The sequence below is a fragment of the Rhizobium sp. 05L429 genome, assembly GCF_056397645.1.
On the sequence record NZ_JBFTNV010000036.1, the window covers coordinates 1 to 57671 of the forward strand.

Genomic DNA, 57671 nt, shown 5'->3' on the forward strand with positions numbered 1-57671 from the left:
GCCAACGGCACTTGCGGCCTAACGTCGCTTGGATCTCGGCTCGCGATCTATAATAGACAGTAGGCGGACATTCGACACCACAGCCATGCTCGTGCAAAGGCGATCGCAACTGACTTTAATTGAACCTTTCGTTGAAAACTCGAACTTCTCTTTTCGCCAAACGCGAATCAGTGCTTCCTCTCTGGTTGAGATGTCGAATTCGTTTTTCCCGAAAAAGTTTCGTTCGGGGGTTCCGACTTTCGATCCGAGAAACGATTGAAAGCTTGTAGCATGGTGKAAAGTCAACCGTTCGGGACGACTGAGGCCGATCTCGCTCCTCTGACGAAGCGGAAAAGAGATGGAACCTTGTATCAGCGATCTCCGGAAGCGGTCGCTGAAATTGTTCGCGCGATGGACCGACCGATCGATGAGTTTGAAAGGAATGTTCAGCACGTCTCGGTTTCCTGCCTCATTTACTTCTGTCGCCATCTCCGCCCGAACAGGGAGAGCGCGTGGTACAACAATGCAGTCCTGGAGCTGCTCGCGCGTCTCGACGCAGCAGTTGCGCGAAAGTGCCGAGGCATGGCCGACAACCGCCGCGACCATATACGACACGAAGTCCAGGGATGGATGATCGAGCTTTTATACACCAACGACGAAAAGCTCGACGTGCTCGAGACAATGTTCAATCTCGCCGTCGATGCAAAGACTGTAGATGAGATCCGGAAATCGGAACGACGTGTCCGAGTTGAGCGAAATGAGTCCGAATTTGTGACCAACGACATGTCCTCAACTGACGCCATAGACAATATCCACCATGCCAATCAGCCGCCGGTGCTCGCCAAGGCGGAAGCGTCGGCGCAACTGGACAACGCCATGGGAAAGCTCACAGGGCGAGAACAGGAAGCAATCATGAACGTCTACGGAAAAGGTCTCAAGGAAACCTCGAACGACCCTGACGAAATGACTGCAGCAAAAGCAATGAATGTAAGCGATCGTCGGATTCGCCAGTTGATTACCAATGCCAAGAAAAAACTCTCGGATGACGAGGGGAGCAACCCATGACGCAACACGACGACATCGAAGACATTCTCTTTGATCTGGTGGAGGACGGACAGTTTTCTGCTCAAGCCGTCGCGGATGCAATAGCCAGGTATCCGGAGCACGCGGACGCAATCACGGCTTTTGCGGCGGCCTGGCAGAGCCACCGTGATGAGGATGTGGAAGTCTATGCGCCTCTCCCGGCGCCGGATCTGTCGCGACTGTGGAATTTGCAACCGGAAAAGACCGACCCGTTCGAAGGTAAAGACCCGTTAGAACTGCGCGACATCGCCGCTCGTTGCGATCTTTCCATGAACATAATGGTCAAATTCGCGGAGCGTCTCTTGAAAGCGACCAGCATACCGATGTTGCTCATCCGCCGTCTTGCTGACGAACTCAAAGTGTCGCCTGGCACACTCCTAGGCTATTTGGACCAGCAACAGGCGATAGGTGCGTCTGACTTCCGTTCCGACGGAACTCCCGTCGTTGGTCAGAAGCAAACATTCGCAGACGCCGTCCGCTCGTCGTCAATGTCGGCCGAGCGTAAGGAAAAATGGCTGAGCCTATCGGAATAGGGCAATGGAAAGCATCAGTTCAGTTCGCCAAGCAGCGCTTCTTCTCCGCCGCAAGATCGATGAACAGTTTTCCGATCTCCCCGCGCCGCGCGTCATCGAGCTCGCACTAGGTGAGCGACGTCTGATCGTGGAAGACGTCGAGCCCGCAGATCCGGTCCTGGCCGGAGGTCTCGGAGTTMTAAAAAGGAAGTTCAACACGATCTTCGTCTCAAGCGCCCTTTCGCAGGAGACGAAGAACGAAATCATCGCGCACGAAATCGGTCACTTCGTCGTCCATCTCGAAAGCGAAGTGCGGACAGATGAAAACTACGCGAATGACGAGTCTCGCGATCCCCTTCGGCGCGTCGACGCCTACAGCAAGCGAGAGCGTCGCGAAGTCCAAGCCAACGCGTTTGCGCGCGAACTGCTTTTTCCGCGCCGATTAGCAAGGCGGATGTTCGAGGAGGGAAAACGAGCTCATGCGATCGCGCGCTCGCTGGGCCTGAACCGGGAACTCGTTTACCAGCAACTGGCAGACGCCCTTCTGCTTCCCGAGCAACCGCCGAAGATCGAATCTTCTCAATCGGCGTCACGCGGTCTCAACCCGTCTCAAGAGAGGGCCGCCGATCATCTGGGCACTCCATTTCTTCTGGAAGCCGGTCCAGGAACGGGAAAGACAAAGACGCTGGTTGAGCGCATCGTTCGACTGATCTCGAAGGGGCTAGCCCGCCCCGACGAGATCCTTGCGCTGACCTTCTCGAACAAGGCTGCGGAAGAAATCGCCGATCGTGTCGAAGCGGCGACCGGGCCAGCCGCTACCAACATCTGGACTGGAACCTTCCACGCATTCGGGCTGGAGCTGCTTCGGAAGCACCACGACATTTTCAGGCGTGGACAGAACCCACGGCTGGTCGACACCAGCGAGGCGATCAGCCTGCTCGAGGATACGCTTCCGGCACTGCCGATCGTTCATATGCAAAATCTGTTCGAACCGGCCCTCGCACTTCGCGACATCTTGAGAGCGGTTTCTCGAGCAAAGGACGAACTCGTCGGCCCGGCGGAGTATATGGCACTTGCGCAGTCCATGCTGCAGTCGACGGATCCGAATGACACGGACCGGCTGATCGCCGCGAAGAAGGCCCAGGAAGTCGCGTTGGTATACGAGCAATACGAGGCTATCCTGGCAGAACAGAAAGCCGTCGACTACGGTGACCTGGTGATGAAGCCGGCGCTGATGCTGGCCAAAGACGAGTCCTTCCGCCAGACGATTTCGAACAGCTACAAGTGGGTTCTCGTCGACGAATATCAGGATATCAACCGTGCGAGCGCGATGCTCGTCAAAGGCATCGCAGGCGACGGGGAGCGTCTATGGGCTGTCGGAGATTCCCGACAATCGATCTACCGTTTTCGCGGTGCCTCAACCCGCAACATGGCGCGTTTCGGGCAGGACTACCCGGCAGGAGTACGAGACAAGCTCGAAACCAACTACCGTTCGACAAAACCCATCTTGTCGCTCTTCCAGTCCTTCGGGAACAAGATGCTTGTCTCCTCCTATGCCCTGCCCCTCGATCTCGCGCCAGATCGCTCCGGAGGCGTTCCGCCGTCCTATGTGGTTGCCAGAGATCCGGACGACGAAATGGGAAGACTCGCGGCCAGCATCAGAAAGCTGGAGCGAGACGGCGTCCGTCTGAACCAGCAGGCTGTCATCGCACGGACCAACGGAGTTCTCGCCGACGTCGCCGAGGAGCTCGAGGCCCGAGGCATTCCGGTCCTTTACCTGGGGCCGCTGTTCGACAGACCGGAAGTCCGCGACCTTCTGTCATTGCTATCCCTTCTGGTGCACGACGGCTCGACACTCTTCAGAGTCGGCACTTTTCCGGAATACAAGATTCCTGTCCCAGACCTCGTTCGGTTCCTGGCGGCAGCTCGATCTTTGGACTGCAAGCCCATCCAGCTTCTTCGGCGTGTGAACGAGGTAAGCGACATAAGCGAAGCCGCCAGAGACTCGTTTGCCACGCTAGCCTCTCATATCGAGGGATTCGACGCCGGTACGACGCCGTGGCTCGTATTGATGGAATATCTCTTCGAACGCAGCGGCTACATGACGTCGCTTCTTAACGGTTCAGGTCCTGCCGACGCAACGCGTCGGGTGGCCGTGCGTCAGCTCGTGGACGCGCTGCGCACGATGCCCCTTACGGGCAGCAAGTCTCCAATCGCCCGCGGTCTACAACGCGTCCGACATCTGGTGCTTCTATCCGACGACCGCGATCTGAGAAAATTACCGGAGGAACTGGCCCAGACGGATGGCGTGCATCTGATGACCATCCACGCAAGCAAGGGATTGGAATTCGAGGCCGTACATCTTCCGCACTTGAAACGCGGGACGATCCCGGCTGCCAATCGGCCGGACGCATGTCCGCCGCCGGAAGGACTCGTTGCCGACGTCGTCGAAGTTGATGCGCATCTTGCCGAAGAAGAGTGTTTGTTTTTCGTGGCATTGTCGCGGGCGAAGACCCACCTGCATCTCTATCGGCCGGCGACGAACTCCGGAAGGAATTCGAATCCTTCAACTCTGCTCGAGAAGATCAGCATTGCCAGTTCGCAGCTCAACGAGACCATCGAGCGAGCGATCCCCCGAACACCCCCTCGCCCGATCAACTTCCCTCCGCCCCCCATCGAGCTTACGGCGAACGACATCGAATCCTATGAATCCTGTGGCCGCCAGTTCTACTACGACAAAATTGCCGAGCTGCGTGGAAGTCTCGAGCGCGGTGCCTATCTGCGTGCCCATAGCTGTCTCTCTTCGGTCATCAGGGCGGCGAGAGAGGCCGGGCGCCCGCTCTCGGAAACTGAGATGCGCGACGTGTTCGAAACTGCATGGMAGGCGAGCAATATCGAGGGGCACGTCTTCGAAGCGGCCTACCGATCGCTCGTGGAAGGGATGCTGCAGTCGCTGATGCCCATCCTCGCGGCTCGCGGAGAACCGTCAGGGCTGAGCATCGACATCGGCGGCCGCAAAGTGACGGCCACTMCGGATTCGATCGTGACCACCGCTGGAGGACAAGTCCTCACAACTATTCGTCGCGGCAAGATTTCCAGCAGCGAGGCCGACAAGATATCCCACACCATCATGTTAGAAGCCGCTCGCCTTCATATTGGACATGGCTTCAGGCTTGAAACCTTCCACCTTATCGGGGGCGAAAAGAATCCGATCGATCAGACCGACGCGAAAAGGCGCAATCGCCTCGAAACCACTGCCAAGGCGCTTAGCAGCATCCATTCCGGCCATTTTCCACCGAGCCCGAGCGATTTTTCATGTCCTCGCTGCCGCTACTTTTTCATGTGTCCCGCACCGGATCAGAATAGTTGAGAAAAAGTTGACAAGCCCCCTTCCGGGTTATGGCACCTGAAACGATCAACCTTGTGAAAGCACGACATGGTGTCAAGCTGGAACAGGGATCCGCCGCATGAGCACGGTTGAAATCAATGACGATGCAAAGTCCAAAAAGGCCTTCAACTTCGTCGTAAACTACACGCAATATCCATCCACGGACCGCACGATCGACGATCGTGAAATTCTCGAAAAATCGGGACATCGACCCGCCAACGAGCACATTCTCATCCGCATCTTCGACCGCCGCACTTTGGCGGTCGACAGCGAAACTAAATTCGACCTGAAGGATGATGACGTCGGAGCCTTCAGGGCATTCAAAGGCGACCGCATCTTCCGCTTCTCGGTGGAAGACCGAGTCTTCGAATGGGGCGCTGCCGCAATCGATGAGACGGAACTTCGCCAGATCTGCGTTCTGCGCGACGATCAGGTGTTCAAGCTAGAACGTAGCGAGAGCGCCGACGAGATCGTCGACGACGGAACGAACATCGACTTCCAGGGCGACGGCACTGAGCATCTCCGCATCGTGTCTCGCCCGCAGGCGACGATCACGGTCAACAAGAACAAAGTCACCATGCGTCGCGGTTGGACGACCGGACGCGAGATCAAGTCGGCGGCCATCGCCCAGGGCGGGAATATCCGCGAGGACTTCGTTCTCGATCAGGAACTCCCTAACGGCGATACCCAGCTCATCGGCGACAACGATCCCGTTTACGTCAAGGGCGGCGAGCGCTTCGGAGCCGTCGATCATCACGAGGACARCTAAGATGATGGAGCTTAAGACCGGGGTCGTAATCGCGATCAATGCAATCAGGGCCCATTTCGTCGGGCATGACGTAATCGTCATGCCCACCGGCGACGGTGGCGCCAACGTCATCGTGGAAAACGTGCCTCTGGGCGCACCCTACAGCCAGGAGAACACGTGGATCGGCTTCCTGTTGTCGAACGCGTGCCCGGACGACGATACCTATCCCTTCTACGTCACGGGCGAACTGAGCAGGATCGATGGAGTGGCGCTCTCCGCTCCCCTGCACTCGGGCAATCAGTTCCCACCGACCGCAGCTCCCGATGAGGCTCGCGTTGCCGTCATGGTGTCGAGGCGTCAACGCAATCAAAGTTCGTTTTCGCACGAAACCCCTCTGCGAAAGCTTCTCACCGTCTTGCAATGGATGCTGACCCAATGACCACCTGTGAAATCCGTATGACTGCACCGATGTATCAGATGCTCCATGGCCACCTCTTTCCCGGTGATCACGACGAGCACGGAGCGATCTTGCATGCGGGCCTTCTGCATACTCCGGCCGGCCCCGTTTTGACGGTCCGCTCGGTGGTCCTTGCAGAGGAGGGCCGCGACTGGGTCCCTGGCACCCGCGGCTACAGGAAGCTCGTAGCACCGTTCATCATGAGACAGGCCCGAATCTGCAGAGACGAGAAGCTCGTTTATCTTGCCGTGCACAATCATGGCGGACGCGGGCGCGTGGCTTTTTCCGACGTCGACGTGGAATCGCACGAACGGGGCTTCCCTGCACTCCTCGACCTGGTCGAAGGCATGCCGGTCGGTTCGCTCGTGTTTGCCGAAGACGCCGTCGCGGGCGACATCTGGCTTCCCGGCCAGCAGAGACTCGTCGTTGATCGAATGGTCGTGGTCGGACCGACGCGCCGGGAATTGCGACCCGAGCCCAAGGTCGAGTCCTTTGCCTACAAGCAGCGCTACGACCGTCAGGTCAGGATGTTTGGAAGCAACGGCCAGGCGATCCTTTCGAGAACCCGCGTGGCGATCATAGGATTGGGAGGGGTCGGCTCGCTCCTTGCCGAACTGCTCGGCCGCCTCGGCGTAGGTTCCTTCGTTCTCGTGGATCCGGACCGGGTACAGCCCAGCAACGTTCCTCGACTTGTCGACGCCACCGGGTTTGATGCGATGGCGTGGCTGACCGCCGATGGTCGTCCGGCATGGCTCCGAGCCATTGGCGGCAAGCTGGCGACCCGGAAGATAGATCTTGCTCGGCGGGTGATCCGAAAGGCAAATCGAAGTGCGATCGTGCAACGCCATTACACCTCCATGGAGGAAGCAGCGGTGGCCGACGCCATCAAGGATTGCGACTACATCTTCCTTGCCGCGGACGGTCATAGGGCTCGAAGGCTCTTCAATGCTCTTGTCCACCAGTATCTGATCCCTGGCGTCCAGCTTGGTAGCCGCATTCAAGTCGACGAAACCAGCGGATCGATCGAGAACATTCATACCACGGCAAGGCTCGTGACGCCCCACGCCGGATGCCTTCTCTGCAACCAGGCGATCGACCGTGTAAAACTGAGGGAAGAGAGCACCCCAGCGGAAGTTGCCAGACGCCAACGCTATGTCGACGGGCACGATGCGGCCGCACCGAGCGTCATCACCCTGAATGCACTTAGCGCGTCTCAGGCGGCGAACGACTTCCTGTTCTACATTACCGGCATGACCAGCGACGATGCGTTCCAAGGCACCATACGAGGACGACCGTTGGAAAGAAGGCTCAGCTTCGTCAATCCGAGGAAGGATCCGGCCTGCCCGGATTGTGGGAGAGGCGCCGAGGCAAGGTTCGCGCGTGGAGATGGCTCGCCACGGCCGATGATCGACTAGCCGTCAGGGCCGCCGAATCGATCTCAACCTTCATACCCCCGACGAGTGGCGAGCGCTCGCGAAGGACCGCGTTATAACGTTTTCGCGAATTCGTTACAACTCAAGGCCCTGTTCGCCTTTCAGACAGGCGGTTCGCCGCTCTTGCCTCATTTCCGGAGATAGTTTTTAGATCAGCGAATGATTTGCTATCAGCATATGGCTCGACGCTGACATGATGTAGGGATGACACTTCAAAGATATGCCATAGCGGTTTCCAACAGCACCGACGACGATGTCCCTTAGCAGGCTGAACAGATACCGAAAGCAGATCGCATCACTGCGATTGAAGGAGAACTGGTGGATTGTATGTAGGTGTTATGAGGCCGTCGCTTTGGATCCGCCTGGAGGAGCGTGCCGGTTTCTTCCCCTTTACGGGCTCTGACGGCAATGACACCGTCGCCTCAACGAAAGTCATCGCTTGAAGAACTGCCAAAGCGAAGTCGCTGTAAGCCCGGCCATCCTGAGAAAATAGGTAGTATTTCCCGTACTTGCCCAGAGCTATGCAGTCTTTCGAGGACGTCGCGCAGTCGCGCGGGCGTGCGGGCGATGTGCTGTGGTGCAACCAACCAGGCGCCGGAGGCTTGGTAGTCAGCGCGGCGAGGTCAGCCTGCTGCATCGGTGTTCCAACCACGGCGTTGGCGTAGAGGTCGCGCATAACCTGAACCGCCTTGGCGCTGTTAACAGGCGTCACCGTCAGGTTCGACGAACTGGAAAACGAACCAACACTTAGGGCAACCTCGCTTGTGACGCCGGTCGGTGCGAACGTTCTCTTGGGCGAAGCACTGAGCGAACCGTTGTAGTTGAGAGTAGCGCCGGAAATGTTTGCAAAGGCGGGGATCGAATATGGATCATCGATCGATCGTGAAAGCTGGTGCTTGATTTGATCGTATGAAGCCGACTCCACACTGCTTTGATAACGCTTCGCGCCTTGCAGACTGACCGCTTCAGCACAACCTGCCAGCAGTACCGACAGCAGCATGATATATGGTTTCATAGCCTTTCTCCTCAGAAGACAAGGCGATGGTGCCGCGCAGTTCAATCGAAAGTCGAGGCGCGCTGGAAGAGCGCCAAGTGTTTTGCACAGCCATTTTTGATGGTGTTCGCTTCGGCACTAAGTCGCTGAGATGTGGTAGTCAACCGCTCATTCCGGTCCACAATGGCTTCTTGCCGTAGGTGCCAAGCCAGATATTAGAAAGGATTGACCTTTCCGGACATGGATCCGAAAACGAACAAAATCGAGCGACACTACGGTAGAAAACTTTCATACAACCGCGAGGTTCGCGCAATTGCACGGCTGACGTCTTCTGTGCGGTCCGGCATCACGAACGCGCTTGGCACAGGACTACTCGCAACAAACCCTGCGGACATAGGTATTTCCCAAGGTGACGATTGAATCCTTGGCGATCAGTCCGTGGGCCTTGAGCGCATTCGCGACGTCCTTCGCCTCCTGCTCTGCGTAGGTATCTTTCAACGTGATCGCGAACCAGTTCTTTGCGGTCAGGTGCGCGACGAGGGGAACCGGCGAACTCTTGATGAAGGATTCGGCAGCCGGGAGGGAACTTAGGCTTTTCACCTGGACGTAGCGCCTGTCGCCCGCATCCTCGTCGAACTGGTCTACACGAACCCAGGTGTAATGCATGTATCCGCTCTGCCGACCAACCGTTACCGCGTACCAATCTCCGACAACCTGGTCGACACTGACAGGGGTGCCGTTTCGAACAAGGGCGATGGACTTCGAATCCGGATCGGCAGCCTTCTTCAATGCCGCTTCGCCTTTCGGATATCTTACAGTACCGGAGCGCGCGACCGGCACGTCGAGAGACGCGACGACCCCACCGCGATCGCGAGAAGTCGGAGAGGGATCGCTCTTTGGTGGTTCGACACGAACTGTGGAACGGTCGGTKGTTGACGACGTCGTGAGCCTGTACCGTGACATCTCGCTGCCCGAGAGATATCGAATATCGTCGCTGTTATAGCTGAATGCGAGCTGCAGCAGGCCGGGGTCGACGCCCATCTCCGTCATGTATCCGATGATCTCGGCAGTGAGCTGCTGGATCTGTGACACGGCGTCGGCGACAGGCACACCTTCGGAATTGCTGAACGATGACTTGTGCACGCCGATCGAGCCAGGCTCGGCGAACCGCCCGACGCCTCCCATGAACGCCAGTGAGCACGCCGAAGCGCATTCGGATTGACGAACCTGGAGGGTGGAGAGACCAAGCGACCGGATAAGACGTCCAAGCTCGATCGCCTTTACGACGTTGCCTCCCGGACTATCGAAGCCGACGACAGTCGGATGTTCGGTTGCCACCAAATCCTTGAATTTCGACAGATCATCTTCGTCATCGAACGAGCCGCTGACGGTGACGAAACGGCTGCCGGTGTCCGTGCTGTGCATCTCATACGCGAGCTGTGCTTCGGCAGGGCGAACACCTACAAGACCCAGTAGGGCCGCACCAAAAATCAAATATCCAAGCGAGTTCATGACACCTACCCCAGAGGCGGCAATAGATGCACGGCCGTCGAGCCGCCGCAAGTAGTCTCCGATTACTTACGAAGGCACGGTAAACGGCTTCAACTCCACTGTGAGTTCGCCGATAACGCGTGATGAAGAGTCCAGAAGACTAAAGCTTCTAAACGAAATAACATTTATCGTTCCTACGACAGCGGACGATCCTTCGAAATCCCATAACGATTTCCAATGGCGCCTCCCAACAGTGCAAGGATCACCGCGGCAGGGACGCCAATCGCTCCCCCCATCGCGGCTATGCCAACTCCACCTGCGAGCAGGCCTACAACGAAGCCCGCCGCGGCTCCTATTAGCGACCAGCGGGTTTCTTGTGGACGTTTGGAGGCGAACGCCGATGCCTTTGCCGCGCCCTTCGCGATGTGATCTTTCTATGTTTCGCCTAAAAGTTTTCCGACGTCCCATCGCCGTAGACGACCTTCGTGACATTGAGGGTAGCTTTCGCCGTGCCTGTGGAGACCGGCCCGGTAAGCTTGTCGTAGGGCTCTCCCTGGATGAACTGATTGTCTTCCCAGAAATATATGCTCTCGCTCTCGACAGTCTTACCGGGGGGAATCTTGATGTCCAGCTTGCTCTCGCCCTCAACGATCTCGTCGCCGAACGCATCGGTGATGGAGAGCGTATGGGCTATCGCTACAACGGTTTTCTTAGAACTGTTTTTGAACGTCGGCACCAACTCGACGCGGTCGGTGAAGATCTGGCGCTGGTAATTCTTGTTTTGAACTCGCAACTTTGCCGAGGTGAGTTCGACTGTCGACTTTGAAGTCGGGCTGACGGGTGCGGCAGCGCTGGCGGGCGTCGTCGCACCGGTCGCCTCATCACCTGAGTTCGGCATTGTGATCGCGTCGAAGCATGTCAGTCGCTTCAGTGAGTCGCTCTCGGTCTTGCATGCTCGGACGTCGCCCACCAGATCGGCGTGCGAGGTGCCAGCCGTCAGACAAAGAAGAAGTGGAACTAAGATCAAACGCACGATAATCCCCTCTGTAAATCTTTGATCTGGACGACGTATCCGTGGCTTGTTTCAACGCCGGCATCGCCACGCTGTCGGTTTGACCTCAAGTTACGCTTTCCACGACCGCCTTCCTAATGAGGCTGCCGAGGAGAATTTCCAGCTCGTCTCCTGCCTCTGCATCCAGGACCGCCTTCGCCAACGGAGCGTTTCGGTTTACCAATCCCTTCTCTGGCGCGCTCGGGTCCTTGACGATCGTGAACTGATAGGTCTCAAGGCCCTTGTCCAGGTATCGAAGACGGACCTTGCTTCCCAGGCGCGCGACCCCGTTTTTCGGAGGCGCTGGCGGTCGTTCTGGTTTCGGCTGCTCCAGAGGCTCGACAGGAAGAACGAGCTGCGTTTCCTCGGTACGTGCTGGGGCTGTCCGGCCGGGGGGCGCGGATAGATCCGAAGATTTCCTCGGGGAAACCGGAATGGCAGCCCGTTCCGCGAGTCTTGTTTTCAACTGTTCGAGCCTCGTGGCGATTGCCGAGCGTAGTCGTTCGGCCTCGCGTCTCGGATTGTCGAACCAGTCGGTCGACCAGACGCGGTGAATATTCCAACCCAGGCTTTCGAGAATTTCCTGCCGGTGGCGGTCACGGTCTCGTGCCGAGCGGGAGGAATGGTAAGTCGCCCCATCGCATTCGACGCCCATCAGGAAGCCATGCGGCCACTGAGGGTGGCGAACGCCGAGATCGATCGAATACCCCCCTGCCCCGACCTGAGGTATCGCCGTGCATCCCATGGACTCGATCTGGGCGGCCACGAATTGTTCTAGTGGAGAGTCGAAGGCACCATGCGTCCCCGTACCCGCTTCCAGGGGAGCGCCCGCACTGTACTCGAGCCATCTCTTCAACATCCAGGCCCCGGCGTTCGTCGTCTCTTCGGCGGTGATATCGGACGGCGTCATGGACGTGAACGTCTTGATCTGCTCTTTCGCCCGTGTGAATAGCACGTTGAGACGCCGACGGCCGGTTGGGCCGGCTATCGGTCCGAAGTGCTGGGCGACTTTCGCGCCTTCGGACGGCGGACCGTAGAGCGTCGAGACGAATACGACGTCGCGTTCGTCGCCTTGCACATTTTCAAGATTCTTGACGAAAAATTCCTCAAGACCGTCGCGCTCGTGAAGCCACCGGTCAACGAAATCCCCGGCAGCACGATCGCGGGCGATTTCATACTGGAGTCGCTCGTTGATGTATTCGGCTTGCGCCTTGTTGACGGCCACGATGCCAAGCGACCGCTTCGCGTCGTGACGCATGAACGATAGGGCAGCTTCGACAACGGCGTGAGCTTCGGTCGTATTTACGCCTGCCTTGTAGATGCCTCCGGTTTGGACGAGAGAGACGCCCATCATTGGATCGTCCTCGTTCGCTGAGGGAAACACGGTCAGGTCGTTGCGATAGATCACGCTGTTTGAGAATCTGATCAGGCCGGAATGCTTGGAGCGATAATGCCAGGTGAGCATCCGGCGCGGACGGAATGCGCTGTTGGCCATCTCGAGCACGGACTCCTGCGTCACGGCGTCGGTCTCTTCGTCGTCAGCGGTGTCGGCGATGGTCTTATGGAAGAAGTTAGTCGGTGGAAGCTGTTGCGTGTCACCCACGATCATCGCCTGGCGGCTTCTGAACAGGGCGCCGATGGCATCCTCGGGTGGCATCTGCGAAGCTTCGTCGATGATGCAGACGTCGAATTCCAATGTGTTCTTCTGGATGTACTGTGCCACTGCCAACGGCGACATCATCCAGCAAGGCTTCAGGCTGAGCAAGGCCCGGCCTGCGCGCTTGGTAATGTCTCGCACCGGGACCCTTATCTTCTTTTGATCGACCAGATGTTCAAGCAGACCCATTTCGGTGTATTCGGCAACGCGCCCCCGCGAGTTACCGCTGGGAGGACGCGAGCCCGTCGTCAATTGGTGGCGCAGCGCCTTTCGCGACAGTAGCGTGATGTCGTCGTCCAAGGACTTTAGACGCTCCCGGAGAGCTTCGATCTGCCGACCGGAATAGTTGGCCAGCTCGCGGCCGTACCTTTCATAGACTCGTGATGCGGAGGCTCGCCGCAGGAGTGCCTCCGCATGTCCCGCTACGTCGGTGGAGCCTGTCTGCGCCGACAGAAGGTCTACCGTATCGAGCAATCCCAGCCTATCGATATCACTCCTCGTCTTGGCCACATTTATCCAATGCCCCAGGGCCTCGGGATCGGATGCGGCTTGGGAGAGGTACTCGGAAGCCTCACTGAACGTCATGCCGGCAATCTTTTTCGACATGTCGACGGCGGCCTCAGCGGAAACGCGGGTCAGAAATTCCTTTGTCGTTTTCGCCGTCTCGAAACTCGCAGCGGAGTCGGACAGGAGCTTCTGAAGTCTGCCCAGTCGCGCCGCTTGGGCAAAGATATCGGCGAACGCGTATCGCTCCAGGAGGTTCGCAACTTCGACAAGATGCCTTAGTTCCTGGCCGTCCGTCTTCCAACCGGAGAACCGACCGCCCAGAACGGAAGCGAGAGAACTGGCATCGAGGCTGCTTATCGAATGTTGAAGACTAGACACCCTATCGGCAAGCTGCTTGAGGTGGGATGGCTGAACAGCGTCGGCACGGCGGAATATTTTGCAGAGACGGGTCATCTCCGCATCTGTCGCTTTGATCCCTTCGAGATTGGCGACGAGCGTCGCACGGGTCCCTTCCAGATCGTTGAGGACGGTCTCCGGCGGCAGATCTTGTAATCTGGGAGTGCCCGAGAGGATTTCTAGCCTCTCCGTCTTCAAGAATTCGCGCACTTCGCGATTGCCATATCCGCTGAAGCCGGCGTCGACGCCGTCGTAGTAAGCGGCTAGCTGAGCGAAGCCGTTGAAATCCGTCTCTACCCCGTCGAAATGCGTTCCGAAGACGCCGCTGTTCGCGGCCCTAGCATTGAAACGAGCCTCCTCGTCGAGCTGGCTGCGAGCAGCGTCGAGGTGTTGGATCGCTGCCTGCTTCTCAAACTTTCCGGATTTCGAGATAGCGGCGTAGAATGACTTCGCGTCTTTGTATTTGGACGAGAGAAAACTGAGCGGGCCGGCGCTTCGGATCGCCGCGAGATGCCCGTCGATATCCGACGGACGCATGTCCGACCGAAGTGAGATGCCAGCTTCCAGGGCACGTCGCTTGTCCCGGAGCTCGAGTCCGGCGGTGACCATGGTCTTCAACGTTGCGACGGCTCCTGCGTCCGCAAGCATCGACGACCTCAACCGCAACACGTCGGCTCGGGAGGTTTGTACCAGATCGCCTATCCTCCGCAACGTCGCGACCGTCCAGTTTCCGGCAGGAGGATATTCGGCGACGAAGTCCATCGCAGCAGCCAGGGATTTGGCAAAATCGGCGATCGTCGCTTCGATGACGGATATTTCGACAGCCCGATCCGCAGCGTCCAGCGACTGTTTCGCCGACCGGCAGATCTCATAAATCCGTTCCAGCTTCGACGCCACGTCGTCATCGAGAGGATCGACCAGCGTCGTTGCAAGCGTCGATGCGAGCAAGCGGGCGGCTTCGCAATCGGAGAAAAATTTCCCGAGCTCGACCGGCGAGTCGAACGTCGCTATTCTCGCATCGTCTTCTGTGAGTTCTCCCTTGAGGAGGTTTCGGATGGCAGCCGCCAAACCTTCGATGGCTGCGATGTCCTCGATGGAAAGAGCGCCGTCGACGCCGGCGCGGCGTAGGTGCTCGGCTGCTGCGTCCAGTTCCCGATATGCTTCCGACGTGCGGTGAGCCAACGCGAGGATCGCCGAACTCTTGAACTGACTCGTGTCGAGGCTGTTCGTGCCTTCCCAATGTGCGCGAGCCGACATGGGCGTCGCGCTCGCTTCGGACAGCCAGCCCACGCTAGCGACCAGCTCTTGGATTTCATGATGCCTGAATTCTCGAGCAGGAATCGCATGTTCGGACAACGCGACTGGGGACATGGCGTCTAGCAGGTGCTGGGTTGCTATCGCGCGTCCGAGAACGCGGTGCACTGTCTCTCCCGTGTTCTCCCATTCGCTTGCGAGGATCGCCACATAGCGTGACAGCTTTTCACGGACGTCGACGAACCGGTCCCGGTTTTCCTTGAGCTCCCTGGGGAGATGTTCGCGTAGCCCGATGCGGTCTCGGATCGAGCGCATGAACTCGTCTTTGGAACTCTTGCCTGCAAGCAGCGGGAGAACGAACTCGCCCAATCCGACCGCCTCGAGGCGACTGTGCACAACCTCGAGGGCCGCCGACTTTTCCGCGACGAACAGAACCTTTTTGCCCTTGGCGAGAGCGGTCGCGATGGCGTTGACGATGGTGTCTGACTTGCCGGTGCCGGGCGGGCCCTCGACCGCGAGATTGCGGCCGCGGGCTACGTCCACGAGAACGCTGAACTGGCTCGCGTCCGCCTTCTTGACGAGATGCGGAACCTCTGCCTCGACGTCAGGGGCGTCGACCTCGTATTCTTCAGCGATTGCTCCAGCCTCGGAAGTCTCCGAGCCGACCAGAATGGACTCCACAATTCCGTTCTTAGAAAAATCGGAGCTTTCCGGATCCAGGTCTTCGTACATCGCCATGCGAGCGGCCGGGAACACGGAGAATGTTATCCGCCGGCGGACCTGCCAGGGCAGCTTGGCATGTTTGATCTGGCTGATTTCGTCGAAGTATTCTTCGAGTGAACCGCCCGTGAACGATGGCAGCTCTATGTTGAACTCGCGCTTGAACTTCTCCCGCAGGACGAGATTGGTTTCCGCCTCCTCACCCGTACCTTCGACGGAGAAGATCGGGCCGCCCGGACTTTTCTTCCGTTCGACGACCACTGGAGCAAGAACTAGCGGCGACAGATATGTCCGGTCATCGGCCCGTGCAGGGTCTTTCCATTCGAGAAATCCGAATGCTCCCCGCAGGWGATTGAGCCCTGTTTCCTGCTGCGCCGTCCGCGCCTTGGTAATGAGCGCGTTCAGCTTGCGCTCGAGGTCTGGACCTAGAAGCAGCGTCTGGACGTGATCGTCGTCATGGCGATCGTCCTCGACGTCCATATCCGGAGGCGGAAGTTCGAAGCTCGGGTTGATGCCGTTGTTCTTAGCGTGCTGGGCCAGCGACTCGTCCTTGCGAGTAACCCGCTTAGGCATCCGCAGCGTCTCTCGGACGCGATCTTTTAGTGCACGCTCGGCTCTACGGAGCCGATCCGCGTATTCGAGCGCCTCGGGATCAAGCACCTTCGTTTCGTCAAGATACTCCTCGTCCGTTCGAAGAGCGATCGAGACCGCTTCCACGAACTGCGGAGACAGCTCGTCCTTGGCGTCCTCTTCAAGAGAAGGCAACGGCCTAAACTTCAATGAACCATCGTTGTTGATGCTGTAAAACAGCCGGTCAGGAAGCTCGTCGACAACCCGTATCTGGCTTGCCGAGCGCCCGTCGAAGCTCATGTTAACGAGCGGATTTTTTGATGTGAGGTCGAGCAGTCTCGGCCGGATGTCTTCGATCTTGGCTGCGACGAGCTTCGAAAAGTCGCGAACGGAAGGATTGAAGGGCCCGTTCATGGAATCAATTCCAATTGTAATTTAAACTAGAAATCGTGTCCCATAGGCGCAACCGGCAAGCAAGACCTGAAGGTTAGAGACCGTTAATATCCACCGCGCGGTGCCGTATAGTGACACCTATTCGAGAACAGGAGGTTCAATAGCGGAAMGGCGCGCAGCAATCTTCTCCTCTATGGCGAGGATGCGGCCGTCGTCAGCCTCCCAGATCAAGGTCTTCTTGGACGACTGCTCGGCGTCAAATCGGAACACGTGTGCTCGCCTCGCATTCTCGAGCGCATTCGACAGTATATAGATCACGTAGCGCCCGCGCTCGGACTGCATTTTTGCATATTCATTCGGCGTGAGCTCGACGACGACTTGCGAGCCTGACAGCCCCTTTACCTCGACGTTCAGAACGCTGCCGTCCGCAGCGGTCGCCTCGAGATCCCATCCCTTTCCATCCAGCTCAACAGAAATCACCGAGCGGTTGCCGCCCGCAGCGGAAGTATAATGCGCGATTGCGTGGTCGATGGCGGCCTGCTCGATCTTTCGCCGCAGTTCGACGTCGGGTTGACGAGGAGACTTTCCAGCTTTGCTGGAGGCGGGCTTTGCACCATCTGTTCCGATATAGGCCCGCACGTGGGCTCGGAAATCGTCGTCCTTCCCGTACCACACTGGGCTCTGCCCGAGATTTCCTTTTTCCTTTGCTGTCGGGATGCGGAAGACGCGGGCATCCACTGGAAGAAGTTTCGCCCCAGCTTCCGGCTTCGCAACGACTTGGTATCCAACCGAAACCTCGCCACTACGCATTACCCGGAGGTGCTCGTTGTTCCGGTAGACCGTCGCATTCATGTACCAGCCCACGATATAGTTTTTCCTGTCACGCGGGCTCTTCGCAATCCAGACTACGGTAACGCCGTCCACCCATTCCGACCGTCGCTTTCCGCCGAGGCGGGTAAGATTGATGGTGGCGGAACGCGGAACGTAACCCAGAAGCTGCCCTCTGTAGGGTCTGAAGTTCCAAGCTTCGTGACCCACGGTGCTTTTCTTGAGATGGCCGTGGCCACCGAGCGTCGGGTCGGCGTCCGAGGGCCCGTTGTAGAATTTCATCCAGCCTACATTGATGAAGACGATAGGCGAATTCATGGGATCAAACCTGTAATTATTGGTCGAGATCGGGGGCGCCACTGAGGCGGAAGAGCAGGCTGCTGTAGGGAAGCCGAGCGATGATGTGACCCTTGTCTGCAATCGCGCCCGCCGTCATACCCCGGCACAGAAGGCTTACGCCGCCTTGCTTTCGCTGGCAGATCGCGTCCGGGCTATCAATGATGTTCAGACCCGGAACACCTGTGACCAGCACGGTTATTCCATTGGGGATCGCACCGATCGGCTGGATGACGATGATCCGCACTCCGGCGATCCAGGCGCCGATCAACGCCAGGGCTACGATGCCAGCGAGGACGTAGAAGATTCTAAGCCAGGCCATCACGAAACCGTCCTGGCTGTATCGAAACGGAGACCGCAATGCTTGCAGACGTTGGCCACCTGCAGGACGGTCTCGCCGCAATCGGGGCACGACTTCGTCGGCCTTCCATCGGCGACCTGCGGCACAGACCGGACTGGCGACTTGATCGACGGGAGGCACGCGATAAGGATCAACCCAAAAATACCTAGAAGGCATCCGATCAGGAACCACCCGACGCCCGTCCGGCCTTTGGACGACGCGATGATGCCAGTCACGACACCGCAGATGAGCCATGTGAAGACGATAATCATTGCAACGCTACTCCCCGCAGCCGATCACGACGCCGCTGTTAGTGATCGTACATTCGTTGCCTTCGCTGTCGACCGAGTGCAGCYCAGAAGAGTCCGACCAGCTTCTGATGGAATATGAGTTCCCTTCACTATCGTTACTCCTGATTTCCGTTTCGCCGCCAGGGAGCTGGCGTGTGGTGGAGTCGACTGAGTAGTTGTTACCTTCGGTGTCTGAGGATCGAACGTGAAAATCGCCGTTCGTATCCTGATAGCCACCCGAGCAGGTTCTATATGATCCTTCTCCGAAACACTCTGCGTTGGCGGCGCCGCACAGGAGGACGCACACCGCCGTCGCGGCGACTAGTAATTTTGTCCGCATTCGCATTCTCTGATTTTTTAAGGTCCCCACCGCAGAGCAATCGCAGCCTTGCGTTGCATCGTCAGCGATTGATTTCGTAGCTCACAAATCAACCAAAAGTCGAGATCGTATTCTGGCCTTTTTTTGGACCTTGGCAGAAAAACAATTCTGCGGGGAGAGGGCCAGATCCGCCGCAGGTGTTGGAATCCTTCAAGGTGACGTCGAAGTGGTTGCCGCGAAAAAAGACATTAAATCGAGGCGGGCGGATGCCGGAATCCAGACGCAGGCTCCCGTCTCGCCGAGTGGAAATCTCAACGATCCACGACGTCGCTGGATCTCATCTGAGACCCTTCTTTGCCGCCTCCATCACCTCCCCCAGCGTCGGTCCCGGTTCCACCACGACGTCCAACAGATCATCAAGGGCAATCAGGCATACCAGCCCACCCTCCGTCTCTACGATGGCCGGCATCCCCGCCGCGGCCGAATTCGTCAGGATGAAGAGACGACGTCTCGCCTCGCGAAGTCGCCATTGAATTCCCGCCGTTTCGAGGATGACCTTCTCGACAAGCACGCGATCCTCAGGACGTCGGTTCGTTTTCAGGCTTCGTACGATAACCTTCCAGTCTGTTGTCATCGTCCCGTTCCCTGCGCTGCGTCCGCTGCGAGAAGCTCAACGACCTCCTTGCCGTCGAGATGGCCCCTCTTCTCCAGGAGGCCAGCAACCTCCTCGATCACGGACCGACGGCTCCGCACGATCTCGCGGCATCGATCCATCTGGCGCGTAAGGATCCGCTCGACGCGTCGGGCGACGGCAGGATTGGTTCGTAGAACTCGCGTTCGGGCATTTGGCGTGGTCGCGCCCAGAAATGAAAGGCTCTCGCCCAGGCCGTATGAGATTTCCATAGCTGTGGCGATGTCGGTCGCGTGCGCCAGATCCGATCCCTCCACGCCTCCTGCTCCATCGAGAGCAGTTCCTAGGAACAACTCCTCCGCAGCCCGTCCAGCGAGAAGGAGAGCGATGCGATCCAGATGGATCTGCCGATCCAACTCGACGTCGAGATATGTGAATTGTGCGAAGCCGGCTGGCTGCGGATCGCGGGTTTCCCACGGGACGACGACCGCCGCCAATTGTCCGACTCCTAGGTGGAGGCCAACCACGGCATGGGCGGCTTCATGGAGCGCAACCGTTTTTCGGTTCGAGCTGTTCAGGCGCCTCGCCGGGGGCAAGCCTCGCATCACCATTTCGAGGTCGACCCGCTCCCCGCTCTGTCTAGCCTCGCGCCGAGCCTGGCGGCCAGCCTGTTCGAAATGTGCCCCCGTAAATCCGGCAGTCGCAGCGGCGATCGTCTCGACGTCGCTTTCGGAGAGGTGATGGCCGAAATACATGCGCGAAAGGTGCTTCCGCTCCTCTCCGTCCGGCAACGAGATTCGAACATGGCGGTCCAGGCGTCCCGGTCGTCGCAGGGCCGCGTCGACGACGTCGGGATGGTTCGTCGCTCCGACGACGACTACACCTTCGAGCCTTTCGTGCCCATCGATTAACTCAAGCAGGAAATTGATCACCTGGACCCAGTAAGTCTCGTGCTGTGTTCCGACGAGCCGGATCCGGTCGCTGATCCCGTCGATTTCGTCGATGAAAAGGATGCTAGGTTTGCGGGAAATAGCCTCGTCGAAGCTCCGGCGCATGGACTTCAAGGTATCGTCGAGACGGCCCGCCGCTTGCCATCGGGCCACGGAGGTGGCTACGAGGTGCGCGCCACAGGATCGGGCGAGCGCACCTGCGAACATTGTCTTGCCCGTACCCGGCCGGCCGCTCAAAAGGAGGCCGCGGTCGACGTCCGACCAGGCCAGCTTCCCATCCTTCCATTCGCCGATATCCTTGGAGAGGGACAGCCCCCAGGTCTTCGCATCGTTATAGCCGACGAGGTCTTCGAGGCGAACTCCGCTCCCCGCCGACATTGGCTCCTCCTCGACGTCGGAGAGACGGTCAAGCACCGCCGAAGCTGGCCTTCCCGTCCTGAAGGCCGCAAAGACCTCGGGCAGCGGATGCGCCATCATCCTCTTCGCGTCCGCGAGGTCGATGACCTGACCAGCGAACTGCTTGGCAGCGGCGACGAGGTGGAACGGGCGGAGGGCCCCGACCTCCACGACGCGATCGGCAGCAAGCGCGATCTCCCTCGGCACAGCGTGCCCCGACGGCCAGACGACCAATAGCGACGACTTCCTCTTCAAGTCGCCATAGATGGTCTGCGGATCCAGTCCCCCTCTGTTGCCGACGTTCGGAGACGCGATTGCGAAGGCATGCAAAGCCTCGACTTCACGAACCAGGATAGTGGCGGCAGCGACATATTCGTGGAAGTCCGCGCCGACTGGGAGCCGAAGGACGACGACGATCTGACGGCCGATCTCAGCACTTTTAAAGGCGCCGCCGAGCCTCGCGGCGGTCTTGAGGGCCAGGCCATAGACCACGCGTTCCAGCGTCACCGTCCGGCGACCTTGAGGAAAGTTTGTCATGACTGCCCCTCACCGCTGGAATCGACGGATTGCCGTCTCCGGCCCGATGATTTCATCATCAAGCTCGATAGCGATCATCCGACGAAGAACCATCCAGGCGATCCCGGTCATCGGCTTCACCTCGCCGAAGAGTGGAAAGGTGTCCGCGATGGAGAGAGAACCCATTTCATCGAGCGCGGCGAGCAGCCTCACTCTGTCGTTCAGCGGCGTCCGGTAGTTCGCGTATCGCAGGAGATCGCGTGCGTTCTGCAGGCGAAATCCCGTCTCGATCTCCTTGCGGGTGATGAACTTGTGGTGGATGCGCGCGATCGCGGCGGCCTCGGTGATGTCCGGGCTTCCCTCTTGCTCGACGGCGTCCATGAACACCCTTCGCCCATCGTCGAAGTCGACCATGACATCGGGCACGTGCGGTCCGATTTCGGCCTTGAGCTCGGCCGGAAGACAAAGCCAGGCGACCACGTGACGATCGACGTCGAGAAGGCAGCAGAGGTTTCGAGCGAGTTGCGTGCGGAACATGGGGTCGCCCGAGCAACGGACGGTGTTCCTGGGATAGAACTTCCTCGTGGAGGCTTCAGTATAGGCGGCGTACAAAGCCGCGGGCATTTCGATTTGGGAATGGCTCATCATGAACTCCCTCGAAAAATGCAAACGATGACCGTGCCGCCTCGGAGCGGCCTGCCGTTCAACCTATTCGCAATATTCGAAGGAGCTTGATCATGGGGAACAAAATACGAACATTTAAGAGAAAGTCAACTCCCTACAGGTGCTGTTCGATTGCGATCTTTGGGCTATGTCAGCGCCGTTTACCGACACAGCTTCCTTACGCCCGCGAGATGCTTTGGATCGACGTGCTCCATCATCTCGATCAGCGCAGCGGCCGCGGCGCGTGTCTCCTCCAGGGTCATCGACGAAAATGAAAGGAGATCGTCCAGATTGTCCGAATGGGACTCGATCTGAGCAAGACGCTCGAGCGCGGTCAGCTTGTCGCGGTCAAGTTCTGGATAGTCAGAATAGAGCTTGGCCATCTGCCCGCTCAATCCCGAGCTGCCAGGACATTTGAAGGCAAGAAACACATCCAAGACCCGCCGCATAACGTTAGGTAGCATGTACCCGTGATCGTCGTGGGCGTCGGCCTTATCAATGAAGCGGAGAACATGGCTAAAGAGGAAGTGGTACTCAGAGTCATATTCCCTAAGAAGTTTTGACATCTCCACGATCGTTGATGTTCGCTTCGTCTGACCCTCAGGGATGCTGACGTCGATGAATAGGAATGTCGCAGTCGGATCCTTCCCTTCGGGCGGTCGCGCTTTGCTCTTCCACCCTTTTCGGAATTCGTTCATGCACTGGAGATTGTGGGTCATCACAATAACCTGACCAGCCTTCTCCAGCCTCCCGCGGACAAGCGAGCACGCAAAGTTTAGCGCCTTGGTATCAAGACTGGAGACCGGATCGTCGACCACCACGATGACATCCCTGAGCTTCCGATTTTCGGCCTCGATCGAGGAAATGAAGTATGAGATCGCGATCGCCGTCTTCTCGCCCTCGCTGGGTGTCCCCGTAATTGGCGTTCCGTGCCGGTGAAGCTTATATCCCTGCTCGATCGGGTGGATCGTCAGTTCCCCGTGCCCAAGATAGGAAGCGACAAGCTTGTTGATGACGGTGGCCGCTGGGCCATGTGCGCGAATTTTTTGGCGTAGTTCGGCTGCGCCCAAGGTTAGTTGATCGAGGACCTGACCCTTGGCTTCGATGTCACGCGTCGCAGTCAACAAGTCCTTCAGGTGCCTTTCAAAGTCGCCGCGTGCTTCCAGCAGAAAATGACGCCGGATCGCTATCTCGGCGTCATGTTTGTGCTTGTTAAAGTTGGCTACCGTGTCGTTGTGGGACTTAATCAGCTCATTTATCGCCTGCAACGCTCGCGCCAACAATTTGGCGGATTCGACAACCTCGGCTTCGGAGGACAGTCTTCCMAGGTCTACCGGGGACGCGGGGCGGGCTTGCTTCGCCTCAAGCACTTCCCKAAGGCCGATAAGATTCTTGATCGTCTGCTCGACTGCTTGCTCGACAGCTTTCCGGGCGTCACCGAATCCTTCTCGTACTTCTGAGACAAGGGCGTCCCTGGAGGGGATGGCTCTTTCGATGCGCGAGAGCGTTGACAGCAGATCTTCTAGCCGATCCGAAGTCCTGGCGAGGCGCGCGATGAACTCGTCTACTCGGTCATCGAGCGCTGCATCCAGTTGAGTCCGCCTGTCGCTCGAGACCAAGTTACCGCAGTACAAGCATTTCTCGATGTCGTTGGCCCTATGGAATTCGTGGCCCTGCTTCAGCCACATCAGCATGGCCGGGAAACGTTCCACCTCATCAAGCGCGATTTTCGCGAGCGACTGCGCGCAAATCTCCGAAATGAATCTATAAGCGACACCGATGCTTGCTTCGTCGAATGCGATCGGCTCGATTGCCGGCATCGGCTCCTCAAGTCGACGGGTATCTTCCGCCGCCCGCAGTTCTTCCTCCGTCAAGCCGACGCCGGCATCGTCCTTCCAGGACTCATAATCTTTGCTAAGAGCGGGCGCCTCGTATTTTCGGCTGCCTAGATGAAGATGTGATGCAACAGCCTTCGCTCGCTCTCGCTTGAACGTTGCGAAATTCTTTTCTGCGGCCTTTTCGGTCGCAAGCGCCAGCGTCCGCGCTGTCTCGGTCTTTGTGATCTCGTCTTCAATGCGTGTGAGCTCGGCAGCGGCTCCTGCTTGCTCGGCGCCAATGTAGAAGACCGGGTTGGCGAGGCCGGCGCTCCATTGCAGGTTCTGCTCGATGTAGTCCGCGTTGAATACCAAAACGCGTTTTTCGAGGCCTGACGAGTTCGACGGATGTCCATAGACTGCGCCGTCATCGAGCGAGACCTCGTAAGAGCAGCCTTCTGGAAGCCGCGGATGCTGCGCGCCGGCCTGCAGGCTTGAGAACAAGCGCGATAGCGTGCTCTTACCCGAGCCGTTGAAACCGTAAATCAGATTGTATTGACGGAGATTGAGCGACGGAGATCGGGCGTTGCGGTCAGCATGGATTCCCATGCCTTGCATCGATCGAATGTTCGTGATGATCCCCATTGCACCAACTCACAATACAACCGAGTTTTTGTCAACAATATGCGACGCTTTGTTTACATTGAATCGACAAGTAGAAGTCAAAATCCACCCAATCTCTTTTCGAATTCGGTAGATATTGCCTACGCTTAAACCTAACGAACTGTCGGAAGACACTCGTTTCTCCGACTATGCATGGCAGCGAAGAACGCCTAGATTCCCCATCATCTGTTGGAGCTTTAAATCCGCATTCCTTCAACTTTATAGTGAATGTGAAAGTAGTCCTATGTCTCATTTACCTGGGTAAACAGATGAGGTCGATTCTGCTTGCAGTTCTGACTTCGATCAGCGGGTCAGCTTGCGCTGCCAGCATGGACGACCATTTCGATGGCGCGAAGGTCGACGCCTCGAAATGGACGACCCAACAAGTTCTTTCGCGTCAGATCGAATTCACCAAGCCTGGCCGATGCGGGGGCGCCGCCATCGACATTGTCACGAAGGACAGCGACGACGACTGGAATGCGAGGACCACTGCCAGAGGGCCGAGTTGCGGACGGTCAAGAAGGTGTGGCCCACCTATGGCGATGATGTGTGGTTTTCGTTCAGCTTCAAGATAACCGGCGACGTACCCTCCGTAGGGAGTGCGAGATCCGTCATCGGACAATGGAAGGGGCCGGGCGACATGCGACTTACAGGATGACGGGCCAACTCATCGCCGTGTCGTTGGAGTCGGCGTCGCGAAACGCGCCGAGGAAGCATCCGCTCCCGCACTCGATCTGGGTCATGACTTAGAATTGATCGGCGTCGATTGTTCCCTCGGAGCAACCGGGGACCAAAACGATTTCGCAGAAGCTCTTCGGAGCTACGCCGCTCTCGGTCACCGTCAAGTGCACGCCTCTTTCAGGTCGAAGCCGAGGATGCGGCGTCCGCCTAGTGGGCGATCAATGACGAGGTGGCACCGATTTAGTATTCCCCAACGTCGAGGGTGGGAATTCTGCGGCCGAATCGCCTTGTTCGAGCGTCCGGCCGAGACCGATGAAATATTGGCGGCGGCTGGAATGCGGTTCTAGGTGGGAGCGAGCCGCGCTTTGCCGCCCGCATTTGCTCGCGAGCCATCAAGCTATTCCGTGCGCCGCAAGATGCTGTACCCAATTCCTGTAGCGATTGTCGTCTGCCAAGTCGGGAGTGGCAGCGACGATACGGTCCAAGATYCCTTTCGCTTTGCGCTCGACATACGAGGGCTGATTCCGCTGAACGAACTTGTCCATCAGCTCGAGGGCGGAATGGGGGTGGCGATCAGGATGAGGCGAATTCTGGAGATCATGAATTAGTCTACTCGCAACGCCCGCGACGGCGAACTCGCATACGAGCTTCACCGCCTCCGGAAAAGCATCCGAAGTGGCGATCGCTGCAATCGCGAACTCTTCGGCGATATCTGTCGACCTCATTGCCATCTCTTCTGGCCAGACGCGCTTTAGCCACGGCGCGATCCTTTCCCTCCACTTGACGTCGGCGTTGCCTTCGAAAGGCTCCTCGTCCGCTTCCGCGGCGGCGTCGGCGTCGTCCTCCACCATGTAACCAGCTACCCATGCCGCAGCGCTGTGTCGGAGTTCCGGCTGCATCTCGCGGATCGCCTTGCGAACGTCCTCTCGCTTAAGATCGTCTTGCCCGAATACCACCCCGGCAAGCATGAGCGTCTGGGCGATGTTCCGGCCATAGTCCTCCATCCGTTCCAACCGATCTCGTCGAAAGAGCTGCAGGAATGGCGATTTTAGGATTGACCAAAGTTGGGGATCGAGCCGTGCCTGCCAACCATAACCCTGCCAGGCGGCGATGGATTCCTCCTCCTGGGACCAGTTGAAGGAAGGCAGCAAGACCTTGGCAGTCCAGACGGGGTCTATAGCGTTCAGATACGAGATCCTGCTCGCTCCAATAACGCGCGCCGCGCGGTTGCGGACCCGACCCGGTGACATCAGTCGGTCGGCTCGTTCTAACAAGTCAGGCGGAATCCCATCACCCACATAGAGCTTCCTGGCGAACAGCCCGTTTATGAAAGCAGTGGCAAGGCTGCCGATAGGACGATTTAAAGCTTGGCCGACCCAATCGTCGGGTGCCTCTTCCTCTCCATCCGGCAGATCTTCCAGCGTAAGGAGAATGCGGTCGAAAAGATTCCAAAAACCGGAGGGTACCGGCGTATCGAAGAACGTGCCGCTTCTCGCTTCCAACATGTCCGCGGCGCTGCGCTGGAACTCCGCTTTTTGATAGAGGCTGTCTGGTGCGCTAACTAACAGCTCAAGCATCTTATTCAACTGAGACCGGGATGCTGACGAGTCCCTAAGTCCCCAGTTGGCATACTCCCATACGTCCGCGGTGCCCGGCTCGGGTATCGTTATGAGCAGTGCCAACAAGTCGAGAGCGCGGCCAGGATCCTTGATGACGAATGCGCGCCATGCTTCTAGGAAGCCATCGTCTTTTTTCGGTTGCTCGACGAGGCGTTCGAGCAATTCCTCGTCGGTCATCACGGCCAACCCGTCGACGCTGTATTCGCTGTCTCGTCCCCAGCCCACGCTAAACCAGGTCCCAAAGTGCGCCTGCTCCCCTGGGGCAGCCTGCCATTTTGGGTATTTGTCGCGAAGATCCGCCATCTTCAGCTTCAGACCGTCGGTAAGGTCGACGTCCTGGATGCGCTCCAGGACTGCAATGCGATCGAAAATCCRCCGGTCCCTGGAGGCTTCTCGCTGCTCCGGAGCGATCTGGCTGAACAGTTCTTCCGGCGGCCCCGCGAGGAGTTCGTCTGCGAGGATGCTCCTCATATCTCCGTCCGAAGTTTTCCAGAGGTTGACCAGGAGGTCCATGACCTCCTTGCGGAAGCTCGAATGCCAGAGAGCGGGAAAGCTAGCCATCGCGTAGCACCTCCAGCTTTTCCACCGCGCTGAAATGACTGCTGTGTCCAACAGCGGCGATCACCAATCTTCGGAAACCGGGATACCGGATGCGGCGCCATCTTTGGATCCAGTACCGACTGTCGTCTTCGGACGCCGCGTCCACCGCCATCCAGCCTTTCCATATGAAGTCGTAAATTCTTTGCCACCCGCGTCGTCGACCGTTCTGCGCGTGTGGAACAATCGAAGGGCGTCCGAGCACTGTTGGGTCAGAGTTCTCGTCCGCGCTACCGGCGATCGAGTACAGGGTGAGCACTTCCAGAAGGAGATCTGTGAGCCAATCCAACCCCTCGCTCCAGAACTGCTGCGCGGTCGGGGACTCGTCGAGTTGATCTAGGACGCGACCGACTTCGTCGCAGGAATAAACCACTTCCGCGTCGACGATCGTCTTTATGTTGTTTTCATCCACGAGGTCTCCATTCACAAGCCGATAATTTGCTTGGAGCCGCAAGGATGGTCGCAAGGCAGCTTTCAATTCCGCTAGGAACCAACTCGAGTTCATGAACGATTGAGCGTCATCGGCCAGATATGACCAGGCGAATGCCTCGTGTGTGTTTCGCGCCCATTCGCCTTCACCGGACACAATACGCCAAAAAGCCGCGAATCCTGGGGCGATTGTCGCCGACCCAGCGAGCGTGTCGTGAATTAGGTATCGCAAGTGAGGATGAGGTCGCCGCCTCAGGCCCAGTTTCTTCAAGGTCCACGATACAAGCCACTCGCTTTGCAGATGCTGGCAAAACCAGCGCGCTAGGTGCAAGCTGACGTCGCCCAACGGCTCCAATTTCATCGAACCGGTTTCATGCGGAAACAAAGCTTCGACGTGTAGCTGTGGCGCCATCGGAGGTACTCGAGCTTCCTTGACTGCCAAGCCGATGTCTTGTGTGTACGCTTGCTGTACTTGCGTATCTCGCTCCTCGAACTGCGCCAACCATTCAACTGGCGCAGGCGGAGCGAGGTCGGCGAAGAAACGCGCGCCTATCCCCTGGCCCGGCTGGGAGCATACCGCCCACACAAGGTTCGAACTCGTGCTCGGCGTCAACGCGCTCGGAAGTCGTGCGCCGTTGCGTCTGACGATGCTGCCAATGCTTGCCAGATAGTCGGTTCTCGCCTTCGCCCATTCGAGAAGCGTGTTCTTGAGTGCCCGGTGATTGTACGCTTCGCGGTAGAAAATCGGTTCGAGCTGTCTCTGCCGGAAGTTTTTCGGATCCGGCGGCTGCGCGCCTTTATGGGGTACGAAGATATAGGCGGGCGATCTTTTGAACCCACGCCTCGTGCTGGCGTCCTCGGCAGCGAAGGCATCGGTCATATACCGGAGAACCGGATCGTTCAAACTATACCCGATGAAGAGCACGGTGAATTCAGCGAAAAGGCGTGCGACGAACCGCGCCGCCCACGCGTCGGTCAGATACGCCCGTCCGAAGTCCGCGCTTGTTAGAACCAGATGATGATTGCCCTCGCCTGGCTGCAGACGTCCGTGGAGGTAGACTATGCTTCGCCAACTGACGCTATGGTCGTTGCGGGGTATGGGAAGGATAGGCGCCGAATGAAAGTCGACGCCGAGCGCCATGTTCGCTTCCGCCTGTTCGAAAAAGAGATCGAAGTTCGTCGTGACAAGCCTGTAGCCATCCGTGGAGTTCCGCAGTTTTGCCAATTTCAATAGAGCCCGATGCATTGCGAGGTCGGTGGCAGGACGATTGAGCCGGTCGACGACCTTCTGCCGCATTTGATCGGGGAAATCGCTTTCCAGCGATCCAAGCATACGGTCCGGCCACCCCCATATCGGGTCCTTCTTTGCGGGAACCGGCACGCTAAGTTCTTCGTAGCAATATTCGACTAGGGATCCAAATCCAGGAAGACCTCCGCCTGCCGATATGCCTGCTCCACAGAACAAGACAACCCTGTCCTCCTCAAGCTGCTGCACAAGCTCATCCGKAACGAGAGGGCCGTTGACTACGAAACGCGGCATGGTTTGACTCTGCGGCAAGTTACAGGAAAGGATTCGACTACAGCGTGCACTGATTCCTATGTTGCATCTAGCGCGCTGGCAACAGCTTGAAACACCTGTCCACGGCAGGATTCACGGTCTTGAAACCGGGCGAAATTGCTTCCTGGCCCTCAGGTTTAAACTGACTCTCGTCAGCTCCTGCGTTGCCGAATCCCAGCAATTCGCTAGGCTGGGCGTTGGGATGAAAGGGGAGAGCGAATGTCAGTGGAAGACGACCGCGGCTATCGACGGCCAGATAACGGCGAGCTTCGGAGTCGCGACGGTCGGTGGGATCCGTGACCAAATGAAGCTCTCCATCGACCGCGCGGACCAGGCTCTTTACTCCGCGAAAGGAAATGGTCGAAATCTAGTGATGGTAGCCGATGTCGACCAATCGATCGCGCCGGGGGCACCACCTTCTCTGCGCTCGATCGCATGACTGGGTTGGTCAGATCGCCAGGTTGCCTGAACCGCGGAGCGCGACGTGGAAAAGGCCCTGGCGAGGGACGCACGAGGGCCTTTTAGTCAGGTCTTTCTGAACCTGACCGACGTCGCATAGGGCGTTGCAGAGGTGGCCACCAAAGAGACGCGACGTGTAGGAAATGATTCCGGCGTCCGATGCCGAACCGGGAAACTCAAACGCCTTCTTGCGGGAGTCTTCGATCCGAGTACCTACTCTACCGAACCCGTGCTGGGTTCCGCTCCAGACTGCAAAGGCACTTCCCCAATGAGCATGATTTTCGGCTGGCCCAGGATTGCTTCGACGACACGATCTGTCTTCAACACCACCCACTCCGCAGGCGAATACAGATTGAGATCGAGCTTACGACCCAACCTATCCTCGACATGCTCGATGGTTTCGCCAAGTTCGAAGGCGTCGAGGCGCCCGACGACCATTAAATCCACGTCGCTGTCGGCCCGATCGGTCCCCCGCGCGATCGAGCCGAACACGAAAGCTAGACTAATCCGGTCACGGAAGGGGACGAGCTCGTGGGCAATAGTTTCGCCCAGTCCGAATGTCTTGATGCAGATTGATCGGAGTTCCGGAAATACCGGATGCCGAACATTGATCGAATAGAGGCGTTGATTGCCTCGTGCAGTCTTCAAGACGATGCCCGAGAGTTCGAACTGATCGAGAACTCGTTTGCCGGCGCCGTTTCCTGAGCCGCCCACCGCAATGAGTTCATTCGAGCCGTACTGGCGCTCAGGATTGAGCAGAAGCGCAGCCAGCATCTTCTGTTGGCGCCGTGAAAGTAGGAAATCGACCAGAGACATGACGCACCTAATGCTGGTTCGAACGCACCATTAATGGGTGCGAAGGAGTGTGTCCAGTGAGCTGTCTCGCGACCAGGAACATGCCTCTTCCAACAGGGGTTCCGCTAGTTAAGCGACCGCGACCTCCTTGCCGTGGAACTTATCCCGGAACTCCGTCGCCCGCTTCTTGTCGGGCGAAGTGACGATGACGAAGCGGCGACTGCCTGCCGCCGTCTCCTGATGTGCGAGGTCGATCATCCAGATCGTGTTCGCCGACCCTTCAGTGATTTCAATCAGTTTCTCCATCACTGGATCGTCTTCGTCATCGACCACGAAGGTGGTCTCATAGGCGAACGTTTCCTGCGTCGGGGATCCTTTGATCTGCTCGCGAAACCAGTCCCAGGCATTATCGAAATCGACGGGAAACGGCGGGAGTTCCATATTCACCTGCACGACGTCCCGCGCGAAGATGACTTCCCCATCGTAGAAGGCGTGCATTCCAAGGAAATATTCGGGTAGCTCCATATGTTCTGAAAGGGCGTCGCGCAGGGTCTTCAAGTTCGAGGTCGTGTGGAACATGCCGTTCTCCGTGTGGAGTTTCTAAAATAGGTCTCCGCGGAGGACCGACCAGTCGCCATCAATCGCCTATCTCCCAGTGGTGTCGGACGGCTTCAGGTAGGATGCCTCGGCGGGACGGCCGCAGGTTAGCGACGCTCGCCACTAAGCGGAACTCGGACCTGCTGCCGGAGTTCTTCCTCTGGAAGGAGAACCGCAATGACGACGAATTCGATCCCCAGCTCCGACAAATTGCCGCCCATTTCCCTGAACGAAGGCACGCAAAACGACGAGCTTCCCGAAACCAACGTGGACGACCGCCGCGCTCCGCCGGTAAATATGGGCAACTCCCGCCAATCCGGCGAAGGCGTGACGGACTTCGATCCGAAGACCGGCCGCGCCGACGCGAGGGGTCACATCCCTGTCCCCCAGACCGCCAACCGGGAATGACGAACGTGGACCGAGATAAGGACCACCTTAGTACCGACGAGTTGCAAGCCGACGATGAGATGTCGCCGCGACCGGCCCGCGACGACCGGACGGTTAGAACTCCTGACGAGGAAGGTGACGACAATAAGCCACCTCGCCCCGCAGTCTCGGAGTGAACCGACAAATGCCAGGACCATTCACGTCTATCAGCATTTTCGCTTTCGATCTCAACGAAAGGGGGCAGCCTCTTCAAGTCTGGGAGACCGTCGTCGACGGGACAGAAGCGGAAGCGATTGAAGAAGCGAAGGAGCTCGCCAAAGGACATGCGGGCGCGATCGTGACCAAGCGCGAGGGGCGACCGGCAGTAGGAGAGGAAGGTGACCCGATCATAATTTTCCAGATCGGGCGGATCGGGGACTTCGACTAACTGGGCGCGCAGGCAGCTCCCGCTTTCCATGTCGAATGTTGAAGCACCTCCACCCTCGGAGACCGCGCGCCTTCGCCGCGTGTCGTCGCTCGCCGGTCACGAGTTGCAAGCTTGATTTGGGATGCTCTGGCGCTYAGGATCCGGAATGTCTCCAGTTGGATTCCGTTCGATTATCGCGAGCCGGTCCCCCTCGGTCACCGTCCTGTTCAACAAGCGAATCTTTCGCGGCGAGACAGGGCGCTGGTTCGTCCAAGTGTCCGGCATTCCCTGGAGCGCGACGTGCTCCGGCCCATTGAAGACGATCTCGCCCGCGAGCTTTTCAAAGTCGAACTCGATGAAAATCAGGTGGTCGGCCCGCGCGTCGACCTTTCTGAAGACCGGACCTCGTCCAGTTCCTGTCGCCTTGACCTGGACCGAGCGACCGTCGGGAGCGTGGCCGTCGATCCCGGTGCCACCACCCGGCCTGAGCGTCAGCCCGAAAAGCTCAGCGGCTACGGCCTCGCCTATGTCGCCGACGAGCTTTCCGTCGAGGGTGAATGACAGCCCAGGGACGTTATAGTGACCCCGCACGCGGTCACGGGCGAGGAGAAGTTCGGCGATGACGGGTGGCAACACAAATCTGGTCATGTCAGGTATCCAAAGATTCTTCCCATTCCGCCCCCATGACCCAGGAGAGCGCTGACATGCGCCCGCTTAACAGGCCCCATTCGAAATCGTCCCATCCCAGGTTCTTCTTTCCATACTTTCGCTCGATGCGGCGAGCAGCTTTCTTCGCCGTCGCCAGTATCGTCTCCTGCCCTGGCTTTAGGGGTTCGGTGCCGTTGGCAATCCGGAAGAGCCGGTTCTGGTGGCGGTTCCACCAGACCTTGTCCCAGAACTCATTGTAGGCCGCAAGGATCGCGGCGTCGTTCCGGCGAAGGACGATCGGCCAGAACTCCCCTTCGACTTCATCAGAGGGTATCCACTCAACCTTGTCGCCCTCGTCCGTATAGCCGATCGCGTGTCCGTTGGGTCCCTTCTCGCCAGCCCGCACCGGGTCGTGAGTCTGTGCCTTCGTCCGGGTGATCCCGGATATGGTCTGTCGAAACTGATCGGCTTCGGCGGGATCGATGCCCGCAGCCTTCAGAGCGATCATCATCTCCGTCATCTCACGCGCTTTCGACGCTCTACGCGGCGTCGGCGGGGGCTGGTGCACTGTCCTCACCAAGCTGGTGAGGTGCTTGAAGAGCTGATGGTTTAGGTCACCCGGCGTGGCGAACGAACCTGTCAGCGACCCCTTGTAGGTGGCTGTCTGAAAGTCCTTCAGATTGCCGAGTTGGGTGACGTCGATGGCCGACGGGCTGATCGGGCGTTCGGAGAAGTAGATCATCGCAGGCTTGCCCGCAGCGACGAAGCGGTCGATCTCCTCGACCGTGCCGGATACGGCAACTCCGGTGTTCGTGCCAAGCCGGGTCCAGAAGAGGCCGACGAGGATGTCGCCGCCGTCGACTATCTGCTGATTGATGACGGCCTGTGGACGTTGATTGGCGACCGGAAAGACGCTCGTCTCCCATCGAACCGGAAGAAGGACGACGCCTTCTGCTTCCGCATGGATCGCGTTCCATTCGCCGATGGCGGCTTCGGCGGCGTCGCGCTCCTCTTTAAGATCGGAAGGCGATGCGATGAGCACTTTCATAGTCGTGGAAGCGAATGTCATGTCGGATCCCCGGATACCCATTGAATCCATGACAGATGGTCAGGTCCTCTTCCAGCCTGCTAAGGATTCGGGGTCACTTCAGCTTAGGTTTTCAACGGATTTATACGGGGCGCCGGAGCCGGGTGAAGAGGAGAGTTTTCGCCTGGTTTCAAACTCCCAATCGCTTGCGCCATTCGATCGCCTCTCCAACGACCGTCGCCGCAGGCTCCCGAATGTCGACCCACTTTGCCCAGGTGATCAATCCCGTTTCCGGAAAGCTCTGGCTGTAGCAGATGCGGCCGCTTCCTCGATGAAACGCCGCGAAGACGACTTGCTCGTTGAAGACGCCGTCGGCGTCGGAGGTGTCGACGACGACGAGATGAGCCTGATACCGGTTCATGATTTCGATGGTTTCGGTGGCCGAGCTTGCGGTGAAGACGGCCGCCCCGGCATTTCCGAGAGCGGATTCCAGTCGACGGACCACGGCCGGCCTATGCTGAACGACAACGATGAATCCCTCGAGAGGCGACGCCGCGATCGTCATGCGGCCCACCTGATTGCGCCGGTGTCGGATCGCCTTGATGCTGATATCGAACAGGAGACGATCGATGAGAAAGCCGCCGCAGACCCAACAGGAATCCGTGCTGGATGCAATGGAGCTCGCTTTGGACCGGGGAGCATTTCCATGTCTCCGCTCGTTCATAGACGACTACGGACGCGATTTCCTCGATAACCCGTCCACGAGCATACGAGAACGCTTCTCCGCTCTTCAGGTCGCGAGCGACGAGGGGACCGCGTACGAAAATGTTTACGGCCGGTACTCGCTTCTGAAGATCGACCATCCCTTCAATCGCGAGCTCGCCGCGAAAGGCATCGTCGAGACGCCGGCCAGGCAGTTGATTCATCAGCTCTTGCGACCGGAATTGCCTGAGGTTGGATTGCTCTCGGCATGAGCTCGGGCGGCATTCCTGGCCTCGGCGACTGTTTCGAATGAATCGACGAAGCCGGAAGGCCCATAGAGCAGGCAAAGGACAGGCCGTCCTTTCAGCTTGAAGACGACGATCACATAGCCATCAGGGCAGCCGTCAAAACAAGCTCGACCACGTCCCATTCTTCAGGCTCGTCGAACTTGGTTTCCTCATCGTAGCCGTCGCCTTCGAAAGCTGGGAAACTGTCGTCGTGCGGCAAGCCACACGGCCTGTCCAGGTTCTGAAGGTAGACTGTGAATGCTTCGCTGTCTTTGACAGCGCGAATGATAGGAGGCGTCATGGTATGGTCCCCTGTTGCGCTCCTCCATAGCGATCGGAATACTTCCGGAGCGTTAACGAAGATAACCGCCTCGAATCCTTTGAGATCGCTCACATTTTACCAATCCGCTTACCGGCAATGAAAGATCCGATGTCGTATGGACGTCCCGAACAGGGACACTTCAAATGGCTGACATCGACGCAAAGGCGCTGGCACTTTCTGCAGCTCGCAACCGGATCCTTCAGCTCCAGGAGCAGATGACCGACAAGGTCCTCCAGATGGCGGCCGAGGTCGAGAAGTTGATGGAAGTCGTACCGTTGCCTGAGGCGAAAGCCTTCCTCAAAGCGCGATGCAATCTGCCTTCGACCGAACTGTCGACCTACATAGGATTCGCCAAGACTTTGAAGGGATCGGAGATAGTACTTCGGGAGGCGCGCGCATCCTTTCCCGTGGTGAAGGCTCTCGTGGCCACGGACGAGATCGTTCGGACGGAGATCCTGGAGCGCATGGAGATCGGGGCCCAGGTCGATACAAAGGACATCGTCTCGATCGGCCGAAAGCTCGCGGCGGCGAAGTTGACGCCCAAGGAGGCCCTGGCGGCCTATCAGAGGAAAGTTCTTACCGCGGCCGCACGGAAGCGGTCGAAGGATTCCCTTTCTGCGTTTAAGGCCGAGGTCACGACATTCGTCGACGTCCTGCGTCGGCTTTGGCTAGAGCTCGTTCCCGAGAGCGACGAGCTTCGCGCAGGACTTCGCCACCGGGCGGGACAACTGCTCACGACGTTCGAATCCCTATATGGCGCCGAGCATCGCCCGGTCGACGAACTCACTCAAACGTATCGGGAGTACCCGGTAGCCATCGCTCATCACGCTCTCCGTCAGTTCCGCGACGGGCTGTTCGGCCGAGAATTCGGTTACGGCATTATCGCGGGCGACGGCACCACAAAGGCGATCGACGCGCTGCAGCCCTACACTGGAAAGGTTGCCGTCGAGTGGGGCAAGGTCAAAGAGCGGAAGCAGCCKCTCGACGTGGTGGAAGGTCTCCGCCCGCGTGTCCTGGAACTTTGCGCCGGCGGCGGTGGAATGGCCCTGGGATTCGAGCAGGCCGGTTTCCGTCATGTTGCACTGATCGAATACAACAAGAATGCCGTCGCGACGCTGCGGAAGAACCGTCCCGAGTGGAATGTTGTCCAAGCGGACGTCCGGAAGGTCGACTTCACTCAATACCGACGACACCGGATAGACGTTCTGTGCGGCGGCCTTCCCTGCACGCCGTTCTCGACCGTCGGCCAGAAAAAAGGGAAGGACGACGCGAACGATCTGCTGATGGAAGGCGTACGAGCCGTGCGAGAGGCCGAACCCAAGGCTTTCCTCTTCGAGAACGTAGAAGGACTCTTGCATGCGCGGCATGCTGACTACGTCGCGACGCTTCTGAGAAAGCTTTCCAAGGCCGGGTACCAGACGGAAATCCATCGCGTCAACTCGAGGGACTACGGCGTCGCACAGGATCGGTCTCGCATCATGATCGTTGGTTTCCGCAAGAACCTCAAGGGCGCCTTTCGAATGCCACCGAAGTTTCCGGCGATGGCGAAGAACATGGGCGACGTCCTTGCCGAGCTCATGGRCTCGAACGGTTGGAGCGGCGTCAGCGATTGGGTCCGGACGATGCGCGAGCGGCCGGAGTTCGACCGGGCTGGAAAGCAGATCGGAATCGGTGCGTTGTCCGATACGATCCGCGGATATCAGGGCAGCGCTTGGAAGGGTGAAGCTCGCCGTGCGCTGCAGAACGGCGTCTCGTATGCGCCGCCGGCGAAGTCCGCCCCGACGGACGATGAAGCTTCGAAGAAGGGATTTGTCCCCGGTCTTACAAACAGGATGCGCGCCCGGCTGCAGGGATTCCCGGATGCTTGGGAATTCATTGGGGGGCTGGGACCGGTCGCCGATCAGATCGGCAACGCAGTCGCGCCGCCGGTCGGGCGAGCGATGGGGTTGGCGATCTATTCGGCTCTGAAGGGGTTGGAGATCGACTGGGAGGTGATGTCCCTTGGTCGGCCTGTGGGAAGTTCCAATGCCAGAGCGGCTCTGATCCAGATCTCGCCACCACCGCTCGTTTCAGATTTGAAGCCTGACACCATTTGGCAGTCCGAAGCAGAGTCGACGTGATAAATAAGGCGCCGCGAGGAATGCCGATACGAATTTAAGTTTTGGAATTAGCGCGGGACATTTACCGCATCCAATGGAGTAATCAGGCGTGAAACGATCCAGTAATGGCTATTATGTCGCCGCAACCTGCCTGGTAGGCGCAATTGTTGCCACCGTTCTTCCAGCGATTTTTGGAACTGCGCCCGAGGCTGCCGACGGGTTCAAGCGCCTCGGCGACCCATGGCACGATTTCGTTTACAACTATCAAACATTGATTACTGGCGTGGCAGCGGTTGCAGCAGCCTTTCTGACGATCCGACAGATGACCCGGACCGACGAAAGCAGTGAAAGGCGCCATCAGGAATTACTTGCCCTTTCCCATCGTAGCGATCGAATGCGCCTCGAGCGAGCCCTCAATCCTCAATATTCCGATTTGGTTCGTATCTCGTGGGCACTAGACGAAAAACGGTTGGCGGCACCTGACTTCGAGGGAAAGCATGCGGACGAACGGCGGGCAACCTGGCTCTCGGAAGAGATTTTGCCTCATGTCCAGGAAATTATCGGGATCATCGACAGAAAACAGCTTCGCGATGGAGAATTCCTTTTTGGAGGCGTCCTATCAGCTCGACTGCTCGTCTTGAATGAGGCAGTGAARGCTCTGGCGTCGAGGCTTACTTATCACAAAGGGATAGTTACCGACCCCCACGAGAGCGAGGATCTGTTCATGGATTACACTCAGTATATGCATGACAAATTTCTCGACGAGAAGAGCATTATTTTCGCTCAGGCGGCAGCACTGTCAGATGTTTTGCCTTTGGTAATCCGTGAAATCGAGAAACTCGCCAAAGAACTCGAGATCAGACTTGGACTCGTTGACTCCGATGGCTCAATAAAACCCCTGCAGCGAAGGGCGAAAACTTTCGCCGTCATCGGCTCCGATGCGCCATCTTCCGTGGGCTACGAACTCATTTCGAGATGATTTTAACGAAAGTGGTCAGTTTCGATAATGCGCTTGCCAAGCGCGAAAGGAGTTCGCACCCAAGAACTGCGTGGCAGGTTATGTAGGCAACCCAGTCACTCCGGTTCCTTTTTTTGCATTCGTGGAATTGATCGACAAGCAGGAACGGATCGGGTGTACCTCTTCGGCTCGAGGAAAGAGATTTGCCAGAAGGTTTTCTGACCGTGTTGCCATCGACAACCGCCGCTTCAACGGTCTCGGCGCGGCGGGCAGCCCTTTTGTCCAGGGTCATTAAGAATTCCTCGACGTAGTCGAGAACGACAGTTGCTTGAACCAGGCGCCATGCAAGTTGCTCGCTCAGGCGGATCGACGTTTCGGCATATTCGCCTTCTTGCTGCGTAACGTCCGATTCGTAGTCATTGATCCATAGTGGCCAAGGAATCTCAAAAGCAGAACCCGCCCCAAAATTCTCGCGCCATCTCTTCAAGGTGGGCACGTGCGTTTCGTCCGCGAAATCTAAAAATTGAAGGACATAGACAACAAGCTGACGCGCGTGGTCGTCGATCCGGCGAATTGCGGCAAGTTGTTCTGCAGAGAAGTCGCGACGAAATCGCACTATTGAAAAATGATACTCGCGCAAGGCCGCATCGAAGCGATCTATGTTGTTCATTTACTCCCCCGGTCTGCAACTTTATAGCAACGAAACCTACAGCTAGAGAAGTGATTAGTAAGGGCCGCTGTAGTTTTTGAAAGAGGCGTGCTGCGTCTTCTGGCCGCTGACTATGGTTCCGAATTGTCGTTGAAAGGCAGCCCGCGGCTCCGCCATTCGTCGCGAAGGATGTCTTCGAGATCTTCGACCGAGAACTCGTCGAAGTTCGCCCAGAGTTGGACTGCGAGCGCCTTCAAGTCGAACGTCGTTTCCGGGGCCGCTTCCGCGACGGCGGCAAGACGGTGGACTTCGTCGCGGAGGTCGTCGTTTTGAGCCATGTGAAATCTCCCAGGGAAACAATGGATCACCACCATACAAGTCTGCAGAGACGCGAACGGTTCCGGACATCGGCACCTGGCCCGTCATCGCCTGGAAAGTCGAGCGGGCACGAGCGCAATGCAAATAGAAAAGGCGGGGGCGAAATCGCACCGACCTTGCTCATCGTGGCATGTTCGCGTGCCAGTACATTCGTTTCGACGCCCCTCAAAGAGGTTGTAAAATGTGATTGTTTCTGCATTCCGGACGAGGGTCTGCGGGTTTGCACGGCTTCGGACGCGGCGGAAGTGGTTGCGAGAAGTCGTGGGCAACGAACTTCACCGTGATCGTATTTCCGGTCGTAGCCTTCAGTTCACCTCCAGCAGTCAACCCCAGACTCGACAGGCCGACGTTCACCTCACCACCCGCATCCTTCGTGACGGTAATACCCATCTGGTACGTATTGCCGTCGGATTCAGCCCGCCGGATCCTAAGGCAGATGTCGCTCGCATCGTCGCCACTCTGGATCGCAGCGGACCAGAGATTGATCATCGCCCGCGCCAAGGGCGCGGAATCAAGCATCTTCTTCTCGAACGGATATGGATAGGGACTAGGCACGACGTCTTCGGATATCGCGAAGCTTTGGGTGTCTGCGACATCTCTGGAGGCGCCGACCTTCCCTCCTGTGGTGTTGGGTGCACCAGAAGGAACAGGCGATAGACTGATCCCGACGCTCTGGCTTCCCACTGACGTGGAAACCAGTTCCATTTTAACCGACGAGATATCGAACCCGATCATTCCGTTGCCGCAGACCTTCGACTTGGACTCAGCCACGATCCGCTTATATCCATACTCGGACGCTTGATAGGCGGTGTAGACACTGATCTGCCGCTTTACTTCAGAAATCACTTTGTAAATATCGGACTGCGGTATCGCATTAAGTTTGCCGAAAGACTCCCCCGCACATCCGACGCAAAGTGCCACTGATACCACGGTAGCCACAGTGAAAATCCATTTCATCGCAACCACTCCCCTCTGATGAAAAAGAAGCGGGAAGCAATAATAGGTTGCATTCCATTTTGCGCAACTGGATCTGCCGCGACATTTATTCAAAGATAGTTGTCAGTGAGATACGATGGCGACGATTACTTGCTGACCGACGCTAAAAGCGAAAAAAGACGACGCGCAGAACTCTTAGGACGCGATTTCTATTCCGGAGGATACATAAATGCGAGCGACCCAGTCCTCAGAGTTCGTCGCCTTCTTCAAGAGTTCCAGGAAGCATCGCCCATTCCTTAACGGAACGCTTGGAACCGCGTTCAAACTGAAGGATGAAGTGCCCGTCCTTGTCCTCGACGATTTGTGGGGTGTTTTTCGCGGCGTCGAAAATAGCATTAGGATCCGCATCCACTTGTTGCCGGGTCCACAAGTTATTCATGGTTCCGTATTCCTCGTCGCCAACCTGCGGGCGAATTAATCTTTTGACGCCGGTATCAATCTACTGTTTTCTTCTCACGAGGGCAAATCCATCTTTCGAGTATCGGATGCCAATCCAGAGCGAAGTCACTAAGGACGTTGCGCGACGGCTGCTGCTCCTGGACACAAGTGTCCTGAGCGAGAGGGCGAAAATAAAACCTCTCCCAGGTCTCCGGCGGTGGCTGTCCGATGTCTCGGAGGTCGCGCATATATGCGTTTGCTTCCCCGTGCTTATAGAGATAAAGCGCGGTCTTCTTATGGCCACGGATGCCGCTACTGCAGCGCGCGTTCGCAAGGCGATAGAAGACGTAGAGCAGTCCGACTTCCTCTACCTCGCCCTCGGACGAAATACGGAAGACATATTTGCGGCCATGATGGCAACGCCGGCGTTGAAACAGTTCTGGGTTCCGGACCCTAAGGCGAAACATCAACGCGTCAGCCACGACCTGCTCATTGCCGCCATGGCAATCACCTACGACAGTCCAATCATCACTGCGGACGCCGACTTCACGGAAATACACAAGCATTTCGAACTGCCCGGCGTCTACAATCCGCGGAAGGAAAAGTGGCTGATCGAGCCGAAGGAGTCGATCGAGCTGCCGCTGCGGCGCCCTGAGCGTCGCGCCAGGGGATCGACCGTCTAATTCGCTCCCGAGATCAGCAATTGCAAATTTCCTTTACCTTTTCTCTAGGCACATCCTCAACCCACTGCTGCTAGCGATATGCCACGCAGGAGGAAGGTCCATGACCGACGAGATAGCTGAGCAGAGGTCGCTCGTCGTCGCCGCGAGCGACATGAAAAAGATCGCCACGGGGATTGCTGCTCTCTATGTGAAGGCCTCGGAACTTGTCGGCGCGATGAAGCCGCTTGCCGATCGTTCGCTCGTGGAGTCGATCCTGGTGTCGAGAGGCGGGGTGAGCGCGGAAGACGCCAGCACCCTTTACGAACTGGATCGAATTCTTGAAGGCAATCGCGATGTACTTCATCGAAAGCCTCTTTCCATTGCTGCGATCAAGGCATTTGTCGATGCACCAGAAGACGTTCGGGAGCAGGTGTTCGGGTTGCTCTCGAAGGGGCAGATAGTCGAGGTCGAGGACATCGCAAAGATAGCCGACCACAACGACCGCGAAGCGACAAGTGAATGGGAGAGGCAGGAACGCGTTCGCGCGACTTATCTTCAATCCTTGATTGGCAGGCAGGCCTCATTCGCAATATCGAGCATTGAAGAGAGGTGCGACGCCCTCGTAAGGTTGATCGACGAGTTCGTCTTCGACTACGTCCCGTATCGTGAGGACGGCGACGAGATGTCCATCGACAAAGCCGGATACTTCGACTCCCACAAGCAGATCTCAGCCCAGGCTGGTGACCTGCTCATCGAGATTGACCGATGGTTTCCCCATGGCGAATCCTTCGGAAATTCTCATGAAGAACACGAACGGGCGTTCCTGGAGGCTCGCCGCGCCCTCGGACGTTTCGCCACGGGAAGGTTTGCCCACAACGGAGGATTCGCTCTGGACCAGGGAAAGGCCGACGTCCATTCCTACGAAATCGTCTCCGCGCTCACCTATCTCATTCCTGCAAAGAGTGCGCGTGACTCAGCCGACATAACCCGCCCGACAGCAGCTCCCCCGCTCAAAGTCCTGGAGCTATGCGCAGGAGCTGGGGGAATGGCCATCGGATTGATGGCGGCAGGATTCGAACACGCCGCCCTTTATGAAAAGAGCGGAGTCCGCGTCGACACCTTGAAGCGCAACTGGCCGGATTGGCAGGTTTTCGAACAGGATCTCGCAAGGATTCCCGACGAGGTCTGGAGATCCTACGAAGGCGTCGACCTTGTAGCCGGCGGGCCGCCCTGCAAGGCGTTCTCCCAGACCGGACTCAAGGAGGGCGCGACCTCGAGGCACAATCTGTTCCCCGAAGCAGTGCGGGCCGTTCGGCTTGCAAAACCCAGAGCTTTCGTTTTTGAGAATGTGTTGGGGCTCGCGCACGAACCGAACGCCGAGTTMCTCGCCAAACTCCGCCAAGAATTCAAAGGGCTTGGATACAGAGCGCGAGAACATGTTCTCGACGGTGCCAGTTTCGGATTGCCGCAGTCGCGGAAGCGCATCTTCATCGTCGGGCTCCGCGACGACGTGCCGAGCCTGTTCCAGATTCCCAAGCCCTCGCCGCCCGTCGAACGTTTCGTTGCCGAGGTACTTGGACCGGCCATGATCAGGTACGAGACCCCAGAGCATTTGAAGAACGAGGTGACCGAGAACTCGCGCCAGTGGACGTATGACCGCTGGGCGGAGAAATGGCGCGAATCCCATGCGAAGAGCCGAATCCCCACGGTCACCACCTTCAAGGAAGAGAAGCGCAGCAAGCGCAAGGACCCATGGCATCTCGCAGGATTCGACTTTTCGGAGGTCGTCGTCGATCCTCCGACGATCGATGACATCGAGTCCATAGATTGGAAGCCCAAGATCACGATCGAGGCGCTCGCCCTATCGCAAGGATTCCCAGCCGGCTGGCAATTTCTCGCCAAAAAGACTGGACAGATCGCCATGATCGGCGACGCCCTCCCCCCGGTCATGGCGATGGCTGTCGGATTCGCAATCCGATCCGCCCTGACGGGGGAAGGATTCGACCTTCACGACGCCCTCGTTACGCCCCTTATCGTCCAGGCCCGGATCGGAAGGAAGAGACGCCCGCTTCGCGACGTTCCCGAAGATTACCGGGCCGCTTCACGAGTTGCAGACGGCGAGCGGATCGAAACCGTCGAACCAAACCCCAAACGTCGCAAGCGCTTGGTGGCGCTCGCTGAACTGATTGTCGCATCGCGCCAAGCAGAAGCAGAAGGGGAGCCAGGCTACACTCCGAGCAATCGCATGTTGGCCGATCACATCCGCGCGCGCCAGAAATTTCGGTCGGCATAGAATTCGTCAGCAAGCTCGCGGGCCACGGCATTGAGATAGTGAAAGTTATGCTGCCCGAATGTCTCCGTTAGCTCTCCGTCGATCACGAGGTGGGCCTCGGTCGAGTGATGCCGGTACTCGATCCTGATTTCGCGGTCGTCCTTGCCCTTGAAGGCGAGTGTCTCGACAGGAACCTCATCTTCCAGTTCCCTCTCGATCCGGACTTTGGGAAACCAGTCGGTCACCGTGGCGTATGCGTCCGCTACGTGCGAGCTCGCGAGGTGCATTGGCCCGCCCACTTTGTAGGGGACTGGGGCCTCATATTCCAACACGAAGGCAATCCAGTCGAACATGCGCTGTCCGTCGTGCCGGATTTCGAGTTTCCGCTCGTCGGTCTTGTCTATCGCAATCCAGCCAGTGTCGCCCACATCCCTGCGGCGGTAGTCGAGGACATGCAGGTGAGCATGCTTCCAAGACGCCTCTTCGAATCCTGTCGTCGCCTGATTGTCGAAAACGATCGCGACCGGGGAGAAGTTGCCGGTCGACTTCAATGGCAAGAATTCGACGACCACAGAGTCATCGATTTTGCGTACGCGGGGGCGAACGCCTAGTTCTTTGAGAAGCGGCCCGAACTGCGCCCTGATCTCGTTCATCCGGCCGTTGATGTATAATGCCATAAAAGCCTCCGTTACTATGTACGGAAGGATTATCTGTGTCGCCGCAAGCAACAACGGAGAGAACATACGTAATTGTTGACAAATGTCGAGATTATGAAGAAAGAACATTGTCACTGTGCACTTCGCTACGCGCTAGGCGCCGGCGTCCACGCGTACGCGTGATGTGACGCCACCTTCACGAGCGGCGTCAATACTTGATGCTTCAAATAAATCTGTGGACTTTTTCCAAGCTGAGGTTAACCTTTCAGCCGATTTCATGCGACGGATGGAGAAACCCATGCTCCTGCGAATAGGTCACCGAATAGGCTAAAGCCCGGTCGCGCCAGCATACGCGCAGATGAAATCCGTCGGCATTTGTCCCAGCCCTTGTGCTGCTCTCAAACCGGCCAAAACCTTCCGCGTAAACTTTTTTCATTTGGGATCCTGCGGATCCCTTCCACTTCGGCTATAGAATGCAAAAACCGGAGCCGCACATGAACAACCGCATCCGCATCTAGCCAACCCTATGATCCCGCAGAGATTTCAAGCGCACCGTCCATAGATGGCGCGACCGGAAATCTGTGTTCTGATTTCAATTCTCACACGACGGCGTCGCCGTCGTGATCGATCACTCGTGCCTGGAGGGCAACAAAAATGGACGACATCTTCATCAGCTTCGCCAAGAAGCATCCCGGTTTCGGTGTGTGGGCCATGGGCCTGACGAACGACCCGATCACCCTCGCTTTTCAGTTCGCGGTCATCGATCGCTGGCGGCCCGAACGGGACGTCGACGTCTTGTATGCGCGGCTTCATGATGAAGCCGAATTGTATGCGGCTCTGAATGGCGTCCAGCGCATGCCGATGCCGCAGCGGGATGAGTTCGCGGAAACGGTGAAGCTCTACTTGCCAATGATTTTCAACGTCCCCTGGCGGCGGATCCGCAACCTTCCTCTGCCCAAGGATCCCGGCGTGGAACAGGTTCGCATCAAGCGGTCAAGGTGACAACATGGCCGCAGGAATGATCGTCCAGCGTCGATCGCGGACACGAAACAGCAAGGCTTAGAGCCCCCGCTTCAGTCGTCGCCTCTCGCCATGAAGGCGAGGCGGCTCCCCAACAGGATGGCCCTCAGACGCGTCGCGAGCGCGGATGGCGAAGCCATGCCGATTTCAGGAGAACAAGATGAAATTACGCCACCCCTCCCCGACGAGAGCCGAAATCTCGTCCCTCGTCCGCGGCCTCGCCGCCCTCGCCAAGGAAAGCGGCAGAGATCCCGCAACCGTCGCTGACGAAGGCAGGTCCTTCGCGTGCGATCTCGTAGCAAAGTATGTTTCGGGCAATCATGGCATCCTGTTGGTCGCCATCGACGCCTCGCGACGAATTCGTCGAATTCGGATCCGAGGAGGCGATCGTCATGTCCATGGCTGAAGTCGTTCGTTTCGCGCGGGAACTCGAGTGTGGTTGGGACAGGACACAGCTCCCGATCGCTACGCAACCCCACTTCCTCAAACCCGACAAGTCGCCGTTCAGGAGGAGGCTGTATCCGGGCATCGACCCGTCAACGCTCGCCGAGGACGAGATCGAGGGTTGGATGGGGTACGCCCCGATGGGCTCCTCCGTCGCCACGGTGAAGCCGGCCAGAAACTCGAAGCGCCATTTCCGCGGATATCGGCCGGATCCCATCCGCAATCGGGCGATCGCGTACAATTCCCTCCTCGAGCGCAATTGGGCGCGCTGCCTTTGTGCGAACAGGAGGGTCGTCAGTATCGAGGAGCAGCCCGCCGCCATCGTATACGAGCTTCCCGGCGCCGGCAGCCACAGGCTCGATTTCCTGGCGACCTATGACGACGGTTATCGCATTGCCCATCTCGTCAAACCGTTGAAGTTCGTCAAGAAGACGAGGCTCTGGGACGTCGCGCGCGCGCTCATGGCCGGCCCCCTGCGGGAGATCGCGGACGAGCCGGTGATCGTCACCGAACTGGAAGCGAGCGATGCGCGCGCTTGGAACGCGAAGATGGTGCTGCGCCACTTGCGGTCCAGAAACGAGTTCGACGATCGCCGGACACGGCAGGTTGCCAGCCAGTTCGCTGGCGTCTTCTCGCTCATGGACCTGCTCCGTTTCTTCAACGACAGAGCGGCGGCGCGGGCCGCGGTCTGGCGGTTGATCTACGAAGGCAGCTTAGAGATTGCATTCGACGACCAAAGGCTGGCCGATAGCGGCTATCTGAAAACTACGCCGATCCTCTTGCAGAAGCTGGAGGAGCTTCCATGAGTCTCGGGAAGTTGCCCCGCGCCAAGGAGGTCGAAAAACTTCCGATCAGATTCCACCCCCTGAGCAAGCTCGTTCTCGACGGGCAGGAATGGCGCTGCGTGGAGTTCAGGAAGGACGGCGTGATCGTCCAACTTCAGGACGGCTCCGGAGTTGAAACCTTGTGGCGTCACTCGTTAGTCCGCGAAATGCTCTCTCGACCAGAGTCTCCGCTCGTGGAATACAAAAAATTCTACGCGAGGGACCAGGTCCGGCGGCGTGCGACCGGCCTGGAGCTGCTACGGACCTGCACAGCCATCGAGCGCGTGCACGCAATGAGACGCTTCGAGTTCGTCAGCCGTTTCCTGAGGATGCAATTTAAGAACCGGGAAGAATGCAGGGCGGCGATTGCTGCAGGACGCGAACCGCCCCAGCGCCTGACCCAGGACGACGAAGTCTTCCAACGGGCTATCGATTTGATTGCTTTCCAGCTCTACGAGGAACGCAGTGAGAAGACATTGACCTGGAAAGGAGAACCACGACCCAAAGGAGGACATAAGGCAAAATTAAAGCCGCAGACGGAAACAAAGATAGAATTTTTCTCACCAAGCAGCCGTAGCGTGTCCACCTGGATCAAGCGTTATCGCGAAGCGGGAAACAGCATCGTCGGGCTTATCGACAAGTACGACCACTCGTCACGCAGCAAACTGCCTGAAGAGATCGAGGCGCTCGTCGAAGAACATATATCCAAATGGGAGCGTCAGAAACCCCGCGGAAGCCGAAGGACCCAGTGGGAACTGATGGTTGCGCCGTTTGGCGATAACCCTCCGATCTCCTACGTTGCCTTCTGCTCGCGTATCCGGAAGCTACCGGCTTTCCGTCATGACATTCGCGAATTCGGCGAGGAAGCGCTCAACGAGTGGAAGCCTGGTCGTGGCGGCTTCGATGTCATCCTGCCATTCGAACTTCTTCAGATGGACGAATGGACGATGCATCTGGCGACGCTGCTGAAGTTGTCGTCGGCAAAGGTGACTCTCACCCGACAGCAGCAGCGGGCGCTCAAAAAGATCCGCCTGACGGTGGTCGCCGTGATTGACGTTGCCAGCCGAGCCATCGTCGCCATGAAGGTCTTCAAGGAAAAACCCTCGACGAAGGCGGTCATTTCCACTCTTGCCATGGTGCTTCAGGACAAGACGGAGATGGCGGTCGCCCTCGGTTGCGAGACCCCGTGGGATATTTTCGGCTTGTTMGACGAGATCACGACCGACAATGGGTCGTGGTATCACACCGAGGCCTTCCACCAGTTCGTAATGGATTTGGGCGCCGAGCTGACATGGGGACCTACTGAACACCCTGAGGCGAGACCGAACATCGAGGGCCTCTTCAAGGCCACGTCGAAGGGCGCCTTCGACTCCTTCTCCGGACAGACGTTTTCGTCGATCGAGGAGAAGGGCGACTATGACCCGTTCACGGACGCCAGCGTCCTATATGACAAAGCCATCGAATGCCTGTTCCGATGGGCCTTGGACATCTATCACCGACGCCCCCACCAGGGTGCGGGGATGTTCACCGCGGCGCCTCGCGACGAGTATTATAGGCTATGCCAAGAACACGGCGTCACCGCATGGCCTACTGGCGAACTCGCGCACGTGCTGGGAATTCATACCGAGCGCTTGATGCGCGGAAAGGGTCTCCGGTTCCTTGGGATCTATTACTCCTGCAAGCCGCTTCATCACGCGTGGAGAAACCGCACCAAGGAAGAGAAGAACGAGAAGTTCCTGTTCCGGATCGACGCTGGCAATCTTGCATCGGCATCTGTGCTCGTCGGCGACGCGTGGTATCCCCTGAAGGCCGACGTCGACGGCCTGGAAGGCTTTTCACTCCTCAACTGGGTCGCCCTCATCGAAAAGCTCGAACTCTACAATGCGCAGAACTCTAGCGTGAACCGCGAGGTCCGATTGCGGACCATGGAATACCTGCGGGAACAGGGCGAGCTCCAGCGGCTGGACGCAGGTCTCGGCCACTCGCTCTTCATGGAAGACCGCATCGAGCGTCTCGAAGCCCGCATGGACCGCGACTTCGAATTCAATTCAACAACGCCGATGGAAGTTCTCCTGGCCGACCGCTGGGTGCCAAACAGCAGGTTCCTCGAGCTGTCGGGCATCACCGCGGTCGAGTTCAGGAACCCGCCCGGAACCGACGAGAACCGCAAAGCGCAGCCGCCTCGCGAGCAAGCTCCAAAGCAGCCGCAGCCGGCCACGTCCGCCGAAACGACTAGATTCCGGCCTGCAGCCATCGACGACCGATTCAACAAGTAGGTGAGTACAATGACAGACGAATACAGACGCGAGCTTCAGGATCATATTCGTGCTTCGATGGACCCGCACCGCCTCAGGGTCGCGGACCGGATGGCCGAGATCAACGGCAGATATATCGGGCTGACCCGCGACGCTCATCTGGCGGCCGCCCTGGATGGACTGATAGCCAGCATGTCCACCCCGGAGCCCGATCAACAGGACAAACGGCGGATCGTGGCCGTGGTCGGCGAATCCGACGCGGGCAAGACGACGGCTTTGAAGCGGCACACTGCCGAAATACGCGCCCTGCAGTCTTTCGATTCTGGCGGGATCACGTTCAACCCTTTCCTGCAGATGCTGGCGCCATCTCCGTCCTCGCTCGACCTCATCGGAGGAGAGATGATGCGAGGCGTCGGGTACCCTGTGCGTCGAGACGCGAAACCAAAGGGAGCCTGGCAACAGGCGCGTGAGATGCTGCCCCGTCATAGGGTCGGATGCATCTGGATCGACGAAGCGCAGGACGCGGTCGAGACGGCAACTATCCCGGAGGCGAAAGTTATCGGAAATGCCTGGAAGAATCTGGTTCAAATGCCGGACTGGCCCGTGCGGCTGATCGTGAGTGGGGTTCAGCCACTCCGGACCTTCCTCGAACGCCCGCAACTCAAATCTCGCGTGACGATCGTGCATTTCGACCAGATCGATCCCGTCCTGAACGGCGACACGATCKACACCGCCATGGAGATGATCATTGAGGACCACGCCGGGCTTCGCCGCAGCGCGGAACTTAAGGCGGGCGCGGAGCACTATGACGATTTTCGGCTTCGMCTTTCGCACGGGTCCGACAAGGAGTTCGGATCTGTCGTGAAAACGATCCGCAGCGTTGTGGAGCTCGCACTTCTGGATCGTACGGACGTCGTAACGAAGGACCATTTCGTGCGGGCGTATGATGTTCACGCAGGCAAGCCACCGCACGAGAACGTGTTCACGGCGCCAAACTGGGCGGAGCTTGTCATCAAATCGTACGACGTCAACGCCACGGTCCCCACATGGGCGCGCGTAGGTGCCAAGAAAACGCAGCGCAAGTACGGAGAGCGCCCTTGAGCCTTCTCCATCTTACCGTTCCCGCGTATGAAAACGAGATTCTCGGCAGCCTCTGCTCGCGGACCGCGGCTACGAACGGCATCGAGAGCGCTCATCTCTTCGCAAAAGACATGGCGTTTAGTTTTGTGAGGTTCCGAGGAGGAATGGAGCCGGACCTCACGCGGTTCGCGGACCTTACAGGAATTCTGCACGACACCCTCTCCACGATGCCCAGAGTCCATGACGGTGCACTGAAGTGGAGAGGTCATGTTTTGAGAAAGCAGGACGTGGTCAACACTGTCAGGTTCTGCCCCGAGTGCATTCAAGAAGCCGCAAGCGGCCGACACCCCGAGTTCAAGCAGTATCAGAGGGCCGAATGGGCAATCCGGGCCGTCGCTTGTTGTGAAGTCCATGGACGACGACTGGTGAGCATCGCCCGTAAGGTCGAAAGCCACCGTCGCTTCGATCTTTGCGCAGCGCTGCGAGAATGGCCCGATTTGTGGATGTCGCGTTGTGTTCCTGCTGATCGGCGCAAGGATGTCCTGGGAGAAAAGATCATCGCGCGTCTTTACGGACAACACCCAAGCCCGGAATGGGTGGATACCCTTTCGCTCAACGCCGTCCTCTGGATGAGCGAAGCTATCGGAACGACGCTTCGTCACGGCAGCGGTGCGAGGTATCACCTCTTGAACGACGAGGAAAGCGAGGCAGCGCGCGAGGAAGGTTTTCTGCTTCTGAGCGAAGGAAGGACCKCGGTCGTCGAGCATGTGGAGAGGTTAATCTMGGTTTTCCCAAGCAGGAAACAGAACAGGGAGGCCGCGCTGTTTGGTCAATTGTATCAGACCGCTCGCAGGACTTACTATGATCCCGAATTAGACCCGCTTCGGGAGATTCTGCGAGAGGTTGGGAACGAGACCCTCCCGTTTGACCGAAATCGATTGATCGCAATGCGCGCCAAACCGATTGAAACGGAATTGAACCGCGACCAGTTCGACACATTGTCGCTGGGCGGAGCGGCGGACTTTCTCGATATGCCTTTGGCCCATCTGCAGGCGTTGGTTAAGTTGGGGAGGATTGCACCCGCTGCATGCGATGGCTCCAGCCGACGGAAGACGACGTTTAAGCAGGAGCATCTGCGCGGACTTCTAAAATTGCTGAAAGAGCACGCGGGACACGAGGTCAATAAGAGCACAAGGGTTACTTTGGAGACAGCCGTCCACCTGGCAAAATGCTCTCCCGAACAAGCACTGAGATTGCTCATGGAGCGACGGCTGAAGACCGCTCAGGTCATTCGATCGAGGCCGGGATACTCCGCGATCCGGTTGCGTGCCTCGGAACTCTCAGCACTCACAAACATGCCTGCCGACGGCGCGCTCCCCTTCGAGGAAGTCAAACATCGATTGGGTATCAGTCTCAAGGACGCGAAGGCGTTGTCAGTAAAAGGACATCTTCCCACAGAGATGCGCGAGACGGCGTCGTTCGGCCAATGGCAAAAAGTTGTCCCTGTGTCGGCCTTCGAAAAGTTTTGCCGCAAGTACGTATCGCTCGATGAACTCGCAAGATTGGACAAGGGTCCCAGGTCAAAGGGGCTCGTTCTTCGCCGCCTTCGCGCGAAGGGCGTTGAGCCGGTCTTCCCCCCCGGTGAAATTTCGAAACGCTTCTTTTTGCGGTCTGCGATCTGACCAAGATGCAGCAGAATTTGTGCCGGGATTGCCCGGCATTTTTTTTGATCTAAGCGCTGGGGAAAAACGATGCCTTACATTGGGAATTCGATTCCATTATCGATTATACAAAATCAATAGCTTGTGTGCCTGGCTGGGAAGAACGATCCATTATTTCCCATTTAGCTGTGATACAGAAGCATTCAGGTGCTTAGGGAAGACGGTTATGCGGTATCTTCGATCCGGGCCGCGGCGACGTCAGACAGAAGAAACGGCCGTTTCGCGGAGAAAAACAATTGGTCTGCGATCAGGGGAAATCGCCGACAGAAATATCCGCGTCATTCTGGAGGCGATCCGCCGGCACGGTCCGTTGACCCGTATGGAACTCGGCCAGCATTCCGGCCTCACCGGGCCAGGAATTACCAACATTCTGCGCCGCCTAAGTGATGGAGGATTGGTGACGTCGCACCGTCGCAATGGCGCCGGCAATAGCGCAACCGCTACCGAATTCGCCCTGCGGCCGGATGGTGCGTTTTCGATCGGTGTCAGGGTTCGCCGTAACCGGGGCGAAGCCGTCCTTATAGATCTCAGTGGCCAAGTTCATGATCGCGAATACTTTCCCCTCACCTCAACGACGAGAGTCCCCTCAATCCTTTCCGCCACCCAAGCCATCATCGGCAGACATGCGGGCCTGCCGATTATCGGCTTGGGGATCGGGGCAAACGACTGGAGCGCAGAGGAAAGCGATGAGCTCGACGCAGCATCGACGCTTGCCCGTAGCCATGTGGAGAACGAGTGCACTGCAAGCCTGCTAGCCGAGCGCACCATCGGCGCTCCTGCCCCCGAAGGCGGACTGGCAATGATCATCATCGACGATGATGTCCAGGCCGGCTTCCTCGTTCGCGGCATTCCTTATTCAGGCATGCATGGACGCGCGGGCAGTATCGGCGAGATGCTGACCGGCCCCGACAATGTCCGCCTGAACACCGTAGTCGGCTTCGCTGCCCTGCGTGCGCTGGTCAGCGATGACGAATTCGAGCGCCTTATTGCGGGTGAGGAACCCTCGTCCCCTCAGTTGACGCAGTGGATCCGCGATGCCGCAAGCCACCTGCTCGACCCGATTATAGCGATGGCCGGCTTCATTGCTCCCGGCGTCATCATGATTGGCAGCGATCTGCCACGAAGCGTTATCGAGGCACTGATCCACCAGCTCTCCGTCGAACGCCGCGACACATCCAAACGGCCCTTCCTGACGCCTTGGATTTCGCCGATGAAGCCGGCAAGCTTCAGCGGCGGCGGCGTGGCGCTGGGGGCGGCATTATTGCCTTTCCTCCACGCCTTGCTGCCTCCGATTTCCGCCTGACGTCCGGTTTGTCGGATCAGGCAAGTGCCTCGTCCGTGTGGCTGATATCCGAAGCTAGCGCCTTGTCGAGCACCTTCTGGATATTCGCCGCTCTACGGAACGAAGGTTCCTGGGTTCTACCCGACCGGACGGCCTGCACGAACCGCTGGTAATTTGTCTCCACCGGATCGAAGGGAATGTCGCGCCATGTTGCGGTGTGAACATCTTCGCCGAGGCAGGCGCGAAGCGTCGACTTTCCGGTATCGTAGATCATCTCGATCGAACCGGTCTCGCCATAGACCCTGAGACGCAACTGATCCATCTGACCAGCAGCGGTTCGGGTCGCCTGGATGGTGCCGATTGCACCGGTCGTGAAGTCGACGTTCATGGTAAAACTGTCATTCGCATCGAGATCATATTCGCCGATCCTGTCGTCCGGCGCCTTGTTGAAGGTTTTCAGCCGCGCGAAGACGTGGGCGACGTCGAGACCCGAACCGTAGGACGCGAAATCTACAATATGGATGCCGATATCGCCGAGCGCGCCGTTCGACCCGTGCTTCTTGCTGAGGCGCCACAGCCATTTGCTCTCGCTCTTCCAGTCGCCCCAATGGCGCCCGACAAGCCAGCTCTGCAGATGCGATGCCTCGACATGCCTGACCTCGCCGATCTCACCGGCAAGCACCATCTGCCGGCCCGTCTGCAAGGCGGGCGAATTGCGATAGGTGAAGTTGACCATGCCGACCTTGCCGGCTTTCTCGATGGCATCGGTCATTTCCATCGCCTTGATGGCGTCGGTCGCTAGCGGTTTTTCGCAAAACACATGCTTGCCCGCCGCAATCGCTTGAAGCGTTGTCGGGTGGTGGATGCGGTCGGGCGTGACGTTGGCAACGGCATCGAACTCGCCCCAGGCAAGGGCCTCCTCCAGAGTGCTGAAATGGTTGGAAATGCCGTGTTCCGAACAAAAGGCCGCCAGCCGCTCGGGCACGACATCGACGCCGCCCACGACGCTGACGCCGTCGATCGCCTTGAAATTTGCAGCGTGCTGGTTGGCCATTCCACCAGTGCCGAGAATGAGTAAGCGCATCTTCTCCTCCATAGATATCGGGGTCAGCCACCTCACGTAGCCGAGACAAAACCTTGCCTGCGCCATCGCGGACGGCCGCAACGGCTCGGAGTTCTCTGATGTGGAAATGCGGCTGYGGTCCGCTAACTGGTATTGAATGTCGCCGGCATCTTAATCCTCCCAAGCTGCGGCTTGACATCAAATCAAAGTAACTTAATCTAATTAATGCAGCATGGAAATGAGGAGAGGTCAACCGACCACCAGGCTGTATCCGTTTAAAATGGGGAGGAGACCCATCATGAAGAGAGCGTTCATCAGCGCATTAGCGCTGAGCACAATGTTATTTTCAGTGCCTACGGTATTTGCCCAGGAGCTCGCGATAAAGGACAGGATCGGCGCTGCCGATGCGCCGAAAACCCTGGTCGTCCGGCTCACGAACGACAGTCCCAACAACGCCGATCCGGCAATTGCCGACGGCTATCAGAAACTCTTCGTCGATTTCATCAAGAAGCATCCCGACTGGAAACTGCAAATGCAGTTCATGTCGGCCGACATTGGCACCGAACAGGCCAAGATGCTGGAGCAGGCCAAGGCCGGCAATGCTCCGGATTGCGCCGCAGTCGATTCCTTCGTGCTCTCGCAGTTCATGGTCAACCATGTGCTCGCCGACTTCACGCCTTACTTCTCCAAGGAAGAGGTCGCCGACCTGTTCCCCTTCATCCGCAGCGGCATTACCGACAAGGATCAGACGGTCCGTGCGTGGTGGTGGGATACCGACCTTCGCGTGCTCTACCGCAACAAATCCATCGTTGCCGATGCACCGCAGACCTGGGATGACCTGAAGAAGGCCGGGCTTTCCTCCGTCGAGCAGGGCATGGAAGGTATCCTCTTCAACGCCGGCCGCTACGAGGGGTCCACCTTCGACTGGCTGGCGAACTACTGGGCGCTCGGCGGCAAGCTCGTCGACGATTCCGGCAAGCCGGTCTTCGGTGAGGGCGAAAACAAGGAGAAATTCCTCAAAGCCCTGAACTACTACAAGGACCTCGTCGATTCCGGTGCAGCGCCGAAGCGCGTGACAACCATCGGCAACTATGACGACCTGAACGCCGCCGCGGCGGCCGGAACCACCGCGCTCTTCATCGGCGGCAACTGGCAATATGCCCAGCTGAAGGTCACGCTCGACGAGGAAGAGTTCAAGAACTGGACCTTCTCGCCGATCCCCGGCCCGACCGCCGATCAGCGCTCCACGGGTACCGGCGGATGGACGATCGCCTCGTTCAGCAAGGACAAGGACAAGGTGGAGATGTGCGCCAACCTTGCCCGCGAAGTCTATATGGGACCGGCAAACGCGCTGCAGCAGCAGCTGCCGACGCGCAAGTCGCTCTTCGACAAATATGATGTCTTCGCGACCGAAGCCAACAAGACTTTTGCCGGGGCTCTCGTCAACGGTCAGGCCCGTCCAGGCGCCCCGATCTATCCGGAAATCTCCAACCAGATCCAGATCATGATGGGCGACGTGCTCTCCGGGACCAAGAAGCCGGATGAGGCTCTGGACGCCGCGTTCAACGCGACGATGGAGGCTTACAAGCGTCTCTAACGATTGAGATCGCGGCGACGCCCGTGACGGGCGTCGCCGGTCGTGTCAAACCCGGACAGAGAAGCCCAATGAGCCCCATTGCCATCGAGGTTGCCAGCCCGCCTCACAGCAGATCGTTCATGCGCCGTTTTGCCGGGGCACCATTGCCCTGGATCATGCCCGTGATCATCGTCATCGGCATCTTCTATCTCTACCCTGTCATCGACGTGTTCCGTCTGTCGTTCACCAACGCAACGCTGATCGGTGACAATCCGGTCTATACGCTTGGCACGATTACGAACGCGCTGACTTCGCCACAGCTGCCCGACATCATGTGGGCAACCCTGATCTTCGTCGGCGGCAGCGTCATCGGCCAGCAGATACTGGGTCTTGCCGTTGCCGTCGTCGTCATCAGAGGCGAAAAGCGCGGCCTGTTCGGCACGACCATCCTGCGCACCACCGCACTCATCGCCTGGGTCGTGCCAGGCATTGCGGGCGGCATCATCTGGCAGATGCTGTTTTCCGAAGCCCCCTATGGCGCGCTGAACAGCATCTTGCGGCTCATGCACCTGCCTGTTGTCGCGTGGCTTTCCGATCCCGCGATCGCCCCATGGTCGGCGCTGATCTCAAATATCTGGCGCGGCACGGCCTTCTCGATGGTCGTCATGTACGCCGCCCTCAAAGCGATCGACCCCTCGCTCTATGAAGCGGCCGATGTCGACGGCGCAACGGGCTCACAACAATTCCTCTTCATCACCCTTCCCCAGTTGCGCGCGGCCATGCTCGTCAACATGATCCTCATAACCATCATGACGCTCAACACCTTCGACGCGATCATCACGCTGACGGGCGGCGGACCCGGGCGCGCCACCGAGGTCATCTCGCTCTATGTGTTCAATATTGTCTTCCGCAATTACGACCTTTCCGGCGGGAGTGTGCTTTCCGTACTGATGCTGATAATCAGCCTCGGACTTGCCTTTGTTTACGCATCGTTCCTGCCGAAGGAGGAAGAGCAATGAGCAGGCGCACCGGCACACGCTTCGGCGACTTCCTGAGCTACCTCTTCATGCTGGCGATGTTCGTCTTCTTCGCCGGTCCCCTCTCCTATCTCCTGTCGATGGCCTTGCGTGACAGACGCGAAATCTATCGCGGCGTAGCGCGCTACATCCCGCACAATCCGACCATCGACAATTTCGTTACCGTCCTCAACAACAGCTACTTCCCGATCTATCTGTGGAACGGCCTGAAGCTCGCAGCCTTCAGCGGTTTCGGCGTCCTGATCGTCGCCTTGCCCGCAGCTTACGCATTTTCCCGCTTCCAATTCAGGGGCAAGGGCCTGTCGATGATGGGGCTTCTTCTGTTCCAGATGATCTCACCGTTGGTCATCATGGTGCCGCTCTACCGCTACATGAACCGTCTCGGCCTGCTCGACACGCATTTTGCGGTCACGATGGTCTACATCGCTCTCGGCGTACCGCTCGCGACGTGGCTGTTGAAAAGCACAGTAGACAGCATTCCGCGCAGTCTCGACGAGGCGGCAATGATCGACGGATGCAACCGGTTTTCGGTGTTTTGGCGGATCGTCTTGCCACTTTCGGCGCCTGGCATCGCTTCCGTCTTCATCATCACCGTAATTGCGGGGTGGTCGCAATTCCTCGTGCCTTTTCTTCTGCTCACGCAAAACAATCTGATGCCGATCGGCGTCGGGATCTTTAACTTCCGTGGCATGCAGACCGACTCGTCCATCCAGCTGCTCGCGGCCGCCTGCCTGATCTCCGTCGTGCCGGCGATCGTGGCGTTCCTGTCGCTCCAGCGGCTGATCCTCGGCGCCATGACCAGCGGCGCGGTGAAGGGGTAAGACCGGTTTGCGTATCCGTGGCTGACAGAGGATTTCGACCCATGAACCAAACGACCGGCGCCAGGCTGTCTCCCGACCTGACGGGGGCCAATGTCGAGGACGCGGGCGAGCACAACAGAGCCGTCGTGCTGCGTTGCATCCATCGGCAGGCACCAATTTCGCGCGCCGAGATCGCCCGACAGACCGGTTTTACGAAACCGGCGATCGCCCGGATCGTTGATCGCCTGCTCGACGAGGGCCTGATCATCGAAGCCCGCCGTCGGCATGGACTACGGGGCCAACCGGCAATCGAGCTCGAGATCAATCCCGACGCCTTCTTCGCGATCGGCATCAACATCGATCGCGATCACCTGACGATTGTCGCCGTCGATGCCGTCGGCAACGTACGCGCCCGCGTGCACCACGAAAAACGCTATGTGCGCCCGGCCGAATTCATGCAACTAACGGCTGACGCGATATCGCATTTCCAGCGAAGCCGCCTGATCGACGACGCGCATCTGGCCGGCATCGGTCTTGCCATGCCGGACTGGCTCGGAGAGATCCCCTTCCTTGGCATGCCCGACGACTATTCGGAATGGATGGAATTCGACGTGCGCGCAGCACTCGA

The 57671-nt window shown here is 58.2% G+C and carries 49 protein-coding genes (1 of these 49 running past the window's edge); 23 read left to right on the forward strand and 26 right to left on the reverse strand.

Annotation, left to right across the window (positions count from 1 at the left end):
• Positions 1 to 345: 345 nt before the first annotated feature.
• From AC1DNW_RS28885 to AC1DNW_RS28910, 6 genes are all read left to right on the forward strand, one after another.
• Positions 346 to 1044, forward strand: coding sequence for a sigma-70 RNA polymerase sigma factor region 4 domain-containing protein (locus tag AC1DNW_RS28885; RefSeq protein WP_477855162.1), 699 nt, complete (start codon positions 346 to 348; stop codon positions 1042 to 1044).
• Positions 1041 to 1595, forward strand: a complete 555-nt coding sequence (locus AC1DNW_RS28890) for a hypothetical protein (RefSeq protein ID WP_477855163.1) — start codon at positions 1041 to 1043, stop codon at positions 1593 to 1595. Before AC1DNW_RS28885 ends, AC1DNW_RS28890 begins: the two co-directional genes overlap by 4 nt.
• Positions 1596 to 1599: 4 nt before the next feature.
• Complete coding sequence (locus AC1DNW_RS28895) at positions 1600 to 4944, forward strand: UvrD-helicase domain-containing protein (RefSeq protein WP_477855164.1); 3345 nt, start codon at positions 1600 to 1602, stop codon at positions 4942 to 4944.
• Positions 4945 to 5041: 97 nt separating this feature from the next.
• Complete coding sequence (locus AC1DNW_RS28900; protein WP_477855165.1) at positions 5042 to 5731, forward strand: hypothetical protein; 690 nt, start codon at positions 5042 to 5044, stop codon at positions 5729 to 5731.
• A 1-nt stretch (position 5732) separates the two neighbouring features.
• Positions 5733 to 6149, forward strand: coding sequence for a hypothetical protein (locus tag AC1DNW_RS28905; RefSeq protein ID WP_477855166.1), 417 nt, complete (start codon positions 5733 to 5735; stop codon positions 6147 to 6149).
• Positions 6146 to 7582, forward strand: a complete 1437-nt coding sequence (locus tag AC1DNW_RS28910; RefSeq protein ID WP_477855167.1) for a HesA/MoeB/ThiF family protein — start codon at positions 6146 to 6148, stop codon at positions 7580 to 7582. Before AC1DNW_RS28905 ends, AC1DNW_RS28910 begins: the two co-directional genes overlap by 4 nt.
• Positions 7583 to 7895: 313 nt before the next feature.
• On the opposite strand, the gene AC1DNW_RS28915 is transcribed toward AC1DNW_RS28910, so the two are convergent.
• The 14 genes from AC1DNW_RS28915 to AC1DNW_RS28980 all read right to left on the reverse strand — a co-directional run bounded on the left by AC1DNW_RS28915 (position 7896) and on the right by AC1DNW_RS28980 (position 31096).
• A complete protein-coding gene (locus AC1DNW_RS28915) occupies positions 7896 to 8615 on the reverse strand; it encodes a hypothetical protein (RefSeq protein ID WP_477855168.1) in 720 nt (239 codons plus the stop codon).
• A gap of 348 nt (positions 8616 to 8963) precedes the next feature.
• Positions 8964 to 10106: an SH3 domain-containing protein gene (locus AC1DNW_RS28920; RefSeq protein ID WP_477855169.1), complete on the reverse strand. Its 1143-nt coding sequence runs from the start codon at positions 10104 to 10106 to the stop codon at positions 8964 to 8966.
• Between the two features lie 424 nt (positions 10107 to 10530).
• On the reverse strand, positions 10531 to 10983 hold the full coding sequence (locus AC1DNW_RS28925) for a hypothetical protein (RefSeq protein ID WP_477855170.1): 453 nt from the start codon (positions 10981 to 10983) through the stop codon (positions 10531 to 10533).
• Positions 10984 to 11203: 220 nt separating this feature from the next.
• Positions 11204 to 16654 carry a DUF4011 domain-containing protein gene (locus AC1DNW_RS28930; RefSeq protein ID WP_477855171.1) on the reverse strand — a complete coding sequence of 1817 codons (5451 nt, stop codon included), beginning with the start codon at positions 16652 to 16654 and terminating at the stop codon, positions 11204 to 11206.
• A 117-nt stretch (positions 16655 to 16771) separates the two neighbouring features.
• Positions 16772 to 17779, reverse strand: coding sequence for a protein NO VEIN domain-containing protein (locus AC1DNW_RS28935; protein ID WP_477855172.1), 1008 nt, complete (start codon positions 17777 to 17779; stop codon positions 16772 to 16774).
• A gap of 16 nt (positions 17780 to 17795) precedes the next feature.
• Positions 17796 to 18119 (reverse strand): hypothetical protein, encoded by a 324-nt coding sequence (locus AC1DNW_RS28940; RefSeq protein WP_477855173.1) that lies wholly within the window; start codon positions 18117 to 18119, stop codon positions 17796 to 17798.
• A 964-nt stretch (positions 18120 to 19083) separates the two neighbouring features.
• Positions 19084 to 19380, reverse strand: coding sequence for a hypothetical protein (locus AC1DNW_RS28945; RefSeq protein ID WP_477855174.1), 297 nt, complete (start codon positions 19378 to 19380; stop codon positions 19084 to 19086).
• The gene (locus tag AC1DNW_RS28950) at positions 19377 to 21230 is read right to left on the reverse strand and encodes an AAA family ATPase (RefSeq protein WP_477855175.1); all 1854 of its coding nucleotides are present in this window, start codon (positions 21228 to 21230) and stop codon (positions 19377 to 19379) included. The genes AC1DNW_RS28945 and AC1DNW_RS28950 overlap by 4 nt, the downstream gene beginning before the upstream one ends.
• 39 nt (positions 21231 to 21269) lie before the next feature.
• Positions 21270 to 21776 carry a hypothetical protein gene (locus tag AC1DNW_RS28955; protein ID WP_477855176.1) on the reverse strand — a complete coding sequence of 169 codons (507 nt, stop codon included), beginning with the start codon at positions 21774 to 21776 and terminating at the stop codon, positions 21270 to 21272.
• A 287-nt stretch (positions 21777 to 22063) separates the two neighbouring features.
• Complete coding sequence (locus AC1DNW_RS28960) at positions 22064 to 24361, reverse strand: AAA family ATPase (RefSeq protein ID WP_477855177.1); 2298 nt, start codon at positions 24359 to 24361, stop codon at positions 22064 to 22066.
• 1091 nt (positions 24362 to 25452) lie between these two features.
• Entirely contained in the window at positions 25453 to 27240 is a 1788-nt protein-coding gene (locus AC1DNW_RS28965) for a hypothetical protein (protein ID WP_477855178.1), read from the reverse strand.
• Entirely contained in the window at positions 27233 to 29200 is a 1968-nt protein-coding gene (locus AC1DNW_RS28970; protein ID WP_477855179.1) for an SIR2 family protein, read from the reverse strand. The genes AC1DNW_RS28965 and AC1DNW_RS28970 overlap by 8 nt, the downstream gene beginning before the upstream one ends.
• A 735-nt stretch (positions 29201 to 29935) precedes the next feature.
• Entirely contained in the window at positions 29936 to 30538 is a 603-nt protein-coding gene (locus AC1DNW_RS28975) for a nucleotidyltransferase domain-containing protein (RefSeq protein WP_477855180.1), read from the reverse strand.
• A gap of 108 nt (positions 30539 to 30646) precedes the next feature.
• Entirely contained in the window at positions 30647 to 31096 is a 450-nt protein-coding gene (locus AC1DNW_RS28980) for a hypothetical protein (protein ID WP_477855181.1), read from the reverse strand.
• 195 nt (positions 31097 to 31291) lie between these two features.
• On the opposite strand from AC1DNW_RS28980, the gene AC1DNW_RS28985 reads away from it, so the two are divergent.
• The gene (locus AC1DNW_RS28985; RefSeq protein WP_477855182.1) at positions 31292 to 31522 is read left to right on the forward strand and encodes a hypothetical protein; all 231 of its coding nucleotides are present in this window, start codon (positions 31292 to 31294) and stop codon (positions 31520 to 31522) included.
• A gap of 163 nt (positions 31523 to 31685) precedes the next feature.
• Positions 31686 to 31928, forward strand: a complete 243-nt coding sequence (locus AC1DNW_RS28990) for a hypothetical protein (protein WP_477855183.1) — start codon at positions 31686 to 31688, stop codon at positions 31926 to 31928.
• Between the two features lie 96 nt (positions 31929 to 32024).
• Here AC1DNW_RS28990 and AC1DNW_RS28995 read toward each other — a convergent pair whose 3' ends face one another.
• From AC1DNW_RS28995 to AC1DNW_RS29005, 3 genes are all read right to left on the reverse strand, one after another.
• Positions 32025 to 32555, reverse strand: a complete 531-nt coding sequence (locus AC1DNW_RS28995) for a DUF6998 domain-containing protein (protein WP_477855184.1) — start codon at positions 32553 to 32555, stop codon at positions 32025 to 32027.
• Between the two features lies 1 nt (position 32556).
• Positions 32557 to 33624 carry a DUF4062 domain-containing protein gene (locus AC1DNW_RS29000; RefSeq protein ID WP_477855185.1) on the reverse strand — a complete coding sequence of 356 codons (1068 nt, stop codon included), beginning with the start codon at positions 33622 to 33624 and terminating at the stop codon, positions 32557 to 32559.
• 148 nt (positions 33625 to 33772) lie between these two features.
• Complete coding sequence (locus AC1DNW_RS29005; RefSeq protein WP_477855186.1) at positions 33773 to 34147, reverse strand: response regulator; 375 nt, start codon at positions 34145 to 34147, stop codon at positions 33773 to 33775.
• A 64-nt stretch (positions 34148 to 34211) separates the two neighbouring features.
• On the opposite strand from AC1DNW_RS29005, the gene AC1DNW_RS29010 reads away from it, so the two are divergent.
• Entirely contained in the window at positions 34212 to 34556 is a 345-nt protein-coding gene (locus AC1DNW_RS29010; protein WP_477855187.1) for a hypothetical protein, read from the forward strand.
• Between the two features lie 109 nt (positions 34557 to 34665).
• On the opposite strand, the gene AC1DNW_RS29015 is transcribed toward AC1DNW_RS29010, so the two are convergent.
• The gene (locus AC1DNW_RS29015; RefSeq protein ID WP_477855188.1) at positions 34666 to 34872 is read right to left on the reverse strand and encodes a hypothetical protein; all 207 of its coding nucleotides are present in this window, start codon (positions 34870 to 34872) and stop codon (positions 34666 to 34668) included.
• Between the two features lie 164 nt (positions 34873 to 35036).
• Between AC1DNW_RS29015 and AC1DNW_RS29020 the strand changes: the two genes are divergently transcribed.
• Together AC1DNW_RS29020 and AC1DNW_RS29025 are read left to right on the forward strand one after the other, a co-directional pair.
• Complete coding sequence (locus AC1DNW_RS29020; RefSeq protein WP_477855189.1) at positions 35037 to 37013, forward strand: DNA cytosine methyltransferase; 1977 nt, start codon at positions 35037 to 35039, stop codon at positions 37011 to 37013.
• 88 nt (positions 37014 to 37101) lie between these two features.
• Entirely contained in the window at positions 37102 to 37971 is an 870-nt protein-coding gene (locus AC1DNW_RS29025) for a hypothetical protein (protein ID WP_477855190.1), read from the forward strand.
• Here AC1DNW_RS29025 and AC1DNW_RS29030 read toward each other — a convergent pair.
• From AC1DNW_RS29030 to AC1DNW_RS29045, 4 genes are all read right to left on the reverse strand, one after another.
• Positions 37958 to 38620 carry a hypothetical protein gene (locus AC1DNW_RS29030; RefSeq protein WP_477855191.1) on the reverse strand — a complete coding sequence of 221 codons (663 nt, stop codon included), beginning with the start codon at positions 38618 to 38620 and terminating at the stop codon, positions 37958 to 37960. The genes AC1DNW_RS29025 and AC1DNW_RS29030 overlap by 14 nt on opposite strands.
• A 110-nt stretch (positions 38621 to 38730) precedes the next feature.
• Positions 38731 to 38937, reverse strand: coding sequence for a hypothetical protein (locus AC1DNW_RS29035; protein WP_477855192.1), 207 nt, complete (start codon positions 38935 to 38937; stop codon positions 38731 to 38733).
• A gap of 205 nt (positions 38938 to 39142) precedes the next feature.
• Positions 39143 to 39934 (reverse strand): hypothetical protein, encoded by a 792-nt coding sequence (locus tag AC1DNW_RS29040; protein ID WP_477855193.1) that lies wholly within the window; start codon positions 39932 to 39934, stop codon positions 39143 to 39145.
• 226 nt (positions 39935 to 40160) lie between these two features.
• The gene (locus AC1DNW_RS29045) at positions 40161 to 40352 is read right to left on the reverse strand and encodes a hypothetical protein (RefSeq protein ID WP_477855194.1); all 192 of its coding nucleotides are present in this window, start codon (positions 40350 to 40352) and stop codon (positions 40161 to 40163) included.
• 106 nt (positions 40353 to 40458) lie between these two features.
• Between AC1DNW_RS29045 and AC1DNW_RS29050 the strand changes: the two genes are divergently transcribed.
• Together AC1DNW_RS29050 and AC1DNW_RS29055 are read left to right on the forward strand one after the other, a co-directional pair.
• Positions 40459 to 41034, forward strand: a complete 576-nt coding sequence (locus tag AC1DNW_RS29050) for a type II toxin-antitoxin system VapC family toxin (protein WP_477855220.1) — start codon at positions 40459 to 40461, stop codon at positions 41032 to 41034.
• A gap of 100 nt (positions 41035 to 41134) precedes the next feature.
• Positions 41135 to 43306, forward strand: a complete 2172-nt coding sequence (locus tag AC1DNW_RS29055) for a DNA cytosine methyltransferase (protein ID WP_477855195.1) — start codon at positions 41135 to 41137, stop codon at positions 43304 to 43306.
• On the opposite strand, the gene AC1DNW_RS29060 is transcribed toward AC1DNW_RS29055, so the two are convergent.
• Positions 43270 to 44076, reverse strand: coding sequence for a hypothetical protein (locus AC1DNW_RS29060; protein ID WP_477855196.1), 807 nt, complete (start codon positions 44074 to 44076; stop codon positions 43270 to 43272). The two genes, AC1DNW_RS29055 and AC1DNW_RS29060, sit on opposite strands and share 37 nt — an antisense overlap.
• A 130-nt stretch (positions 44077 to 44206) precedes the next feature.
• The gene (locus AC1DNW_RS29065; RefSeq protein WP_477855197.1) at positions 44207 to 44377 is read right to left on the reverse strand and encodes a hypothetical protein; all 171 of its coding nucleotides are present in this window, start codon (positions 44375 to 44377) and stop codon (positions 44207 to 44209) included.
• Between the two features lie 218 nt (positions 44378 to 44595).
• Between AC1DNW_RS29065 and AC1DNW_RS29070 the strand changes: the two genes are divergently transcribed.
• The gene (locus AC1DNW_RS29070) at positions 44596 to 44943 is read left to right on the forward strand and encodes a hypothetical protein (protein ID WP_477855198.1); all 348 of its coding nucleotides are present in this window, start codon (positions 44596 to 44598) and stop codon (positions 44941 to 44943) included.
• 184 nt (positions 44944 to 45127) lie between these two features.
• Here AC1DNW_RS29070 and AC1DNW_RS29075 read toward each other — a convergent pair whose 3' ends face one another.
• Positions 45128 to 45361, reverse strand: a complete 234-nt coding sequence (locus AC1DNW_RS29075) for a hypothetical protein (protein ID WP_477855199.1) — start codon at positions 45359 to 45361, stop codon at positions 45128 to 45130.
• On the opposite strand from AC1DNW_RS29075, the gene AC1DNW_RS29080 reads away from it, so the two are divergent.
• From AC1DNW_RS29080 to AC1DNW_RS29100, 5 genes are all read left to right on the forward strand, one after another.
• Entirely contained in the window at positions 45354 to 46211 is an 858-nt protein-coding gene (locus AC1DNW_RS29080; protein ID WP_477855200.1) for a hypothetical protein, read from the forward strand. The two genes, AC1DNW_RS29075 and AC1DNW_RS29080, sit on opposite strands and share 8 nt — an antisense overlap.
• A complete protein-coding gene (locus AC1DNW_RS29085) occupies positions 46208 to 48505 on the forward strand; it encodes a transposase family protein (RefSeq protein WP_477855201.1) in 2298 nt (765 codons plus the stop codon). The genes AC1DNW_RS29080 and AC1DNW_RS29085 overlap by 4 nt, the downstream gene beginning before the upstream one ends.
• 9 nt (positions 48506 to 48514) lie before the next feature.
• Positions 48515 to 49585: an ATP-binding protein gene (locus AC1DNW_RS29090; RefSeq protein ID WP_477855202.1), complete on the forward strand. Its 1071-nt coding sequence runs from the start codon at positions 48515 to 48517 to the stop codon at positions 49583 to 49585.
• Entirely contained in the window at positions 49582 to 51246 is a 1665-nt protein-coding gene (locus AC1DNW_RS29095) for a TniQ family protein (protein ID WP_477855203.1), read from the forward strand. Before AC1DNW_RS29090 ends, AC1DNW_RS29095 begins: the two co-directional genes overlap by 4 nt.
• A 205-nt stretch (positions 51247 to 51451) precedes the next feature.
• Positions 51452 to 52588, forward strand: a complete 1137-nt coding sequence (locus AC1DNW_RS29100) for an ROK family transcriptional regulator (RefSeq protein ID WP_477855221.1) — start codon at positions 51452 to 51454, stop codon at positions 52586 to 52588.
• 16 nt (positions 52589 to 52604) lie between these two features.
• Here the strand turns inward: AC1DNW_RS29100 and AC1DNW_RS29105 are convergent, their stop codons facing one another.
• Positions 52605 to 53651 (reverse strand): Gfo/Idh/MocA family protein, encoded by a 1047-nt coding sequence (locus AC1DNW_RS29105; RefSeq protein WP_113299503.1) that lies wholly within the window; start codon positions 53649 to 53651, stop codon positions 52605 to 52607.
• Positions 53652 to 53928: 277 nt separating this feature from the next.
• On the opposite strand from AC1DNW_RS29105, the gene AC1DNW_RS29110 reads away from it, so the two are divergent.
• The 4 genes from AC1DNW_RS29110 to AC1DNW_RS29125 all read left to right on the forward strand — a co-directional run.
• A complete protein-coding gene (locus AC1DNW_RS29110) occupies positions 53929 to 55227 on the forward strand; it encodes an extracellular solute-binding protein (RefSeq protein WP_477855204.1) in 1299 nt (432 codons plus the stop codon).
• Between the two features lie 68 nt (positions 55228 to 55295).
• The gene (locus tag AC1DNW_RS29115) at positions 55296 to 56225 is read left to right on the forward strand and encodes a carbohydrate ABC transporter permease (RefSeq protein WP_113299501.1); all 930 of its coding nucleotides are present in this window, start codon (positions 55296 to 55298) and stop codon (positions 56223 to 56225) included.
• A complete protein-coding gene (locus AC1DNW_RS29120) occupies positions 56222 to 57064 on the forward strand; it encodes a carbohydrate ABC transporter permease (protein ID WP_113312068.1) in 843 nt (280 codons plus the stop codon). The genes AC1DNW_RS29115 and AC1DNW_RS29120 overlap by 4 nt, the downstream gene beginning before the upstream one ends.
• A gap of 41 nt (positions 57065 to 57105) precedes the next feature.
• Positions 57106 to 57671, forward strand: the 5' portion of a protein-coding gene (locus AC1DNW_RS29125; protein ID WP_113312069.1) for an ROK family transcriptional regulator. Its footprint extends 673 nt past the window's final position; only the first 566 of its 1239 coding nucleotides appear in the window; it begins with the start codon at positions 57106 to 57108; its stop codon lies beyond the right edge, outside the window.

Coding starts and splice junctions, on each gene's coding strand:
- AC1DNW_RS28905 (WP_477855166.1), top strand. CDS start 5,733: ATGATGGAGCTTAAGACCGGGGTCGTAATCGCGATCAATGCAATCAGG.
- AC1DNW_RS29115 (WP_113299501.1), top strand. CDS start 55,296: ATGAGCCCCATTGCCATCGAGGTTGCCAGCCCGCCTCACAGCAGATCG.
- AC1DNW_RS28975 (WP_477855180.1), bottom strand. CDS start 30,538: ATGTCTCTGGTCGATTTCCTACTTTCACGGCGCCAACAGAAGATGCTG.
- AC1DNW_RS28945 (WP_477855174.1), bottom strand. CDS start 19,380: ATGACAACAGACTGGAAGGTTATCGTACGAAGCCTGAAAACGAACCGA.
- AC1DNW_RS28990 (WP_477855183.1), top strand. CDS start 31,686: ATGCCAGGACCATTCACGTCTATCAGCATTTTCGCTTTCGATCTCAAC.
- AC1DNW_RS29000 (WP_477855185.1), bottom strand. CDS start 33,624: ATGACATTCGCTTCCACGACTATGAAAGTGCTCATCGCATCGCCTTCC.
- AC1DNW_RS29120 (WP_113312068.1), top strand. CDS start 56,222: ATGAGCAGGCGCACCGGCACACGCTTCGGCGACTTCCTGAGCTACCTC.
- AC1DNW_RS29045 (WP_477855194.1), bottom strand. CDS start 40,352: ATGAATAACTTGTGGACCCGGCAACAAGTGGATGCGGATCCTAATGCT.
- AC1DNW_RS28955 (WP_477855176.1), bottom strand. CDS start 21,776: ATGTTCCGCACGCAACTCGCTCGAAACCTCTGCTGCCTTCTCGACGTC.
- AC1DNW_RS29040 (WP_477855193.1), bottom strand. CDS start 39,934: ATGAAATGGATTTTCACTGTGGCTACCGTGGTATCAGTGGCACTTTGC.
- AC1DNW_RS29105 (WP_113299503.1), bottom strand. CDS start 53,651: ATGCGCTTACTCATTCTCGGCACTGGTGGAATGGCCAACCAGCACGCT.
- AC1DNW_RS29010 (WP_477855187.1), top strand. CDS start 34,212: ATGAGAAAGCCGCCGCAGACCCAACAGGAATCCGTGCTGGATGCAATG.
- AC1DNW_RS29080 (WP_477855200.1), top strand. CDS start 45,354: ATGTCCATGGCTGAAGTCGTTCGTTTCGCGCGGGAACTCGAGTGTGGT.
- AC1DNW_RS28940 (WP_477855173.1), bottom strand. CDS start 18,119: ATGGCCTGGCTTAGAATCTTCTACGTCCTCGCTGGCATCGTAGCCCTG.
- AC1DNW_RS29030 (WP_477855191.1), bottom strand. CDS start 38,620: ATGAACAACATAGATCGCTTCGATGCGGCCTTGCGCGAGTATCATTTT.
- AC1DNW_RS28980 (WP_477855181.1), bottom strand. CDS start 31,096: ATGTTCCACACGACCTCGAACTTGAAGACCCTGCGCGACGCCCTTTCA.
- AC1DNW_RS28985 (WP_477855182.1), top strand. CDS start 31,292: ATGACGACGAATTCGATCCCCAGCTCCGACAAATTGCCGCCCATTTCC.
- AC1DNW_RS29050 (WP_477855220.1), top strand. CDS start 40,459: ATGCCAATCCAGAGCGAAGTCACTAAGGACGTTGCGCGACGGCTGCTG.
- AC1DNW_RS29110 (WP_477855204.1), top strand. CDS start 53,929: ATGAAGAGAGCGTTCATCAGCGCATTAGCGCTGAGCACAATGTTATTT.
- AC1DNW_RS29100 (WP_477855221.1), top strand. CDS start 51,452: ATGCGGTATCTTCGATCCGGGCCGCGGCGACGTCAGACAGAAGAAACG.
- AC1DNW_RS28910 (WP_477855167.1), top strand. CDS start 6,146: ATGACCACCTGTGAAATCCGTATGACTGCACCGATGTATCAGATGCTC.
- AC1DNW_RS28890 (WP_477855163.1), top strand. CDS start 1,041: ATGACGCAACACGACGACATCGAAGACATTCTCTTTGATCTGGTGGAG.
- AC1DNW_RS29075 (WP_477855199.1), bottom strand. CDS start 45,361: ATGGACATGACGATCGCCTCCTCGGATCCGAATTCGACGAATTCGTCG.
- AC1DNW_RS29005 (WP_477855186.1), bottom strand. CDS start 34,147: ATGACGATCGCGGCGTCGCCTCTCGAGGGATTCATCGTTGTCGTTCAG.
- AC1DNW_RS29070 (WP_477855198.1), top strand. CDS start 44,596: ATGGACGACATCTTCATCAGCTTCGCCAAGAAGCATCCCGGTTTCGGT.
- AC1DNW_RS29065 (WP_477855197.1), bottom strand. CDS start 44,377: ATGAAAAAAGTTTACGCGGAAGGTTTTGGCCGGTTTGAGAGCAGCACA.
- AC1DNW_RS28915 (WP_477855168.1), bottom strand. CDS start 8,615: ATGAAACCATATATCATGCTGCTGTCGGTACTGCTGGCAGGTTGTGCT.
- AC1DNW_RS29035 (WP_477855192.1), bottom strand. CDS start 38,937: ATGGCTCAAAACGACGACCTCCGCGACGAAGTCCACCGTCTTGCCGCC.
- AC1DNW_RS28925 (WP_477855170.1), bottom strand. CDS start 10,983: ATGCCGAACTCAGGTGATGAGGCGACCGGTGCGACGACGCCCGCCAGC.
- AC1DNW_RS29015 (WP_477855188.1), bottom strand. CDS start 34,872: ATGACGCCTCCTATCATTCGCGCTGTCAAAGACAGCGAAGCATTCACA.